This window comes from Variovorax sp. RCC_210 (assembly GCF_041355175.1).
Lineage (GTDB): Bacteria > Pseudomonadota > Gammaproteobacteria > Burkholderiales > Burkholderiaceae_C > Variovorax.
This window is the reverse complement of the sequence record NZ_JBFUPJ010000008.1, coordinates 1-53,882: the sequence shown is the minus strand read 5'-3', so window position 1 is coordinate 53,882 and position 53,882 is coordinate 1. Positions and strand designations below refer to the sequence as shown.

Here is a 53,882-nt window from a genome sequence, read left to right as displayed (position 1 = left end):
AGCCAAAGCCCAAGTGCGGACAGAAAGGCCCCTACAAGGACCGCAACAACCACGACAACGCGGGCGTGAACTGGGATCATGTGCCTTCCAAGGAGGCGCTGCTCAGGGCTGCTCGCGAGGTCAAGGGCGAAGCCCTGAATGCCCTTGAGATCGCGGCCATCGTCGAAAATGCGCCGACCATTGCGATCCCGGGCGAGCTCCACCAGAAGCACAGCGAAACCTACGGTGGTCGGCAGCACCAGAAGATCGACGGCCTGAAGCGCCCCGACAGGGACATGCAAGACCTGCAGCGAGCGGCCAAGGAGAACACGGACAAGATTCTCGAGTCCATCGACAAGTACGACCCCGGCTGCAAAGGGGCCTACAAAAAGGCGGCCGACGAGATCACGAAAATGACGCACGGCGAATGGAAGAAATGGTTGAAGAAAATCATGAAATCCGTCGATGAATGAAAACAGGAAACACACCATGACATTGACCGAACTGTTGCCCTTCATTGGATGCTCCGAGCTGAACGCCGGACTCGCGGAACTGATGAAGTCCGCCGGCGGGAGCATCTCTTCTCTTTCCATGAAAAAGCTTCGCTCGCAAGGTGTGGAGGGCATGGAGTTTCATGCGCAGGGCCTGTCCTTGACCTTCAACGAGCGAGAGGACTACATCAGGACCTATGCCGAACCCAAGGACGCCGGCGAAGCCATTCTGGTGGCCGTGTTTGCCTATGTCGCCGGCAGCAAGACCTTCACGCCCTACACCGGGCCGATTCCGTTCAGCACCGGCCCCGTCGCGACCCGCGAAGACGCACTTCGAGAGTTCGGCACGCCCGCGCGCACCGAGGAAGAGGACGACGTCATCGAGTGGGACCAATGGCTCAAGGACGGCTTTCAGATGCGTGCCAGGTACAGGGACGACGGCGCGGTGAAGATCGTGTCGATCACCCTCCCGTTCAAGTAAAGGCGTGCATGCCCCGGCGTCGCAAATGAACAACCAGGCTCACGCCTTGCAGGCAAGCAACCATCTGCTGGGGCACGCCTGGGAGAGTGCGCCGGTGCAAGCACTGATCGAGGGCTGGGAGCAACGCGAATGGCTGGACCAGGAGGCGTTGAAGAAGGCCCGCGCCGACCATCGCCTTTCGCTCGTGAATCCGGGGTTGGGCATCTACTTGTTCTTCACCGATGCCGATCGCTACGAGGCGCGATACGGCCCGCCTCGCAGCCAGGGCAGTTTGATACTCAGCCGGGTCACGCTGATGCTGCATTTCAATTCGCAATGGTCCCCGTACGCGGGCACCTTGCCTCTGTCGTTCCGAGCGGACGAGATGGTGGGCGATGTGTTGCAGCGACTGGGCTCGCCCGCGGAAATGTGGCGCGTGGGCTTGAAGGTCTCGAAGGCGCGATGGCCTCTTGCGGATGCCGAAGTGGACGCGAGCTTTGAGCAGGGCACCGGCCGGCTCAAGCTGGTGACATTGACTCCGCCCCGCGTAACGCCGGTGCTGGCAAGCGCGGTGCCATCGCCAGAGCAGTTCGCAGAACACTTCGGCCGGCCGCTCGACGAGCTGCGAGGCGATGCGCGGTTCGACATCTTTTCGCTCGGCGAGAAAGCGCGTGAGATTGCCGAGTACGGCGAGGCCGACTACTCCGAGCAGCTCGGCATGGAGCTCTATTTCAAGCCCGGTGCCGACATGGCGGACTTCATACCCGAAGCACCGCGCACCCGCCAACCCTGCCTGAGCGGCGTGCGCTACAGAGCCGACCTGGATTTTCAGAGCAGCGGCTATGCGGGCCCCTTGCCTTGGGGCCTGCAGATGAGCGACCCCCTCGACGTGGCAACCGCGAAGGCTGCGGGGCAACTGGTCAGGCAGGTGTTGGACGAGGACGACGGCTACCAGTTGTGGCGCACCGACCTGTGCGACGTGCACGTGCTGCACAGCTTTCTTGAAGACCGCATCTACCGCGTCACGCTGCTGGCACGCGGTTGCTACGAGTAGCCCGGGCGCAGCGCGAGCGCTGATTTTTTATGCATGCCTCAGTGCCATCGAGCTGTACGCAGTCGCCGGCCGGGGCTGCGGGTGGCATCGCGATGGCAGCCGCTGGACCCGGCTCCCATTCCCCTCGAACATGCTGCTGAGCGGCGGCGCGCCATGCTCGACATCTATTTCATCGACCCCTCGCGCACGCACATGCCCAAGGACCCGCGCGGCCTGGAGCGCGCGGGCGCCATCGACTTCGACGCGCACGGCTCGCTGGCCGCGCTGTTCGATGCGTGCAGCCAGGCAGGCTTGAACCTGCGGTACTTCGACGACTCGCTGCTGAGCCCCACGCAGGTGGTGAGGATGCTGGAGATGTTCATCGCCAAGGCCGGCACGCTGGCCAGCCACCGCGGGCAGGCCGCCGCCTTCAAGGCCATGCACGACATGCTCTCGCGCGCCGCGGACCGGGGCATGGGCCTTGCGGCGTTCTGCGACTGAGTTGTCGACTGATTTATCGACCGATTTGCCGACCGGCTATCGACCGGCTATCGACTGGCCCCCTGGCCGCGCAGGGGCGCCATGCGCCGCCGCGTGTCCGCATCGACCAGCTCGCGCAGCGCGCTGAACAGCGGCGTGGTCCCCGTGTGCTTGCGGCCGTAGCCCAGGTTGAAGGCGTAGTCGAAGTCCGCGGGGTTCGCGCCCTGGTTGTGCTGCAGCATCGTCTCCAGCTTGTCGAGCGCCTTCACCGCCTGGGCCTCGGGCGTGGTGGCGGCGTCGTACTCGTCCCACAGCGCGAGCAGTTCGCCGTGCAGGCCGAGCGATGCCTCGCCGGGTGGCTGGAGCGGCGCCATCAGCGTGAGCAGGTCGTGGCGCTCGCGCGCGCCCTTGTCGGGGTGCGCGGCCTGGCTGATGGCCGGAATGTCGCCGTTGATCGCCTCGCCCAGGTCGTGCACCACGCACAGCTTGAGCACCTTCAGCAGGTCGAGCGGCGCCAGCTCTTCGGCGAAGGCCATCGCCATCAGGCACAGCCGCCAGCTGTGCTCGGCCGTGCTCTCGGCGCGGCCTGAAGAGGTGTGGCCGCTGCGCAGCACGTCCTTGAGTTTTTCCGCCTCGCGCAGGAAGGCGAGCTTGCCCTTGAGTGTCTCGGTGTTCATCGCCGGGCATCGTAGGCAGGCGGCGGGGCGATGTCCACGCATGAGATATGCGTGCTGGTGCGCTAGATGGCCCGTTACATGGCCCGCTACATGGTCACTGACCGGGCGGCTACTTCGCGGGTGCGATCGACACCGCAAAGACCAGCACGCTCGTCTGGTGGTTGCCGTTGTCCGCATGAAAGAGCTTGCCCCGCACCTGCACCCGCTGGCCTTTCAGGCGCTTGAACGCGGCCATGTTCGCGGGGTCCAGCGCCATGTGCAGCAGCACCACGCCATGTTCGGCGGGCCAGTCGCGCGGCGCGTCTTCGGCAACGGCGATGGGCTCGGCCAGCCGTATCGCCGGAAACTTGAGCTTCACGCCATCGGGCGTCATGCCGTCGGCGGAGAGCAGCGTGCCCTGCAGCGTGACGATGGCGGGGTCGTAGGGGAGGGGCCTGGCGGCCGCGGCAGCGGGCGGGAACGCGAAGGCCAGGGTGAGCGCAAACGCCAGGGCGAGGGCCCTGCCCAAGGCCATGCGTGCAGCGAGCGCGACGGGTGCGCGGGTCATTGAAGCGAGGGCGCGGGCGGCGTTTCGTCCAGTGTTTCGACCAGCCGCGCCGACGTGCCATCGGACAGCGTCATGCGCGTCCACCGGCACACGCTGGGCACGATGGGCACCAGCGCCGATCCGTTGGTGCCCGTGGCGAACTCCAGCGACGGCGGCGCCAGCGCGTCGCGCCAGCCGATGCGCTCGAGCATCGCCTCCTTGCCCGCGATCTCGGCCGTGGCATAGCGCCACAGCGAGCGGCCCAGCAGCGTGGACAGCGGCGCGCCGAACTCGGCCTGCCTGCGCGCGGAGCAGGCCAGCAGGCGGTGCGTGATGTCGCACACCAGGTGCACCGCGCGCGGGCTCTCGCCCACCAGCCGGGCCAGCGCGTGGTCGGCAGCCGCGTCGAGCCGGGCCGACAGCAGCTGCTCGGCCGTCGCGCGCTCGGCCGGCTCCATCGCCTGCGCGCCGGACTCCCAGCGGGAGATGGTCGACTGGTTCACGTTGAAGAGCTGCGCCGCGTGCGCCTGCTTCACGCGGTGGAGCAGGCGCCAGCGCCTGAGCGCCGGGCCGAGCGAAGAGGCCATCAAAGGCGTGATCGATGAAGCGATCGGTAGCCCGATGCCGGATCTGATGAGCGGGTCTTGCATGTCGATTTCTCGTCGCCGCAGACGGCTATTTTGTTTGGCTTTGCGGATGCGGGCAAAGTTGCGCAGAAGCGCATTTGTTCGCAGCACCAGGCTTCCAATGCAGCGTTTCTCTCCCTACATTTGATGACCGCCGCGCCTCACGGCGTGACACCGATGCACATCGCAGCGGTGTCGATGTGAGGCAAAAGTGAGAAGAGGCGACGGCCAAGGTGCGCTAACACCATGGCCGTCTGACCAATCAATGTGCAATTCTTTGGAAAGGCAGCACACCAAATGGCTGATCAAATTATCGCCGGGCAAAACTCGCCCACCCCCAACGACCCCGCCGAGGGCCCGGACGCGTTGGACATTCTTGAGAACAAGTTGACCCAAATGCAATCTCTGCTGAGTTGCTGCTACGGCGACTGGAGCGAGTGGTTCGAGGGAATAGGGGAGCGGCACCGGGACAACATCATGTGGATCGCGTCCGACCTGGCGGACGATGTTGCCCGGCTCGCCCAGGAGCTGTTGAAGCGGCTCAACGCGATGGATCGGCCACTAGCCAAGCCTGAAGGAGCCCCTCAGCCGGCGAGCGCCAGCGCCCGTCGCTGATCTGAAGGATCTTTTCAAGGCTTGGTGAAGACCGCGGCAGGCGCACCGGGTGACAGCCGGTCGCGAAAGTAGAGCGCGGTCTCTTCGTCGCTGCAGTAGACGTAACACCCTTTCATGCCGCGCGTCATGAGCGTGCGGTAGGTGTTCTTGATGATGAGGTCGGCTGCTGCAGCGGCGTTTTTTGGGGTGGTTTCGTCTTAGGGAGCGTTTTGTGGCTACAGCAGGCCTAGTTGAAGCAGAAACGAAAAAGCCCGCTACCTTTTGGATAGCGGGCTTTTTAATTGGTGCCGGAGAGATGAATCGAACACCCGACCTTCTCATTACGAATGAGCTGCTCTACCGACTGAGCTACACCGGCGAAGCCTCAGATTATACCCACAGTTTTATGCCTTCTCGGCGTGGTACTGCGTCAAACGCTCAACTTCGTTTCGCGAACCCAACAGCACGCTCACGCGCTCGTGCAGCTTGGTCGGCTGCAGCTCCAGAATGCGCTGCTTGCCGTTGGTGGCGGCGCCGCCGGCCTGCTCGATCAGCCAGCTCATGGGGTTGGCCTCGTACATCAGGCGCAGCTTGCCGGCCTTCTCGGGCTCGCGCTTGTCCCACGGGTACATGAATACGCCGCCGCGCATCAGAATGCGGTGCACGTCGGCCACCATGCTGGCAATCCAGCGCATGTTGAAGTCCTTGCCGCGCGGGCCTTCCTTGCCGGCCAGGCACTCGTCGATGTAGCGCTTCACGGGCTCGTCCCAGTGGCGCATGTTGCTCATGTTGATGGCAAATTCCTTGGTGTCAGCCGGAATCTGGATGTCTTCCTGCGTGAGCACGAAGCTGCCCTGCTCGCGGTCGAGCGTGAACATGGCCACACCGTTGCCCACGGTGAGCACCAGGGTGGTCTGCGGGCCGTAGATGCAGTAGCCGGCCGCCACCTGCTGCGTGCCGGGCTGCAGGAAGTCGTTTTCCTGCACGCCGGGGTGGTCGTCGGGCTTCTTCAGCACGCTGAAGATGGTGCCGATGCTCACGTTCACGTCGATGTTGCTGCTGCCGTCCAGCGGGTCGAACATCAGCAGGTATTCGCCCTGCGGGTAGCGGTTGGGCACGACGTGGATGGTTTCCATCTCCTCGCTGGCCATGGCCGCCAGGTGGCCGCCCCATTCGTTGGCCTCGATGAGCACTTCGTTGGCGATGATGTCCAGCTTCTTCTGGATCTCGCCCTGCACGTTCTCGCTCTCGGCGGTGCCCAGCACGCCGCCCAGCGCGCCTTTGTTCACGGCCTGGCTGATGCTCTTGCAGGCGCGGGCCACCACTTCGAGCAGCAGGCGCAGCTGGCCCGGAATGAGGCCGCCGGCGCGCTGTTGTTCGACGAGATAGCGGGTGAGGGAAATCTTTTGTTGAGCCATGTTTTCTCTGTTCAGTCTCTTGCTTAGTTACCTGCCAGGGCGCGGGTCACGACTTCGTGCGTGTCCTTGCTCAGGTCGGGCTTGGCGGCCACGCGGGCGATGGCTTCGCGCGCGGCGCTGCGGTAGGGCTCGGCCAGCTTGCTCCAGCGGTCGAGGGCGCGCGCCAGGCGGGCCGCCACTTGCGGGTTGATGGCGTCGAGCTCGGTCACGCGCTCGCTCCAGAACACGTAGCCTGCCGCGTCGGGCCGGTGAAAGGCGCCGGGGTTGGCGCTGCAGAAGGCAAAGATCACGCTGCGCGCGCGGTTGGGGTTCTTCAGCGAGAAGTCGGGGTGCTTCATGAGCTGCTTCACCAGGGGAAGGATGTCGCCGCCGCGGTCGCTGGCACCGGCCTGCAGCGAGAACCACTTGTCGATGACCAGCGCCTCGTCCTTGAAGATGGCGTGGAAGCGCGCGAGCGCCTGCGCGGCCAGGGTGTGGCCCGACGACACGAGGGCGTTGAGCGCGTTGAAGCGGTCGGTCATGTTGCCCGCGTCCTTGAAGCGCTGCAGCGTCTTGCCCGGCCACACCACGTCGCCCGAGGCGCGCGCTGCAAGGCACAGGAAGTTCAGCGCCATGCCGGCCAGCGCGCGGCGGCCGGACGAGGTGGGGTCGGGGCTGTAGGCGCCGGTGTCCTTGTTGTCCTCGTACACCTGCTGCCAGTCGCTGAAGAGGGCGGTGGCCAGCTGGGCGCGCATGGCTTCGCGCACCAGGTGCACGCGCTGCGGGTCGACCACGTCGAGCTGTTCGGCGATGTAGGTTTCCGAGGGCAGGGTGAGCACCAGCTCCTTGAAGGCGGCGTCGAGCTGCGGGTTGCGCAGCACGCTGCGCATGGCGTCGATGTAGGCGTCGTTCAGCACCGGGGTGGTGTCGGTGGCCAGGGCGGCAATGCCCTGCAGCGCGGCGCGCAGGCCCAGGCGCTGGCCGGCTTCCCAGCGGTTGAACGGGTCGGGGTCGTTGGCCAGCAGGGTCAGCAGCTGGGCGTCGGTGTAGTCGAAGTCCAGGATCACCGGCGCGCTGAAGCCACGCAGGATGGAAGGCACGGGTTCGGCGTCGAGGCCCACGAAGGTCAGCTGCTCGCCGGCGCGCGAAAGCACCAGGGTGCGTGTGCCGCGCGTGACTTCGCTTTCGCCTTCGAGCTGCAGCGGCAGTTCGCGGCCGTTGGCGTCGAGCAGGCCCACGTTCAGCGGAATGACGAAGGGTTCCTTGGTCGGCTGGCCGGGGGTGGGCGGGCAGCTTTGCACCACGCTGAGGGTGTAGCTGCGGTTCTGCGCGTCGTACACGCCGTGCGCGGCCAGGCGGGGCGTGCCGGCCTGGCTGTACCAGCGCTTGAACTGGGGCAGCAGGCGCGCCAGCTCCGATTCGGGGTTGGCGTCGGCAATGGCCTGCGCGAAGTCGTCGCAGGTCACGGCCTGGCCGTCGAAGCGTTCGAAGTACAGGGTGATGCCCTTTTCGAAGCCCTTGCGACCGACCAGCGTCTGCATCATGCGCACGACCTCGGCACCCTTCTCGTAGATGGTGACGGTGTAGAAGTTGCTGATCTCGATGTAGCTGTCGGGCCGCACGGGGTGGGCCATGGGGCCGGCGTCTTCGGGGAACTGGGCGGTGCGCAGCACGCGCACGTCCTCGATGCGCTTCACGGCGCGCGCCGAGGCGTCGGCGCACAGGTCCTGGCTGAACTCCTGGTCGCGGAAGACGGTGAGGCCTTCCTTCAGCGACAGCTGGAACCAGTCGCGGCAGGTCACGCGGTCGCCGCTCCAGTTGTGGAAGTACTCGTGGCCGACCACGCTTTCGATGTTGCTGTAGTCGGCGTCGGTGGCGGTGGCCTGGTTGGCCAGAACGTACTTCGTGTTGAAGATGTTCAGGCCCTTGTTCTCCATGGCGCCCATGTTGAAGTCGCTGGTCGCGACGATCATGAAGCGGTCCAGGTCCAGCGGCAGGCCAAAGCGGGCCTCGTCCCACAGCACGGAGTTGATGAGCGAGTTCATCGCGTGCTCGGTCTTGTCGAGGTCGCCGGCGCGCACGTACACCTGCAGCAGGTGGTCGCGGCCATTGCGCGCCTTGATGCGCTGCTCGCGCGCCACGAGCTTGCCCGCCACCAGGGCGAACAGGTAGGCGGGCTTCTTGAACGGGTCGACCCACTTGGCGAAGTGGCGGCCCTCGGGCAATTCGCCTTGCTCGACCAGGTTGCCGTTGGACAGCAGCACCGGGTACGCGGCCTTGGCGGCGCGCAGCGTCACGGTGTACATGGCCATCACGTCCGGGCGGTCCAGGAAGTAGGTGATGCGGCGAAAGCCCTCGGCCTCGCACTGCGTGAAGAAGGTGTCTTCGCTCACGAACAGGCCCATCAGCTTGGTGTTCTTGATGGGGCAGCAGGTGGTGAAGAGCTCGAGCTCGAAGGCGTCGGGCAGGCCGTCGATGACGAGCTGGTCGCCTTCCATGCGGAAGGACGCGCCCTGGCCGTTGACCAGCACGCGCGCCAGGTTCAGCTCGTCGCCGTCCAGGCGCAGCGGCTGCACCGGCACCTCGGGGTTGCGGCGCATCTGCATGCGGTTGAGCACGCGTGTCTTGGCGGGGTCGAGGTCGAAGGTGAGGTCGACGGTGTCGATCCAGTACGCCGGGGCGGCGTAGTCTTCGCGGCGGATGGCAATGGGTTGCCCTTGAGCGTCACGTAGCAGCATCGAGTGTCTCCAGAAAGTTCGAGTGGGCGAGTTCGTTGTAGTCGCGAACCGCGGCAATCACATGGGGGCCGGCAAGCTCGGCGGCGGTATGGGTGCTGCACACGGCCACGGCGCGCATGCCGCCGCGGCGCGCGGCCTCGATGCCGAAGGGCGCGTCCTCGAAGACGATGCAGCGCTCGGGCGCAATGCCGATGCGCCGCGCGGCTTCCAGGAAGATGGCGGGCGTGGGCTTGCCGCTGAAGCCTTCGTCGCCACCCACGATGGCCAGGGGCAGCGGGCTCATCTTCAGGCGCGACATGGCGAACTCGATGTTGCCCTTGTCGCCCGCGGTGCCCACCGCCACCTTCAGCCCGCGCGCGACGGCGGCCTTGGCGAAGGCGGTGAAGCCGGCCACCTCGGTGAAGTTGTCGTGGAAGAGGGCGCGGTAGATCTCTTCCTTCTCGTGCACCATGGCCTGGCACTCGGCATCGGACAGCTCGCGCTCGAACAGCTCGCGCATGCTCTCCGCGCCGGTGCGGCCGGTGGTGCGCGCCAGGATGTCGCTCACGTCGAGCGCGAGGCCGTGGCGCTCCACGAATTCGACCCACGACCGCGCATGCCAGGGCATGGAGTCGATCATGGTGCCGTCCATGTCGAAGATGAAGGCTTCGACCTTGCCGTGTGTCAGCGTCATCGGTTACACGCCCTGCTTCAGCGAAGCTTCGATGAACACGTCGAGATCGCCGTCGAGCACCTTCTGGGTGGCCGAGACTTCGACGTTGGTGCGCAAATCCTTGATGCGGCTGTTGTCCAGCACGTAGCTGCGAATCTGGTGGCCCCAGCCCACGTCGGTCTTGCTGTCTTCGAGCTTCTGCTGTTCTTCCTGGCGCTTGCGCATCTCGAAGTCGTACAGGCGCGAGCGCAGGCGCTTCCACGCCACGTCGCGGTTGCTGTGCTGGCTCCGGCCGTCCTGGCACTGCACGACGATGCCGGTCGGAATGTGCGTGAGGCGCACGGCCGAGTCGGTCTTGTTGATGTGCTGGCCGCCCGCGCCCGATGCGCGGAAGGTGTCGGTGCGCACGTCGGAAGGGTTGATCTCGATTTCGATCGAGTCGTCGATTTCCGGGTACACGAAGATGCTTGCAAAGCTGGTGTGGCGCCCGCCCGACGAGTCGAACGGCGACTTGCGCACCAGGCGGTGCACGCCGGTCTCGGTGCGCAGCAGGCCGAAGGCGTAGTCGCCTTCCACCTTGATGGTGGCGCCCTTGATGCCGGCGGTGTCGCCGGGCGTCTCGTCTTCGATCTGCGTCTTGAAGCCCTTGCGCTCGGCGTACTTCAGGTATTGGCGCAGCAGCATGCTGGCCCAGTCGCAGGCCTCGGTGCCGCCGGCGCCGGCCTGGATGTCGACGAAGGCGTTCAGCGGGTCGGCCGGGTTGTTGAACATCCGGCGGAATTCGAGCTGCTTGATGTCGGTTTCGAGCGTGGCGGCGTCATCGGCAATGGCCTGCAAACCGTCCATGTCGCCATCGGCCTTCGACATCTCGAAGAGCTCGGTGTTGTCCGACAGGCCGTTGGTGAGGCGGTCGAGCGTGACGACCACGTCGTCGAGCGACTTCTTTTCCTTGCCCAGTTCCTGGGCCTTCTTCGGGTCGTTCCAGACGTTCGGGTCTTCGAGCGATGCGTTGACTGTCCTCAGTCGTTCAGCTTTGGCATCGTAGTCAAAGATACCTCCGTAAATCGACCGTACGGACGCTCAGGTCCGCGAGCATTGCGCCGATTTGGTTGATTTGTTCTGCGTCCATGGGGTGTCCTGACTGTGGAGGGTTGGTGTTCGGGCGGAACCCGACATTTTCTCACGGTCCGCGAACCCGCCAGGCAGCGCCCCTGTATTGCGCCTTCCCCCTCTGGGGGAAGGCAGAAGCGCGAACTCAGAACGCCGGAACGAGCGAGCCCTTGAACTGGGTCTCGATGAAGCTCTTCACCTCAGGCGACTGGTACGCCGCCACCAGCCGCTTGGCCCACGGCTTGTCCTTGTCGGCACGGCGCACGGCAATGATGTTGGCGTACGGGCTCTTGGCGGCTTCCTTGATCACGGCGTCCTTGTCCAGCGACAGGCCGGCCTTGCCCGCGTAGTCGTTGTTGATGGCGGCAATGGTCAGGTCGTCCAGCGAGCGCGGCAGCTGGGCGGCGTCGAGCGCCACCAGCTTGAGCTTCTTCGGGTTGGTCACCACGTCCAGCGGGGTGGCGGTGTTGTTCTTCACCGCCTCGGGCTTGAGCGTGATGAGGCCGGCCGCCTGCAGCAGCAGCAGGGCGCGGTTGCCGTTCGACGGATCGTTCTGGATGCCGACCGCCGCGCCGTCGGGCAACTGGTCGATCGACTTGATCTTGCGCGAGTAGAAGCCCAGCGGGGCGGTAATGGTCAGGCCCACGGGCACGATGTCGAAGCCGCGCGACTTGTTCTGGTTGTCCAGGAAGGGCTGGTGCTGGAAGGCGTTGGCGTCCAGGTCGCCAGAGGCCAGCGCGGCGTTGGGCAGCTGGTAGTCGTTGAACACCACGAGCTGGATGTTCAGGCCGTCCTTGGCGGCAACCTTCCTGACCACCTCGAAGATCTGCTCGGCGCTGCCGACCGAGACGCCCACCTTCAGGCTGTTCTTGTCTTGCGCGAAGGCGGCGCTGCCGGAGAAAAGGGCGGCCGCCAGCGTGACGGAAAGGGCGCCAAGGGCGGTGCGGCGGCGGAAAAAGGTATTCATGGTGACGCGGAAAGCAAAAAAGAAGGCGCGAATGTGACAGGGCGTGTCGCCTTTGGGAACGAACCAATAGGCATATCGATATGGCGTTCATTGCCCGCCCTCGGGTTTTGATATGCACATTGCGATATAAACACCCTCCTTTTTCTTCGTTTCCTTTTGCCGCTTTTGTTTTCATACTCGGCACCTTTTTCGCGAACCTTCGTGTCCGGCTTTCTGGCCGGGCGCGCTTCTTCCCAATGAGCCATCCTTCGCCCGATGCGGGCCGCGACGCCGCGACGCCCGTCATCCGTCTTCAATCCGTGCAGAAGTCATTCGCACTGCCCAGCGGCGAGGTGTTCGACGCCGTGCAGTCGCTGTCGCTCGAGATCCAGCAGGGCGACGTGTTCGGCCTGATCGGCAAGAGCGGCGCTGGCAAGTCGACGCTGCTGCGCCTCATCAACCTGCTGGAGCGGCCCGATTCGGGCCAGGTGCTGGTGGGCGGGCGCGACCTGACCACGCTGTCGCGCCGCGAGCTGCGCGACACGCGCCAGAACATCGGCATGATCTTTCAGCAGTTCAACCTGCTGCAGAACGCCACGGTGTTCGACAACGTGGCCTTCCCGCTGAAGATCCACGGCCGCCACTCCAAGGCCGAGATCAACGCCCGGGTGCGCGAATGCCTGGCCCTGGTCGGCCTGGCCGAGAAGATCGACACCTACCCCGCGCAGCTCTCCGGCGGCCAGAAGCAGCGCGTGGCCATTGCCCGCGCGCTGGCGCCGCGCCCGCAGGTATTGCTGTGCGACGAGCCCACCTCGGCGCTCGACTCCGAAACCACGCGCTCGCTGCTGGAAACGCTGCGCGACATCAACCAGAAGATCGGCGTGACCATCGTCATCGTGACGCACGAGCTGTCGGTGGTCGAGGTGCTGTGCCGCAACGTCGCCATCCTGGAGAAGGGCCGGCTGGTGGAGCAGTTCGCCGTCGAAGACGCGCCCAAGGCCGAGCGCAAGACGGCGCTGGGCCGCGAAATCGACGAGCTGGTGCGCCGCCGCGAGCGCGATGCACGCGAAGCGCTGGCAGCCGGCGCCCTGGGCGCCGCGCCCAGCCTGAACGCCAAGGAGCCCGCCTATGTTTGAGAACATCGCCCCCATCCTCCCCGAGCTGTGGGTTGCCACGGGCCAGACCTTCATGATGCTGGCCATCGGCCTGACGGCCGCGGTGCTCATCGGCGGGCCGCTGGGCATCCTGCTGTTCCTGCTGGGGCCGGGCCAGTCGCTGGAGAACAAGCCGGCGTTCCTGGTGCTGAACTGGATCGTGAACACCGTGCGCTCGTTCCCTTTCATCATCCTGCTGGTGGCGCTGGTGCCGTTCACGCGGGTGATCGCGGGCACCTCGATCGGGCCGCTGGCCGCGGCGGTGCCGCTGTCTTTCGCGGCCATTCCGTACCTGGCGCGCCTGGTCGACCAGTGCCTGCGCGAAGTGCCGCGCGGCGTGATCGAGGCGGCGCACGCCATGGGCGCGTCGGAGCTGCAGATCGTCTGGCGCGTGCTGCTGGTGGAAGCCCGCTCGGGCCTGGTGCTGGCGCTGACAGTGCTGGCCGTGAGCTTTCTCTCTTACTCGGCGGTGGCCGGCGTGGTGGGCGGCGGCGGCATCGGCGACCTGGCCATCCGCTACGGCTACTACCGTTTCCAGACCGACGTGATGGTGCTCACCGTGGCGCTGCTCGTGGTGCTGGTACAGATCCTGCAATTCGTGGGCAACACCACGGCAAGCAGGCTCGACAAGCGTTGATCTTTTTGTTCTCTGTTTTCTCTCTAGCTTTTTGCTCAATCAAAAAATGAAGACCGTTTTCCTGCGCCGTTCCGTTCTTGCCCTCTCGCTGGCCGCGCTGTCGCTCGGCAGCCTCTCGCTGCAGGCCCATGCGCAAGACCCCGCCAAGAAGAACCTGGTGATCGGCGGCACCGCCGGCTCCAACACCGACCAGCTCAAGCAAGGCATCGTGCCCCTGCTCGAGAAGAAGGGCTACACCGTGAAGGTGGTGGAGTTCAACGACTACGTGCAGCCCAACCTCGCGCTGGCCCAGGGTTCGCTCGACGCCAACTTCTTCCAGCACCAGGTTTACCTGAAGAAGTTCGCCGCCGACCAGAAGCTGGACATCACCGAGCTGGTGCAAGGCCCGATCGCGCCCATGGGCGTGTACTCGACCAAGCGCAAGACCCTGGCCGAAGCCAAGGAAGGCGATCGCGTGACGCTGCCGAACGACCCGAGCAACCTGGCGCGTGCGCTGGTGCTGCTGGAGCAGAACAAGCTGATCACGTTGAAGACGGGCATCGATCCGCTGCGCTCCACCGAGAAGGACGTGGCCGAGAACCCGAAGAAGCTGAAGTTCATTCCGCTGGAAGCCGCGCAGCTGCCGCGTTCGCTGGGCGACACCGAGTACGCCATCGTCAACGGCAACTTCGCGATCTCGTCGGGCCTGAAGCTCACCGAGGCCGTGGTGCTCGAGAAGACGCCCGACTACTACCTGAATGTGGTCGCCGTGAAAACGGCTGACAAGAACACGCAGTGGGCCAAGGACCTGAGCGAGATCTACCGCTCGAAGGAATTCAAGGCCGTGGTCGACAGCAAGTTCCAGGGCTACGCCAAGCCCAGCTTCCTCCAATAAGCAAGCCTTTCGCCTCGTCACCCGTTCCCCCTTTTCCTTCCGACAAAGGACGCCCTCATGCCCGTTCTGGCCGTATTCGATGCCCAAGGAAGCTGGCGCGACACCCACGTGTGCGACGGCTGGATCACCGAACACCTGGCCGGGCAGGGCGTGAGTTGGGGGCGAGGCAAGAAGAAGGGCCAGCAGGTGCTCGACAGCGCCGGCCTGTTCTACCTGCCGGTGACGGACGGCTACCTGGGCCTGCTGGTCGAGGCCGGCGAATGGGTGTCGGTGCCGGCCGGCAAACCGCATTTCTTCGATGCGGGCGAGGCGGAGTCTTTCGACGCCCTGCCTGCTGCGTTGCCTCTGTTCGAGGCGTTTGTCGAAGAAGTCCTGTCGTTGACCGGGAACGACGCAGAAGACGAGTGACTTTTTTTCGCTCTGTTCGCGCTCTTCGTCAGGGCGTGTGAACAGGCCGCCGGGTACTTCCCTCCGCGAATGTCCCCCGGCTTCGCTTCCTCCTTTGTTTCGCTGCGGGAAGCACCCGACGCCCTGTTCAACTGGGCACGTTGCTGGCTTGCGGCCGATCAACGACCGCCCTGAACAGCCGAACTCAAGCAGCCAACCGCTGCGCCACCCGTCCGCCAGGCCGCGCCAACCCGAGGTGATCGCGCAAGGTGCGCCCCTCGTAGTCGGTGCGGAAGATCCCGCGCTTCTGCAGGATCGGCACCACGCCGTCCACGAAGTCTTGCAGCCCGTGCGGCAGCGCATCGGGCATCAGGTTGAAGCCATCGGCCGCACCGGCCTTGAACCAGTGTTCGATGTCGTCCGCGATCTGCTCGGGCGTGCCGACGATCACGCGGTGACCGCCGCCGCCCGCCAGCTCGCGAATCAGCTGGCGCACCGTGTAGCCGTGGGTGCGGCCTGCCGCCACCACCGCGTTGAAGAAGGTGTGGTTGCCGTTGCCATTGCCGGGCAGGGGCAGGTCTTCGGGCAGGCGCTCGTCGAGCTTCAGGCGGTCGGGCGTGATGCCCAGCGTGCCGGCGATGCGCGTGAGGCTGTAGTCCCACGGAATCAGGTCGACCAGCTCGTCGCGACGGCGGCGCGCCTCGGCCTCCGTGCTGCCGACGATGGTCGTCAGGCCCGCGAGCACCTTCACCGCGTCGGGGCCGCGGCCCAGTTCGGCCGCGCGGGTCTTCAGCGCGCGGGCGTACGCCAGCGATTCCTCGAACGACTGCGAGGCCGAGAACACCGCCTCCGCATGGCGCGACGCCAGCTCGCGCCCGTCGGCCGACGCACCCGCCTGCACCAGCACCGGATGGCCCTGCGGCGCACGCGGCAGGTTCAGCGGGCCCTGCACCGCGAAGTGCTCGCCGCGGTGCGCAATCGGGTGCACCTTGGTCGCGTCGATGAAGCTGCCGCTGGCCTTGTCGCCGACGAAGGCGTCGTCTTCCCAGCTGTCCCACAGCGCCTTCACGATGTCGGCGAACTCCGAGGCGCGCGCGTAGCGCTTCGCATGGTCGGGCGTGGCGTCCAGGCCGAAGTTGCGCGCCGAGGGCAGGTCGGCCGTGGTCACCACGTTCCAGCCCGCGCGCCCGTTGCTCACGTGGTCGAGCGTGGCGAAGCGCCGCGCGATGTTGTAGGGCTCGTTGTAGCTGGTTGACGCCGTGGCGATCAGCCCGATGTGCGTCGTGGCCGCGGCCACGCAGGCCAGCAGGATGGTCGGCTCCAGCGCGGTGATCGGGCGAAAGTGGATCTGGTCGACAATGGCCGCGTTGTCTGCTAGGAACACCGCGTCGAGCTTGCCCGCCTCGGCGATCTGCGCGGTGCGGATGTAGTGCTGGATGTCGGCGAAGGCCCAGGGGTCGGCCTCGGGCAGGCGCCAGGCCGAGGGCACGAAGCCCGAGTGCAGGATGTTGACGTTGAGGTGCAGCTGCCTGGGCCGGGGGGAGCGTGGGCTGTGGGGGCTGTGGGGGTTGTGGTTCGAGGCGCTCATTGGGCGAAGTAGTCGGGCAGGCGGTAGCCGGCCCAGGTCGGGTTGGCCTTGAAGAAGCGCTGGAACTCGGGCGACTGGTAGGCCGCGGCGATGTCCTTGGCGAACTTTGCGTTCTCGTTGCTGCGCTTGACGGCCACCACGTTCACGTAGGGCAGCGTCATGTCCTCCAGCTTCAGCGCCTCGGTGAGCTTCAGGCCCGAGGCCACGGCGAAGTTGCCCTGCACGGCGGCGATGTCGCTGTCGGCCAGCGAACGCGGGGCCTGCGCGGCGTCCAGCGGCACGAGCTTCAGGCGCTTGGGGTTGTTGACCACGTCGCGCTCCGACACGGCCAGCGGGCTCACGCCCTGCTTCAGCGTGACCCAGCCCACGGCCGCGAGGATGTTGAGCGCGCGCGCCGCGTTCACCGGGTCGGCCGGCAGGGTGACGGTGGCGCCGTCGGGCACCGCGTCCAGCGACTTGTGGCGCTGCGAGTACAGGCCCATGGGCGGCGTCGGCACGTGCACGATGGGCACCAGGTCGAAGCCTTGCTGCTTGTTGGTGGCGTTGAGGTACAGCGTGTGCTGGAAGATGTTGGCATCGATCTGCCCACGCTCCACCGCGTCGTTGGGCTGCACGCCCTGGCTGAACTCCACGTACTTCACGGTGTAGCCCAGCTTCTTCAGCTGCGGCTCGATGCCGTTGGTGAAGGCGTCGCGGTACGGACCGGGCATGAAGCCCACGCGCAGGTCGGCCGCCTGGGCAGACACATGAACAAGCAGGCTCAGGGCCAGGCCGCCCAGCAAGGGCACGGACCAGCGCGCCAGCAAGGGCGCGCGCGAAGAAAAGCGCATGACGGGCAACTCCGGGGAGGCAAGGGGAGCTGCGCACTCTAGGGTGCGGTGACTGCGGCGCGAACGAAGATTCGCGCGCTTGGTTATCCGCTGGGCGAATATCGCGAGAGGTCGGGGAGGCGCCGCGAGAGACCGAGCGCGTCAGCCTTCGCGCTTCAGGAAATCGACAAATGCACGCAGCGGCGCCGGCATGTGCGTGCGGCTCGGGTAGTACAGGAACGGGCCCGAAAAGCTCTGCCACCACTCCTCGAGCACCGGCACCAGCTTGCCCTGGTCGATGCCGGGGCGCACGTATTCGTCGAAGGTGTAGATCAGCCCCAGGCCCGATTCGGCGGCGTGCACTTCCAGGTCGGGCATGGAGGCGAACAACGGTCCGCTCGGCGTGATCTTCACGACCTTGCCCTTGCGCACGAAGCCCCAGGCCGCGAGCACGCCGCTGGAAAACCGGTGGCCGATGCAGGCGTGCTGCAGCAGGTCGGTCGGGTGTTTCGGTGTGCCGTGCGTTGCCAGGTAAGAGGGCGCGGCGGCCGCCACGAAGCGCTGGGTGCGCGGACCCAGCGGCACGGCGATCATGTCGCGCGCGATGCTCTCGTCATAACGAACGCCGGCATCGAAGCCTTCGGCGAGCACATCGACGAAGGCGTCGTTGGTCGTCACTTCGAGCGTGATGCCCGGATGCTCCGCCAGGAAGCGGCTGGCCAGCGCCGGCAGCACGCGCTGCGCCACGATGATCGGCACGTTCAGCCGCAGCGTGCCGGTGGGGCTGTCGCGAAAGCTGTTGAGGGTGTCGAGCGCGCCGGCAATGTCGTCGAGCGCGGGCCCGATGCGCTCCAGCAGTCGCTGGCCGGCCTCGGTGGGCGTCACGCTGCGCGTGGTGCGGTTGAGCAGGCGCACGCCCAGTTGCGCCTCCAGCCGGCGCATGGCCTCGCTCAGCGAGGAGGGCGACACGCCGCGCAGCGCGGCCGCCCCGCGAAAGCCGCGCGCCCGGGTCACCGCCACGAAGGCGCCGAGGTCGGAGAGGTCGGGGTCGGCCATGAAGCGATGTCCCGATGCGACTCAGCCCGCGGTGTTCCTGATCGGCTCCCCGATGAATTCTTCGATCATCTGCGCCACGCGCTGCGGCTGGTCGTGGTGCAGCATGTGGCCCGCGTCGTCGAGCCGCTCGATGCGCGCCACGGGCACGGACTTCAGCCGCTCGTGGAATTCTTCGAGCGTGTAGCGGTTCTTCCACCAGCCGTGCAGGCTGTCGTCGGAGGCCTCGACCATCAGCAGCGGCGCGGTGATGCGTGCGTAGAGCGCCAGCGTTTCGTCGACACGGAAGATGTGGGCGTTGACGATCTTGTGCGCCGCGTCGCCCAGGATCTGCCAGCGCTCGGCGCCGTCGGGCTGCCCGTGGTTCACCGACCAGTGGCTGGCCAGCCAGTTGGCCTTGTCGGGCGTGAGGCGCGGGTTGGTCTTCATCAGGCGGCGGGCCACGCCCTCGACCGCCGAGTAGCCGGCCAGCGCCATCTCGCCACGGTGCAGGCGCTTGAGCTCGTCGATCCACTGGCCGTAACGCGCGGGCGCCTCCTCGGGTTTGCGCGCGGGCATGCCGAAGCCTTCGAGGTTGACCAGGCGGCGGATGCGCTCGGGCCGCACGCCGGCGTAGTGCATGGCGACGTTGCCGCCCATGCTGTGGCCGACCAGGTCGACCTGCCGGGGGCTTTCGCCTTCCTTCGGCTCGCCCACGTAGTGGTCGAGCAGCCATTCGAGGTCGGCCAGGTAGTCGGCCAGCCAGTAGTTGTCGACGCCGCCGCCCTCGGTGAGGCCGAAGCCGCGCCAGTCGGGCGCGATGATGAAGCGGTCTTGCGCCATGGCGTCGACCACGAACTGCCAGGAGGCCGCCACGTCCATCCAGCCGTGCACCAGAACCAGGGGAGGGCGCGTGTCGGAGGGCTGGCCCCACAGGCGCACGTGGTAGCTGAGGTTGCGCACGGGCACGAATTCACTGCGGGAGGGGCGAAGGGCTTGGTACATGGCGACCGATGATAAGGAGGCCTTCGTGTCGGCGCAGTCCGCCACAGGACAGGTGGCAGGGCGAAAAAAAGCGAAGCGAGGCGAGGGAAGGCGAGGCAAGGCGCGGTCGCTCGGGTTTTGCGCCCGCCGCGAGCAGGGTGCGGGCGGGGACGGTAGCATCCCGCGCATGAAAAAGATCCAACTCGGTCAAAGCGACCTGCATGTCACACCCATCTGCCTCGGCACGATGACCTTCGGCGAACAGGTGGACGAGCCCACCGCCCATGCCATCCTGAGCCGCTCGCTGGAGCGCGGCGTCGACTTCATCGACACCGCCGAGATGTACTCGGTGCCCACGCGCAAGGAAACCTTCAGCATCACCGAGACCATCATCGGCAACTGGTTCAGCAAGAACCCCGGCGCGCGCGAGAAGCTGGTGGTGGCCACCAAGGTGGCGGGCCCCTCGCGCAACATGCCCTGGGTGCGCGAAGGCAGCGGCATGACGGCGGCGGACATCGAGGCCTCGTGCAACGCCAGCCTGAAGCGCCTGAAGACCGACGTCATCGACCTGTACCAGATCCACTGGCCCGAGCGCCACGTGCCGGTGTTCGGCGCCATGTACTACGACCCGGCCAAGGAAACGTCGAAGACGCCGATCCACGACCAGCTCGAGGCGCTGGGCAAGCTAGTGAAGGCGGGCAAGGTGCGCGCCATCGGCCTGTCGAACGAAACCCCGTACGGCGTGCACGAGTTCGTGCGCCTGGCCGAGCAGCACGGCCTGCCGCGCGTGGCCACGGTGCAGAACGTGTACAGCCTGATCAGCCGCGCGCATGAAAACGGCCTGGACGAGACGATGCACCGGCTGAACGTGTCGCTGCTAGCGTACTCGCCGCTGGCCTTCGGCCTGCTCACCGGCAAGTACGACCAGAGCGGCATCGACGGCCCCGACGCACCGAAGGGCGCGCGCATTTCCAGCTACGAGTCGGTGCGCAAGCAGCGCTGGGGCAAGCCCGACGCGCTGCGCGCCGCCCGCCGCTACAACCAGCTGGCGCGCGACAACGGCCTGACGCCCGCGCAGCTGGCGCTGGCCTTCTGCTACACCAAGTGGCAGGTGGCGAGCACGATCATCGGGGTGACCTCGGTGGCGCAGCTGGAAGAAGACCTGGACGTGTACGGCACCACGCTGTCGCCGGAAGTGCTGGCGGAAATCGACAAGATCCGCCTGGAAATCCGCGACCCGGCGGCGTGAGCGCAGCGCCGGGCCGCCCCAGGCAAGCGCGTGCCGCAGTGCGAAGCACGAAGGTACTTCGATGAGCAAGAAGGTCCATGTGTCAGAAACGCCCGCAACCCAGCTGTTGCGGGCGCACAAGGTCGCCTTCACCGAGCACCCGTACGAGTACATGGAGCACGGCGGCGCCCAGCGCGGCGCCGAGATGCTGGGGCTCGACCCGTTCATGGTCATCAAGACGCTGGTCATGCAGGACCAGGACGCCAAACCGCTCATCGTGCTGATGCACGGCAACCGCACGGTGTCGACCAAGAACCTGGCGCGGCAGATCGGCGCGAAGTCGGTCGAGCCGTGCAAGCCCGAGGTGGCGCAGCGCCACAGCGGCTACATGGTGGGCGACACCTCGCCTTTCGGCACGCGGCGCGAGATGCCGGTGTACGTGGAGGCCACGGTGCTGGCGCTGCCGCGGATCGTGCTCAACGGCGGACGCCGCGGTTACCTGATCGGCATCGATCCGCGGGTGTGCGTGGACCTGCTGGGCGCCACGCCGGTGCAATGTGCGCTGGCAGAATAGCCGCCCCAGGCGGTCGTCGCCGAATAAGAACAACCTTTCCCGCGGAGTGCCGTCTTGAGCTTCACCTTGCCTTCCCTCGCCGCCATCGTGGCCGTCGTGGCGTCCTACCTGATCGGCTCGCTGTCGTTCGCGGTCATCGTGAGCAAGGCGCTCGGCATGGCCGACCCGCGCAGCTACGGCAGCAAGAACCCCGGCGCCACCAACGTGCTGCGCTCGGGCAACAAGGGCGCGGCGCTGGCCACGCTGCTGCTGGACGCGGACAAGGGCTGGGTGCCGGTGTTCGTCATCCACCAGTTCGGCGCGCAGTGGGGCCTGGGCGCCGGCGTGGCCGCGCTGGCGGGGCTGGCCGCGTTCCTCGGGCACCTGTACCCGGTGTTCTTCGGCTTCCAGGGCGGCAAGGGCGTGGCCACGGCGGCCGGCGTGCTGGTGGGCATCGCGCCCTGGCTGGGGCTGGCCACGGGCGCAACCTGGCTGATCATCGCGGTGTTCTTCCGCTACTCGTCGCTGTCGTCGCTGGTGGCGGCCTTTTTTGCGCCGGCCTACTACCTGATAGGCGGCAACATCGCATGGCCTCTGGACCGCACGGTGCTGATTGCGCTCATCATCATGAGCCTGCTGCTGATCTGGCGGCACCGCGAAAACATCCGCCGGCTCGCGGCCGGCACGGAGTCGAAGCTCGGCGCCAAGAAGAAAACGAACTGAAGGAACACACACCATGGCCACCATCACCCGCCACCACGTCGGCCCCCGCCTTTCTGAAACCGCCGTTCACAACGGCACCGTCTACCTCGCCGGCCAGGTGCCCGACGACACCGCGCAAGACATCCGCGGCCAGACCGCGCAGGTGCTGGCGATGGTCGACCGCCTGCTGGGCGAAGTGGGCAGCGACAAGTCGCGCATTCTCATGACGCAGATCTTTCTGGCCGACATCGGCGACATCACGGCCATGAACGAGGTGTGGGACGCGTGGATTCCAGCCGGCAACACGCCGCCGCGCGCCACCGTGCAGGCCAAGATGGCCAACGCGGCCTACAAGATCGAGATCGTCGTCACGGCCGCGCAGGCCTGAGGCTTCGACGGGGCCGGAAGCGCTAGAACCGCTTCTCGAGGACCATCTGGTCCGCGTCGCGGCGCATCGAGAAGCGGTTGATGAAGCTGTTGCCCAGCAGCACGAAGGGCATGCCCTGCTGCGACACGATGGCGTCGATGTCGTAGACCTCGACGTCGCCCACCCGCACCGAATTGAGCCGGAGCCTGAAACCCGGCGCCACGCCGTTGGCGGTGTTGATCTGCACGGGCTGGCCCTTGCTGTAGTCGAGCCCGATGCGCTGGGCGTCGGCCATCGACAGGGCAACGGTGGTGGCGCCGGTGTCCAGCATGAAGGTCACGGGGCGTCCGTTGATGGCGCCCTGCGTCATGAAGTGGCCGCGGCTGTCGGCCGACAGCACCACGCGGTTGCCGCCGCCTGAACCCCCATCCCCTCCACCCCCACCCCCGCCACCGATGCTGACGGGCGTGTCCATGCGCAGGTTGACGCGCTTGCCCTCGAGCTCGACCACGGCCTGCTCGGCCTGCAGCGACACCAGCTTCACGCCCTGGTAGCTCTCGCCGACCGCCACGGTCTTGGGCGGGTTGCCGTTCACGATGAGGATCGCGCGGCTGCCGATGCTGCCGGTGAGGGTGACCGAGCTGGCGGCGTGCGCCACACCGGCGGCGGCCACCAGCTGGACCGCGGCGGCGAGCACGAGCAGCCGTGCGGCCGCCGCAAGCGCTTTCATGAAGCGCCGGTCAGTCGCGGAAGTTGTTGAAGGACACCGGCATGTCGGGCACGTCCTTCTTGATGAGGGCCATGGCGGCCTGCAGGTCGTCGCGCTTGGCGCCGGTGATGCGCACCGCGTCGCCCTGGATCGCGGCCTGAACCTTGAGCTTGCTGTCCTTGACGATGCGGGTGATTTTCTTGGCCTGCTCGCTCTCGATGCCGCTCTTGATCTTGATGACCTGCTTGACCTTGTCGCCGCCCATTTTCTGGACGTCGCCCTTGTCGAGGAAACGCACGTCGACGCTGCGCTTGGTGAGCTTGCTGCGCAAGATGTCTTCGACCTGGACGAGCTGGAACTCGGCGTCACCGATCATGGTGATCTCCTTGTCCTTGAGGTCGACGGCGGCGGCGGTGCCCTTGAAGTCGAAGCGCGTCGCGATCTCCTTGGCGGTGTTCTCGACCGCGTTCTTCACTTCGGGCAGGTTGGGCTCGCAGACGGTATCGAAAGACGGCATGGACTCTCTCCTGAATTCACTGGTGCTGGATGCGACAATTCTCCCATGATCGTGGAGTCCAACGTCCCGCTGCAGCCCTACAACAGCTTCGGCATCGTCGCGCGTGCACAGCACCTGCTGCGCATTGCCGATGAAGCCGACCTGGTCGCGCTGCATGCCGATGCGCAATGGCGCGACGCGCCGCGTTTCGTGCTGGGCGGCGGCAGCAACATCGTCATTACCGGCGACGTGAAGCAGCTGGTGCTGAAGGTCGAGATCAAGGGCCTGCGGCTGGTCGAGGAGACCGAGCGCGCCTGGATCGTCGAGGCCGGCGCCGGCGAGGTCTGGCATGACGCGGTGGAATGGATGGTGCGCAACGGCTACCCGGGGCTCGAGAACCTGGCCCTCATTCCGGGCACCGTGGGCGGCTCGCCCGTGCAGAACATCGGCGCCTACGGGGTCGAGCTGCAGGACCGCTTCGAGTCACTGGACGCCTACGACCTGGAAACCGGCCGCAGCTTCACGCTCGACGCCGCGCAGTGCGCCTTCGGCTACCGCGACTCGGTGTTCAAGCACGTGCGCAGCGGCCCGAACGACTTCGGGCTGGCCGGCCGCGCGGTGATCACCCGGGTGCGCTTTCGCCTGCCCAAGCCGTGGAAGGCCGTGGTCGGCTACCTCGACCTGGAACGCAAGATGGAAGAAAGCGGCAACTTCACCCCGAGCGCGCAGGACGTGTTCGACTGGATCTGCGCCATCCGCCGCGCCAAGCTGCCCGACTGGCGCGTGCTGGGCAACGCCGGCAGCTTCTTCAAGAACCCGACGGTCACGCCCGAGCAGTGCGCCGACATCATCGCGCGCGACCCCAAGATCGTTCACTACCCCATGGACGACGGCAGCATCAAGCTGGCGGCGGGCTGGCTCATCGACGCCTGCGGCTGGAAGGGCAAGTCGGTCGGCAATGCCGGCGTGTACGAGCGCCAGGCGCTGGTGCTGGTGAACCGCGGCGGCAACGAGAACCCGGTAACCGGCGGCGAGGTGATGACCCTGGCGAAGGCCATCCAGACCAGCGTGTACGAGCGCTTCGGCATCCGGCTGGAGCCGGAGCCGGTGGTCGTCTGAGCTGCTGACCGGCCGGCATGGATCTCGACTTCCTGCACCTGAATTTCCGGCGCCGCATCGGTGCCCTGGTGTGGGCCCGGCGTGCGGTGCCATTGCTCGCGTTGCTGTCTTTGTTCCTGGGCTCGCGCCGCTGGGGCGTGGTGGTCTCGGTGATCTTGGTGGCGGTGCTGTTTTCGGCGGTGCTCAAGTTTCTGGAGACCAGCCTGCGCCGGCAGTTCATCCGCGAAGCGCGGCTGCCCCCGTTTCTGATCGGCAAGCTGCGCGAGGCGCACCCGCAGCTGAGCCGCCGCGACGCCGAACTGGTGCTGCGCGGCCTGCGCCAGTTCTTCATGTCGCACCTGCGCAGCGACCGCAAGTTCGTTGCCATGCCCTCGAAGGTGGTCGACACGGCGTGGCACGAGTTCATCCTGCACACGCAGGGCTACCAGAACTGGTGCAAGGCGGCCTTCGGCGGCATGCTGCACCACAGCCCCGCCGAGGTGCTGGGGCGCGACCCCAAGCGCAACGACGGCCTGCGCCGCACCTGGTACTGGGCCTGCAAGGAGGAAAGCATCGACCCGCGCAACCCGGCGCGGCTGCCGCTGCTGTTCGCGCTGGACGTCAAGTTCGCGATCGCAGGCGGTTTTACCTACGTGCCCGACTGCCGGGCGGTGGAGCGCTACATCGGCTCGGGCACGCAGTGCGGCACCAGCTTCGGTGACTCGTCGTCCGACGGCGGCAGCTCGGGCGACGCGGGCGGCTTCGGCGGCAGCGAGTCGAGCAGCAGCGACGGCGGTGGCTCGAGCGATGGTGGCGGCGCGAGCGGCGATTCGTCCGGCTGCGGCGGCGGCAGCAGTTGCGGGGGCGGTTGCGGCGGGGGAGGCGGCGGGGACTGAGCCCTTGCCGGCGCAATGACAAACGGGCCCCGAGGGGCCCGTTGTCTTTGGGGCTGCGGTCAGCCCCGGCGTCAGCGCACGATCAGTTCGCGTCGCCGTCGTTCGTCAGCTTCGGCAGCGAGGCGCCTTCGCTCGACGACAGCAGGCCGACGCGCGTGTAGATCGCCAGCTTCTCGCGCGTGTCGACGATGTCCAGGTTGCGCATGGTGAGCTGGCCGATGCGGTCCAGCGGCGTGAACGCGCCTTCGACCTTTTCCATGCTCAGGCGCTCGGGCTTGTACGTGAGGTTGGCCGACTCGGTGTTCATGATCGAGTAGTCGTTGCCGCGGCGCAGCTCGATGGTCACCTCGCCGGTGATGGCGCGCGCCACCCAGCGTTGCGCCGTCTCGCGCAGCATGATGGCCTGGGGGTCGAACCAACGGCCCTGGTACAGCAGGCGGCCGAGCTTGCGGCCGTTGTCGCGGTACTGCTCGATGGTGTCTTCGTTGTGGATGCCGGTCACCAGGCGCTCGTAGGCAATGAACAGCAGCGCCAGGCCGGGGGCCTCGTAGATGCCGCGGCTCTTGGCCTCGATGATGCGGTTTTCGATCTGGTCGCTCATGCCCAGGCCGTGGCGCCCGCCGATGCGGTTGGCCTCGAGGATCAGGTCGACCAGGTTCGCGTAGCGCACGCCGTTCAGCGCCACGGGCACGCCTTCTTCGAAGCGCACCGACACGGTCTCGCGCTTGACTTCGACTTCGTCCTTCCAGAAGGCCACGCCCATGATGGGCTGCACGATCTGGATGCCGCTGTTCAGGTGCTCGAGGTCTTTGGCCTCGTGCGTGGCGCCGAGCATGTTGGAGTCGGTCGAGTAGGCCTTCTCGGACGACATCTTGTAGGCGAAGCCGGCCTGCTGCATGAACGCCGACATTTCGGCGCGCCCGCCCAGCTCGTCGATGAAGACCTGGTCGAGCCAGGGCTTGTAGATCTTCAGGTTGGGGTTGGTGAGCAGGCCGTAGCGGTAGAAGCGCTCGATGTCGTTGCCCTTGTAGGTGCTGCCGTCGCCCCAGATGTGGACGTCGTCTTCCTTCATGGCCGACACCAGCATGGTGCCGGTCACCGCGCGGCCCAGCGGCGTGGTGTTGAAGTAGGTCACGCCGGCGGTGGTCACGTGGAACGCGCCGGCCTGCAGGGCGGCGATGCCTTCGTTGGCCAGCTGCACGCGGCAGTCGATCAGGCGGGCGTTCTCGGCGCCGTAGAGCATCGCCTTGCGCGGGATCTCGTCGTAGTCGGGCTCGTCGGGCTGGCCGAGGTTGGCGGTGTAGGCGTAGGGAATGGCGCCCTTGTTGCGCATCCAGTGGAGCGCCGCGCTGGTGTCCAGGCCGCCCGAGAAGGCGATGCCGACCTTCTGGCCGGCGGGAACGTTTTGGAGGATGGTCGACATGTCAGGGGTTCCGGTTCGCGGGTTCGCGGTTCAGCCGAAGTGGCAGATGTAGCTGTAGGGCTCGCCAGTCACGCGGATCTGGAAGCTGGAGTTGCCGGGAATGCTGAACTTCTGGCCGGGGCCCGAGGCGAGCCACTCGGTGGTGCCCGCGAGCTGGTATTCGCAGCTGCCGCCGGCGCCTTCCATGATTTCAGGGGCGCCAGTGTTGAAGGTGAGGGTGGACGGCAGGATCACGCCGACCGATTTCTTGGTGCCGTCCGCCAGCGTGAGGTTGTGGCTCACGCACTTGCCGTCGAAGTACACATTGGCCTTGGTGGCCACTGCGGCGCTGTTGATAGTGTCGGTAGTCGTCGTCATTGGGTGGCGCCGGCGCCATGGCGGTCGGCGAATCGAGGACGCACCGCACCTGCGGCGCACCCGTCAAGGGTTGGAAAAGTCCTCGATTTTAGGGGCTTGGCCGGCCGGCGCCGACGGCCCGTGGCTCAGCGGTGCCAGCCGCCGCGGTAGCCGCCACCCCAGCCGCGGTAGCCGTGGCCGTAGTAGCCGCCGCCCCAACCCCGCGAATAGCCCAGGTTCAGCGAGATGCCCACCGGCGGGTAGGCGTAGGCATAGCCCGGGTCGACGTACACCGGGGCCGGTGCGTACACGGGCGCCGGCTGCGCATACACGGGCGCCGGGCCCCCGGCGCCGACCACCACGCCGGGTTCGGGCACGACGTTGTCCCACGGCGAGCCGCCGGACTGTTGTTGCTGGTAGCCGCTGCCGCTGGCCTCCACCGGATAGGTCTGAACCTGCGCCTGCGGCGCCACCGCCGAGGTCGTCACGCCGTAACCGCTCGCCTGGATGGGAATGGTTGCGCCGGGCCGGCTGTTCATGCGGGTGGTGTAGCGCTGGCCGTTGTATTCGTAGGTGACGTTGTAGCTGACGTCGCTGCCGGTGGTTTCGCGCACCGGCGTGGCCGAGACCACGCGGGCCTGCACCACCTGCCCCTGTTGCTGGGCGTGCACGAGGCCGGTGCCCGCCGCCAGGGCGCCGGCCACCGAAAGGCCGGCAAGGGTGCGAAAAGCAAGTTTGTTCATGGTGTGTCTCTCCTGCAGATGCCGGTTGGAGGCGCCCGCGCCGGGCGGGTTCCGGGGTTTACACGCCGTTGACAGCCCAGGCCTGCGCGTCGAATCCGGTGGTTACAGCTTTTTTCGGGCCCCAGTCGACCACGGGGCGCTTGATGAGGCTGGGGTTGGCCAGCAGCACCGGGCGGGCCGACGCGGCATCGACGACGCCGTTGCGGGTGGTTTCGTCGAGCTTGCGCCACGTGGTGCCCTTGCGGTTGAGCAGCGCCTCCCAGCCGGGCTGCTTCAGCCACTGGTCAAGCTCGGACTCGGGCACGCCCTGTTTCTTGAAATCGTGAAAGGTGTAGGCGACGCCGTGTTCGTCGAGCCAGGTGCGCGCGCGCTTGACGGTGTCGCAGTTCGGGATGCCGTATAGGGTTGTCATGGCCGCGATGATGCCGCGATCGGCGGGTCGGCGACAATGCCGGCCTCCATGGAAACCCTTAACGACTGGCTCGCGCGCGCCGAGCAACTCCATCCCAAGAACATCGAGCTCGGGCTCGAGCGTGCCAAAGAGATGGCGCAGCGCCTCGGGCTGCGCTTCGACTGCCCCGTCATCACGGTGGCGGGCACCAACGGCAAGGGCTCGACCTGCGCCATGCTCGAGTCGATCCTCACGCACGCGGGCTACCGCACCGCGGTGTTCACCTCGCCGCACCTGGTGCGCTTCGAGGAACGGCTGCGGCTCAAGGGCGAAGCCGTCGATGCTTCCAAACTGATAGCAAGCTTCGAAGTGGTCGAAAAGGCGCGCGGCGACCTGAGCCTGACCTACTTCGAGTTCACGACGCTCGGCATCCTGCATCGCATGATCGAGGAAAAGCCCGACGTGGCGATCCTCGAAGTGGGCCTGGGCGGCCGGCTGGACGCGGTGAACATCATCGACGCCGACTGCGCGGTCATCACCAGCATCGACCTCGACCACATGGAGTACCTCGGGCCCGACCGCGAGAGCATCGGCTTCGAGAAAGCCGGCATCCTGCGCGCCGGCAAGCCCGCCATCGTGAGCGACCCGATGCCGCCGCAAAGCGTGATCGACCACGCCAACGCCATCGGCGCCGACCTGTGGCGCTTCGGCACCGATTTCAACGTGTCGGGCGACAAGCAGCAGTGGGGCTGGTCGGGCCGCGGCCGGCGCTACAGCGGGCTGGCCTATCCAGCGCTGCGCGGCGCCAACCAGCTCATCAATGCCGCGGGCGTGCTCGCGGCGCTGGAAGCGGTGCGGCCGCAGCTGCCGATCACCGCGCAGGCCGTTCGCAACGGGCTGGCCATGGTCGAGCTGCCGGGGCGCTTCCAGATCGTGCCGGGCGAGCCCGCGCTGGTGCTCGACGTGGCGCACAACGCACACGCCGTGGCCGCGCTGGCCGAGAACCTCGACGCGATGGGTTTCTACCCCACCACGCACGGCGTGTTCGGCGTGATGGCCGACAAGGACCTCGCGCCGATCCTGGCGCGCATCGGCCCGCTGATCGACCGCTGGTACTTCACCGACCTGCCCACGCCGCGCGCGGCCAAGGGGGCCGACTTGCTGGCCGCCTGGCAGGCGCAGAACACTCGCGCGGATGCCTCGGGCAGCGTGCATGCAGGCCCGATGGACGCGTTGCGCGCGGCCATCGAGCACGCAGACCCCGCTGATAGAATCGTCGTCTTCGGATCGTTCTTCACCGTGGGTGGCGTGCTTGAAAACGGCACCCCCCGGCTGCAAGCCAAACACCTGCTGCCAGGCGGCTGATCGTCGGGCTGTCCACACACCCATCCGGCACCATCGGGCACACCTCGCTGCACTCCTTCAGGGATCGAACTTCATGGCGTTTTTCAAGTTCCGCACGCGCGGCCCACAAGGCAACGAAGGACGCAGCGCACCGGCTGCCGTGCCGGCGGAAAGTGTCGAATCCATGCGTCGGCGTGCGCGCCACCGGCTGCTGGGCGCAGCGGTGCTGGTGCTGCTCGGCGTGATCGGTTTCCCGCTGCTGTTCGACACGCAGCCGCGCCCCGTGTCGGTCGACATTCCCATCGAGATTCCCGACCGCAACAAGGTCAAGCCGCTGCCCGTGCCGGCCACGCCCGCGCCTGCTGCAAGCACCGCCCCGACCGCGCCCGACAACGGCTCGCGCGTGGCCTCCGCCGGCGGCATGATTACCGAGACCGCCGACGGCACCGAGATCGATTCCAGCAAGCCTGCCGCCAGCACGCCCGCGGCTGTTGCCCCCGTTACGCCAGCCGCGCCCGTGGAGCGCAAGCCCGAGCCCAAGCCGGAACCGAAGCCGGAGCGCAAGCCCGAGCCGAAACCGGAACACAAGCCCGAACCCAAGCCAGAGCCGAAGCCGAAGTCGGAAGCCAAGCCCGAAACGAAGCCTGAATCGAAGCCCAAGCCGGCTGCCACCGCGGACGACGGCGCGCGCGCGCGTGCGCTGCTCGAAGGCAAGCCTTCGACGGCCTCCACCGCTGCGGCCAAGCCCGCCGACGAGGCCGCCGCTGGCCGCTTCGTGGTGCAGGTCGGTGCGTTCGCCGATGCGGACAAGGCGCGCGAAGTGCGCCAGAAGCTCGAGCGCGCCGGCTTGAAGACCTATGTGCACGTGGCCAAGACGGCCGACGGCGAACGCACGCGTGTGCGTGTCGGCCCGTTCGCCTCGCGTGCCGAGGCCGACCGAGCGGCGGAGAAGGTCAAGGGCTTGTCTTTGTCGGCCGCGATCCTCACGTTGTAAGCACTGCCGCCTGTCGCCGTGGCCATGCTCGACTGGACCGCCGTCGCGCTCATCGGGGTGTCGATGCTCTTCGGCCTGATGCGCGGCCTGGTGTTCGAGGTGATCTCGCTGATCGGCTGGGTGGCCGCCTTCGTCGCCGCCCAGTGGCTGGCCTCCGGTGTGGCGGCATGGTTGCCGTTCGGCGAGCCGCAGGCGGCGTGGCGTTATCCGCTGGCCTTCGTGCTGGTGTTCGTGGCGGTGGTGTTCGGCGTGGGCCTGGTGGCCGCGCTGACGCGCAAGTTGATCACGGTCGTGGGTCTGCGGCCGGTGGACCGGATTTTGGGAGCAGCGTTCGGTGCGGCGCGGGGTGCGGTGGCCCTGCTCGTGCTGGCCGTCGTTGTTCATTTGCTGGTGTTGAGCGACAGTGCCTGGTGGCACGAATCGCGCAGCGCCATTGTTCTCGATGCGGCACTGCAGGGCCTGAAGCCTGCGCTGCCTGAAAAGTTGGCAAGCTACCTGCCCTGAGAGGAATCGTTCATGTGTGGAATCGTCGGCGTTGTCAGCAACGCACCCGTCAATCAACTGCTCTATGACGCACTGCTGCTGCTGCAGCATCGCGGCCAGGACGCGGCTGGCATCGTCACCTTGCTCGAGCGCAAGTTCTTCATGCACAAGGCCAAGGGCATGGTGCGCGACGTTTTCCGCACGCGCAACATGCGCGCGCTGCCGGGCAACGTGGGCCTGGGCCAGGTGCGCTACCCGACCGCCGGCAACGCCTACAGCGAGGAAGAGGCGCAGCCCTTCTACGTGAACGCGCCCTTCGGCATCGTGCTGGTGCACAACGGCAACCTGACCAATGCCCACGCGCTGCGTTCGGAGCTGTTCTCCACGGACCACCGCCACACCAACACCGAGAGCGACTCCGAAGTGCTGCTCAACGTGCTGGCGCACGAGCTGGAGCGCTCGTCGCGCGGCGTGCCGCTGCACCCGGCCGAGGTGTTCGCGGCGGTCAAGAACATGCACAAGCGCCTGCGCGGCTCTTATGCCGTGGTGTCGCTCATCGCCGGACACGGCCTGCTCGCTTTCCGCGATCCATACGGCATTCGCCCGCTGTGCATGGGCCGCAGCGCCGACGGCGCCGTGATGGTGGCCAGCGAGTCGGTCGCGCTCGAAGGCTCCGGCCATGTGTTCGAGCGCGACATCGCGCCGGGCGAGGCCGTGTTCATCGACCTCGAAGGCAAGGTGCATTCCATGCAGTGCGCCGAGTCGCCGTCGCTGAACCCGTGCATCTTCGAGTTCGTGTACCTCGCGCGTCCGGACTCGGTGCTCGACGGCATCTCGGTCTACCAGGCGCGCCTGAACCTGGGCGAAACGCTGGCCAAGCGCGTGGTCTCGACCGTGCCGCCCAACCAGATCGACGTGATCATCCCGATTCCCGAGTCGAGCCGCCCGAGCGCCACGCAGCTCGCGCACCTGCTGGGCGTGCCGTACCGCGAAGGCTTCGTGAAGAACCGCTACGTGGGCCGCACCTTCATCATGCCGGGGCAGGGCGTGCGCAAGAAGTCGGTTCGCCAGAAGCTCAACGTGATCGCCAGCGAGTTCAAGGGCCGCAACGTGCTGCTGGTCGACGACTCGATCGTGCGCGGCACCACCAGCCAGGAAATCGTGCAGATGGCACGCGACGCCGGCGCCCGCAAGGTCTACCTGGCCAGCGCCGCGCCACCGGTGCGCTACCCCAACGTCTATGGCATCGACATGCCGACCAAGGGCGAGCTGGTGGCGCACGACCGCACCATCGAGGAAATTCGCCAGCTCATCGGCTGCGACGCGCTGATCTACCAGGACGTCGATGCCATGAAGCGCGCCATCGGCTCGCTCAACGGCAAGCTCGACGGCTTCGACGCCTCCTGCTTCGACGGCGTGTACGTGACCGGCGACATCGACACCGAAGCCATCTCGCGCATGAACGGCAACCGCCCGCGCATCGAAGAGACCGAGGAAGACTCTTCGCGCCTCGCGCTGCCCAACCTCAGTGAGTGAGAGCTGAAGTGACCGACGAACGCACCCTGCCGCCCGGCCTGCACCCCGACACGCTCGCGCTGCGCACCGGCCTCGCGCCGAGCCAGTACGGCGAGCACTCCGACGCGTTGTTCCTCACCAGCGGCTTCGTGCAGCCCGACGCCGAAACCTCGATGCGCCGCTTTGCGGGCACCGAGCCCGGCTTCACCTACTCGCGCACCTCGAACCCGACGGTGACCAGCTTCGAGCAGCGCATCGCGGCGCTCGAAGGCACCGAGGCGGCCATCGGCGCGTCCACCGGCATGGGCGCGATCCTCATGATGTGCATGGGCCTGCTGAAGGCCGGTGACCACGTGATCTGCTCGCGCTCGGTGTTCGGCTCCACGCTGAACCTGTTCGGCAAGGAGTTCGCCAAGTTCGGCGTGGAAACCACCTTCGTCTCGCAGACCGACGTGGCCGAGTGGCGCGCGGCCGTCAAGCCCAACACCAAGCTGCTGTTCGCCGAAACGCCGACCAACCCGCTGACCGAGGTATGCGACATCCGCGCCCTGGCCGACGTGGCGCATGCCGCGGGTGCGCTGCTGGCGGTGGACAACTGCTTCTGCACGCCCATCCTGCAGCGCCCGGCCTCGCTGGGGGCCGACCTGGTCATCCACTCGGGCACCAAGCACCTCGACGGGCAGGGCCGCGTGATGGCGGGCGCGATCTGCGGCCCCGCGAAGTACATCGTCGACGTGTTCGGCCCCGTGGTGCGCACCGCCGGCATGGCGCTGGCGCCGTTCAATGCGTGGGTGGTGCTCAAGGGCATCGAGACGCTGGGCGTGCGCATGAAGGCGCATTGCGCCAATGCGCTCGACATTGCGCAGTGGCTCGAAAAGCAGCCCGGCATCGCCCGCGTGTACTACCCTGGCCTCACGTCGCATGCCCAGCATGAGCTGGCCATGCAGCAGCAGTCGGGGCAGGGCGGTGCGGTGGTGTCGTTCGACGTGGTCGGCGACACGCCCGAGACGGCCCGCGCCAATGCGTTCCACGTCATCAACAGCACGCGCGTGGTGAGCGTCGCCACCAACCTGGGCGATGTGAAAACCATCATCACGCACCCCGGCACCACCTCCCACGGGCGCCTGACCGAAGCGCAGCGCCAGGCTGCGGGCATCGGCCAGGGGCTGATCCGCCTCGCGGTCGGCCTCGAGCACGCCGAAGACATCAAGGCCGACCTTTCGCGCGGCCTGGGCACCCTGAATCCACGATAAAGACATGACCGGCAAAGTACGTACCCGCATCGCACCGTCCCCCACGGGTTTTCTTCACCTGGGCACCGCGCGCACCGCGCTGTATTCGTGGGCCTACGCACGCCACTACGGCGGCGAGTTCGTGCTGCGCATCGAGGACACCGACGTGGCCCGCTCCACGCAGGACTCGACCGACCAGATCCTGGCGTCGATGCACTGGCTCGGCCTCGACTACAACGAAGGCCCGATCTACCAGATGCAGCGCCTGGAGCGCTACCGCGAAGTGATCGCGCAGATGCTCGCGGCCGGCACGGCCTACCACTGCTACTGCACGCCCGCCGAACTCGACGCGATGCGCGAGGCGCAACGCGCGCGCGGCGAAAAGACGCTCTACGACCGCCGCTGGCGCCCCGAGCTGGGCAAGGTGCTGCCGCCCGTGCCCGAAGGCGTGCCACCGGTGGTGCGCTTCTGCAATCCGCCCGAAGGCGACGTGACGTGGAACGACCTGGTGAAGGGCGAGATCACCATCAACAACCGCGAGATCGACGACCTGATCATCCTGCGGCCCGACGGTGTGCCCACCTACAACTTCGCGGTGGTGGTCGACGACTGGGACATGAACATCACGCATGTGTTCCGCGGCGACGAGCACATCAACAACACGCCGTGGCAGATCAACATCTTCCGCGCGCTTGGCGCACCGCTGCCCGAGTTCGGCCACGTGCCGGTGATTCTTGGCGACGACGGGCAGAAGCTCTCCAAGCGCCGTGGCGCGGTGAGCGTCACTGCATATGAAGAGAACGGCTACCTGCCAGAGGCCATGCTGAACTACCTCGCGCGCCTGGGCTGGAGCCATGGCGACGACGAGCTCTTCACGCGCGAACAGATGGTGAGCTGGTTCGACGGCACGCACCTCTCGAAGAGCCCCGCACAGTGGGACGCTGCAAAGCTCGCCTGGGTGAACGCGCAGTACATCAAGGCAAAGAGCGGTGAAGCGCTTGCGCCGCTGGTTGCCGCGCAACTGCAAAAGCGCGGCATCGTGAGCGACGAGCGGCTGCCGGCAATCTGCGCGCTCTTCAAGGACCGTTGCGACACCACTGTGGCGCTGGCCAACTGGGCGGCGGCGTTCTATGCGGACATCACGGTGACGGAAGAAGACCGCGCACAGCACATCACCGAGGCCGTTAAGCCCGCGATTGCAACACTCGCCGAAAAATTGATAACTGCGACCTGGGATAAGGCCTCAATCTCAGTTATGATCAAGGAAGTGCTCGCAGCGCACAGCATGAAAATGCCAGCGTTAGCGATGCCAGTACGTGTGCTTGTGATGGGAACATCGCAGACACCGTCCCTCGATTCAGTCCTCGAGATCTTTTCGAAAGAAAAAGTTATCGAAAGATTGAAAAAGGCCTGATAAACGGGCTATAATTCGAGGCTCGACACCCACAGGGGGTATAGCTCAGCTGGGAGAGCGCTTGCATGGCATGCAAGAGGTCATCGGTTCGATCCCGTTTACCTCCACCATTAAGTGTCGAGAGAAGAGATAAGTGCTGATCGCAGCACGGTTCCTAAGGTTTTGACCCTATCGTCTAGAGGCCTAGGACACCACCCTTTCACGGTGGCTACCGGGGTTCGAATCCCCGTAGGGTCGCCAGTTTCACGCAAGTGAAGCCGGCACGAGTCGTCAGCACTCGGCTTCGCAAGAAGTGAACGTTGTCTACCAGGAGTGGTAGTTCAGTTGGTTAGAATACCGGCCTGTCACGCCGGGGGTCGCGGGTTCGAGTCCCGTCCACTCCGCCAGTTCCGACAAGGGTTAGCAGATTCGTCTGCTAACCCTTTTGTCTTTTCGGAGCTCGATGCTGTTCATCTCGACGATGGGCCTTCGCATCACATCCCTCTTTTCAGCTTCTCCGCAACGCGCTCAAGCGATGCGCTAACGCCCTCGTACATTGCATGAGCGAAGTTCGATGCGCGATCGTTGCTCCCAACTTTGCGCCTTGCTTAACTCGGCATGAATCCTGTCGATGGCGAAGAACAAAAAACCGACAAGCATTGGGCACAAAACTTCCACGCACAGAGGAGCAATCGACCTTCGCTCCTCGTTCCGCATCCTCGCAAAACACCCCGCCGCAGCCCTCGCGATATCACTTTAAGTGGCCGAGTTACATAGGCCTTCTCGCAGTCGAATAAACTCCCCCCGCTTGCAGCTTGTATTTGTGCTGCGCCGCCATAGGCAACATGGCGAAATCAAACCTATTAGGAACTCAGTTGAACCGCATCGAACTCGTCGAAAAAATCGCAACCGCCCACAACGTCAGCAAGGCAGAAGCCGCGCGCATCCTCGAGACCATCACCGGCTCGATCGTTGCCGCAGTGAAGAAGGGCGACCCGGTGCAGATCGTCGGTTTCGGCACTTTCAAGCAAGTCGCTCGCGCCGCACGCTCGGGCTTCAACCCCAGCGCCGGTACCAAGATCAAGATCGCTGCACAGAAGGTGCCGAAGTTCGTGCCGGGCGCTGCCTTCAAGGCCGCCGTGGACCCGAAGGCTGCCAAGCGCAAGGCTGACAAGGCCGTGGTCGCAAAGCCCGCCGCCAAGGCTGCCAAGGCCGCCGCCAAGCCGGCTGCAAAGCCCGCAGCCAAGAAGGCCGCCGCACCCGCCAAGAAGGCTGCCGCGCCTGCCAAGAAGAAGTAATTGATGCGTTGCGGCCCTCGCGGCCGCGCATGCATCAAGCAAAACGGCCCCGCGGGGCCGTTTTTTCATGGGCGACGCACAAGCAAGTGCGTCGGGCGAGCGCTTCAATGGGGCTCGATCACGCCTTCGTCGAGGTAGCGCTGGTATTCGGCCAGGGGAATGGCCGCCGTCTGGATGTTGCCGGCGTCGCCCCAGCTCAGCACGGCGCTGTCGGGTGCCAGCTCCACTTCGATCGGGCCTTGGGGAATGAGGATCAGGGGGCCGTCGCCGGCCCTGTATTCGACGTCTCCGGTGACATTGGCGTTGGCTGGCATGAATGCACTCCTCGGTTCGGGTTGGGGGGTTGCGAGACTCGGTTGTAGCCCAACATACCCAGCCCACTCCGGCGCGGGGGTCATCGGCCTGCGGCGTTGGATGTAGGCCAACGGGCCAGCGCCGGCCTCAGGCGCCGCGAACGGCCCTGACCCTGACCTGCGCCGACCGCCGGGCGTGCGCCAGCCGTTGCCAGGCCCACTCGAGCGGCCCATGGTGAAAGCGCGTCATCCACCAGCAACTGGCCATGGCCTGCAGCGCGAAGATAACGGCCCCGAGCACTGCCGCACCCACGACGCTTTCCACGTCGAGCCCGAGCCGGGGAAGCAGCACCAGGCCGACCAGCCCTTGCACCGCGCAATTGGTGAACGCCATGCGCCCCATCGGCGAGAGCTTGCACAGCTTGCGGCGCCAAGCCGCGCGCTGGAACAGCAACACGAAGGCGGCGACACAGAACAGGCCCTGCGAGAGCGGTGCGGCCTGCCGCAGTAGTGCGCGCGCCCAGGCAGTGGCGCTGCCGTCTTGCAGCAAAGGCCCCGCCGTGACGACAAGGCTTCCCACCAACAGCACGCGCCAGAAGCGCCAATGCGCCACCGATTCCCGCAATACTCCCGCGGTGCTGCCTCCAAGCAACAGCATCGCCAGCAGCACCCATCGCGCGTCGAGCAGCGGAACGCGCTGCACGCAGAGCATCAGCGTGCCGGCCAGCGCGAAGCCGCGCAGCGCATCGAGCAGTTCAAGACGACGGAGACGGCCGGCGCTCGAATCGCGCGGCGTTGGGGCAGGAGCGAAGGTCATGGAGGTACGCGTGGCCTGGCCGAGTGCCAGACCCGCGATGCTATGAACCCGCATTGCGCGAACATTGCGTTGCGCCTTTGCCGGGCGCCATCGGACCGGCGACCCATCGACCGCTCCTCAGGGTGTCAGCGCCTGTCGCGTGTCTCTCGCGTCTCCGACGGCCGTTCGCCGAAGCGTGCGCGGTATTGCGCCGCGAAATGCCCCAGGTGCAGGAAGCCGTACTTCTGCGCCACCTCGCGCACCCCCGCGTCCGCCCCATGGGCAGTTGCCTTGAGTTCCTCGCGCACCCGGTCGAGCCGCAGCTCGCGCAGGAACTCCATCGGCCCCTGGCCCACATGCTGGCGAAACGCCTGCTGCAGCGCGCGTGCGCTGCAGCCCACTTCGCCGCACACGTCCGCCAGCGACAGCGGTTGCGCCGCGTGCGCCGCCATGTACTCCTGCGCCCTGCGCACCACGCGCGGCAGCAGCTGGCGCTGCGTGTCGCCCGCCAGCGCGCGTGAATGGTTGTGGCCCGCCGACATCAGCAGGCTGGACATCAGGTATTCCTCGGCATGCTCGCCGAGGCGGCCGCCCGCCTGCAGCGCGTTGCCGGCATCGAGCGTGAGCCGCAGGTAGTCGATGAAGTGCACCAGCGGCGCGAGCGCGGGGTTGTCCAGCGGCACGCCCAGCTCGAACACCAGTGCCTGCTTCAGCGGTGCCTGCAGCAGCGATTCGAGCCGCGACAGCAGCGCCGCGCGCGCGAGCCGCACGATGAGGTGCGGGCTGTCGTCGGCCCAGCGCATCGACAGCGGCTCGGTGGGCGAGGGCAGCGAGGCCATGCGCGGCGTGGCGTCGACCTGCTGGCTGCCGCAACGGATGTCGGCGCCGCCGCGCAGCGGAATCTGCAGCAGGAAAAAGTCCTGCAGGTAGCCCGGGTCGATCTGCACGCCGGGGCCGTACTGCACGTAGTTGAGGCTCACGTCGCGGTGCAGGCGCGCGCTGTGGTGGCAGGCGTCGAGCTCGACGCGCGGGCGCAGCATGGTCAGGCCGTGCGGGCAGAACACGCGGGCCACGCTCTCGCGCGCCTCGTCCATGTCGTGGCTCTCGAACAGGCGGTAGCGCTGCAGCGGCAGCACTGGGGTGATGGCGGCGGTTTCCATGGAGATGGCGTGGGGCAGTGGCACCGTAGCAAAAACCATCCCTGCCCACAATTCGGATCGCCCCTCGGCAAAAAGCTGCGCGCCAGGGACATCGGCTGCGCTTGCGGGATGCGGCTGCGGCCCCTGCCCACCTAAGGTACGCCCACAGGCCACGCGGCCTGCGACATCCCCTCTGTTCCCACCGTTCACTACCCAGGAGAGCCAGCCCCATGTTCAAGGGACTCGAAGGACGCAGCGCCATCGTCACCGGCGGCGCCACATTGATAGGCACCGGCGTGGTGCGGGCCCTGCACGCCGCCGGCGTGAAGGTTGTTGTCGCCGACATCGACGAAGCCAACGGCCAGGCGCTGGCCGATGCACTGGGCGCCGGCGTGCGCTTCGTGCGCACCGACATCACCGACGACGCGCAGGTGCAGGCCTGCGTGGCGCAGGCGGCGCGGCACCACGGCGGCGTGCACTTCCTGGTGAACCTGGCGTGCTCGTACGTGGACGACGGCTTCAAGTCGCCGCGAGCCGACTGGCTCACCTCGTTCAACGTGAACGTCGCCAGCGCCGTGGCCATGCTGCAGGCGGTGCATCCGCACATGGTGGCCGCGGGCGGCGGGGCGGTCGTCAACTTCACGAGCATCTCGTCGCGCGTGGCGCAGACCGGGCGCTGGTTGTACCCGGTGAGCAAGGCCGCGATGGCGCAGCTCACGCGCAACATGGCGATGGACCTGGCGGGCGACCGCATCCGCGTGAACAGCGTGTCGCCGGGCTGGACGTGGTCGGCCGTGATGGACAAGCTGAGCGGCGGCGACCGTGCCAAGACCGATCGCGTGGCCGCACCTTTCCACCTGCTGGGGCGCGTCGGCGACCCCGACGAGGTGGCGCAGGTGGTGCTGTTCCTGTGCTCCGACCACGCGAGCTTCGTGACCGGCGCGGACTACGCGGTGGACGGCGGCTACTCCGCCATGGGCCCGGAGCAGGCGGTGCCGGCCATTCCCAAGCTGATGGACTGACGAAGCCGCGAACCTACGAACCTACGAACCTACTCGGAGCAACACCATGAAACGAATCGCCATCATCGGCGCGGGCCAGTCGGGCCTGCAACTCGGGCTCGGCCTGCTGCGCGCGGGCTACGAGGTCACGATGTACAGCAACCGCACCGCGGACGACATTCGCCAGGGCAAGGTGATGTCCAGCCAGTGCATGTTCCACACCTCGCTGCAGATCGAGCGCGAGCTGGGGCTGGACCATTGGGCCAAGGAGTGCCCCACGGTCGACGGCATCGGCCTGGCCGTGCCGCACCCCGAGCAGAAGGGCGCCAAGGTCATCGACTGGGCGGCGCGGCTCCATTCGAGCGCGCAGTCGGTCGACCAGCGCGTGAAGGTGCCGGCCTGGATGGCCGAGTTCCAGCGCCAGGGCGGGGAGCTGGTGTTCAAGGACGCGGGCATCGACGAGCTGGAGGCCTGCACCCGCAGCCACGACCTCACGCTGGTGGCCAGCGGCAAGGGCGAGATTTCGAAGCTCTTCGCGCGCGACGCCCACAAGTCGCGCTTCGACGCGCCGCAGCGCGCGCTCGCGCTCACCTACGTGAAGGGCATGAAGCCCGCCGAGCCGTTCTCGCGCGTGAGCTTCAACCTGATTCCGGGCGTGGGCGAGTACTTCGTGTTTCCGGCGCTGACCACCTCGGGCCCCTGCGAGATCATGGTGTTCGAAGGCGTGCCGGGCGGCCCGATGGACTGCTGGGCCGACGTGAAGACACCGCAGGAGCACCTCGCGCGCAGCAAGTGGGTGCTCGACACCTTCGTGCCGTGGGAGGCCGAGCGCTGCCGCGACATCGCGCTCACCGACGACAACGGCATCCTCGCCGGGCGCTTCGCGCCTACCGTGCGCAAGCCGGTGGCCACGTTGCCGTCGGGCCGCAAGGTGCTGGGCCTGGCCGACGTGGTGGTGCTCAACGACCCGATCACCGGCCAGGGCTCCAACAACGCGGCCAAGTGCGCCGACGTGTACCTGAAGAGCATCGTCGCGCGCGGCGAGGGCGCGGCCGACGCCGCATGGATGCAGCAGACCTTCGACCGCTACTGGTTCGGCTATTCGCAATGGGTCACGCAGTGGACCAACATGCTGCTGATGCCGCCGCCGGACCATGTGCTGAAGCTGCTGGGCACGGCGGGCGCGGTGCCGCCGCTGGCCAGCGCGATTGCCAACGGCTTCGACGACCCGCGCACCTTCTTCCCGTGGTTCGCCGACCCGGTGGAGGCGGACCGGTACATCGAGACCTCGGTCGAGGCCGCGTGATGCAGCGGGAGGTGCAGCAGAACGTGCAGCAGGAGGTGCAGCAGGAGCCCATGGCCGATGCCTGTCGCTTCGACCGGCAGGACTTCCGCAGGGCGCTCGGCCAGTTCAGCACGGGCGTCACCGTCGTGACCACGCGCGCGAGCGACGGGCGGCGCGTGGGCATGACGGCCAATTCGTTTTCGTCGGTCTCGCTCGATCCGCCGCTGGTGCTGTGGAGCCTGTCGCGCAATGCGCCCAGCGTGGCGGACTTCACCGGCGCGAGCCACTTCGCCATCAACGTGCTGGCGGCGCACCAGCACCGCCTGTCGCGCCGGTTCGCGACGCCGCTGCCCGACAAGTTCGGCGGCGTGGACTGCTGCGAAGGCACGGCCGGCGTGCCGCTGCTGGACGGCGCCATCGCGCGCTTCGTCTGCCGCAACGTGAGGCAGTACGACGGCGGCGACCACCTGATCTTCATCGGCGAGGTCGAGCGCTACGACCGCGTCGACGGCGAGCCGCTGGTGTTTCACGCCGGGCGCTACCAGGTGACGGCGCGGCACCCCGAATGCGTGCAGTGAGCACGCGCGCGACCCCATTCAATCCATCGATCGGAGAGCACTACATGCAAGAGAAGACAGCGCGTCGCGGACAGCGCATTCGCATCGACGCCGCGGACGGCAGCGGCAGTTTCAGCGGCTACCTCGCCCTGCCCGAGAGCGGCAGCGGCCCCGGCCTGGTGATTGCGCAGGAGATCTTCGGCGTGAACCACACCATGCGCGAGATCGCCGACTACTACGCCGAAGAAGGCTACGTCGCGCTCGTGCCCGACCTGTTCTGGCGCCAGGAACCCGACGTGGAGCTGGGCTACAGCGAGGCCGACTGGCAGCGCGCCTTCGCGCTCTACGGCGGCTTCGACGAGGCCAAGGGCATGGCGGACATGCAGAGCGCCATCGATGCGCTGCGTGCGCGTGCCGAGGTGCCTGAAAAGAAAGTCGGTGTCTTGGGCTTCTGCCTCGGCGGCAAGCTGGCCTATCTGGCAGCCTGCCGCACCGACGCGGACGCCGCGGTCGGCTACTACGGCGTGGGCATCGACGCCGCGCTGGACGAGGCCGACAAGATCAAGTGCCCGCTGACGCTGCACATCGCCGAGCTCGACAAGTTCTGCCCGCCCGAGGCGCGCGACCGCATCGTCGCCACGCTCAAGGGCCGTGCGGGTGTGTCGCTGTACGTGTACCCCGGCATGGACCACGCCTTCGCGCGCACCGGTGGCGAGCACTTCCACAAGCCCTCGGCATTGATGGCCCACGAGCGCAGCATCGCCACGCTGAAAGGCGCCATCGGCCCGCACTACGACCTGTCGGCGCTGTGGGACAAGCACTGCGAGTACGAGTTCGGCACCCGCAACGTCGACGACACCATGGGCACGATGGTGGCGCAGCCGTACGTCAATCACATCCCGACCATGACGGGCGGCGTGGGCTACAAGGATTTGCACGCCTTCTACACGAACCACTTCGTCAACAGCAACCCGCCGGACACCGCGCTGGTGCCCATCTCGCGCACGGTGGGGGCCACGCAGGTGGTGGACGAGATGCTGTTCAGCTTCACGCACACCACCGAGATCCCGTGGATGCTGCCGGGCGTGGCGCCCACGGGCAAGCGGGTGGAGGTGCCGCTGCTGGCGGTCATCAAGTTCCGTGGCAACAAGCTGTACCACGAGCACATCTACTGGGACCAGGCCAGCGTGCTGGTGCAGGTCGGGCTGCTCGACCCCAGGCTGTTGCCCGTGGCGGGCATCGAGACCGCGCGCAAGCTGCTGGACCAGACGCTGCCTTCGAACACGCTGCTGAAGTAGCGTGCACCGCGCGGCGGCCGGGACCGAGCCGCCGCGCTGCAAGCCAGCAGGTCGCTTACACGGTCATGTTCTGCTCGACGTCCATCGCCTTGCGGCGCGCCAGCGCCAGGTTCGACTTGGCCTTGTCCAGCACCAGGTAGACGAACAGGCCTTCCTTCTTCTGCATCGGCCGGATGATGTGGTACTGCCTGCCGAGCGTGATGAGGATGTCCTCGATGACGTCGTTCAGCCCCAGGTCGCGCATGGTGCGCAGCTTGGCGCGCACCACCTCGGTGTTGCCGGCGGCCGCCACCTCGAGGTCCACGCCCGACCCGATCTGGCCCAGGATCATGCCGCTGCTCGAGTCGACCAGCGCGGCGCACAGGGCGCCGTCGCAGGTCATCAGGTCGTCCATGGATTGCTTGATATTTGCCATCGAAATCTTTCGTAGTCCCTCGCCCCTGGAAGTCGGCAGCCACCCGGGCGAAGAGTGGCGGCTGCCGGTGTCGAACCGATGCCGTTCGGCCAGCCGCCCCAGGCCTTCAGGCCTGCTGCAGCGACAGCGTGGCCTGCTTCGCGAAGTAGAGGACCTGGCCGATGATGGCTTCCTTGCTGGCCACCACGCTCACGATCAGCGTCACCTCGGGATGGCGCGCCTGCAGCATCAGGATGTGGCCGTGCGTGGCCTCGATGCTCACGTTGTCGCAGTGGCCCAGGTTGCTTTCCTCGCCGGCCACGGCGCCCAGCGCGGCGAGCGAGCTGGCGATGGCGGAGAGCCGCGAGACCTGCGCGGTGTTCTCGACGCGCGCGGCCAGCTCCAGGCCGTCTTCGGTCGAGATGACCACCGCCTTCACGCCCTTGATCTCGCGCATGAGCGTGTCGATGGCGGATTCGGCCGCGAGCTTGATGTGGGGAGAAATGTTCATGGCTGCCGGAAATGGAAAAAGAGGGATTCGGGCGCGGCGCTGACGGCGTTCATGCCTCGAGCTGCAGCAGCAGCAGCTCCAGCAACTGCACGACCTGCCGGGGGTCCGTCACGTTGGCCGCGAGCACCGGGCACAGCACGCCCTTGGCCTCCATGCGCCTGGCGTAGGCGTCGATGTCGGGCTGCGGGTGCGCCTCCATGCGCCCGACCGCCACCACGCAGGCGGTCTGCGCGATGAGCTCGGCGAAGCCGTCGAGGTAGATGTCCAGGTCGGCCAGCGGGTCGGGGCGGCTGTTGTCGATCAGTACCACCAGGCCCAGCGCGCCGCGCGCCAGGATGCGCCACATGAAATCGAAGCGCATCTGCCCGGGCGTGCCGTACAGGCGCAGCTTTTCGCCGTTGTCCAGCGTGAGTTCGCCGTAGTCCAGGCCCACGGTGGTGGTGGCCTTGGCGACCGAGGCGTCGCTGTTGCGCACGTCGGTGCTCACGGGCGGGATCTCGCTGACGGCGCCGATGGCCGTGGTCTTGCCGGCGCCCATGGTGCCGGTGAAGAGGATCTTGTGTTCGACGGTCATTTGTGCGCGGTCGCCAGCAGGCCGAGCCGGCTGCGGATGCGGGCCAGGAGGCCGGGTTGCACGGGGTCGCGCGCGGGCGCGGAGGGGGCAGGCTCCGGCTGCGATCCGTCAGGGGATTGCGCGGCCGCCGCCGGGCCCGCGGCCGTGTGTGGCGCCGCCTGCGCGGCGTCGGCCACGTTCTCGATCAGGCCGCTGCGGCGCAGGTCGGCGATGAAGTCCAGGCATTCCTGCGCGCCCATGCCCGAGCGCTGGCGCAGCACGCCCAGCGAGGTCGGCCGGCCGGTCATCAGCGTGGCCAGGCGGATGCGGTGCGGCGCCTCGAGCAGGGCGGCCGGGGGCCAGCGCAGCAAGCGAAATTCCGCGTCGTCGGCCAGCACCGCTTCCGCCGCGGCCAGGCCCAGTCCCCGCGCATGGACGACCATGGCGCCCAGCCGGTTGAGCGTCTGCTCCAGCGCGTCCGCGTGCAGCGGCAGCGTCAGGAAGTGGCCGCCGCGCTGTGGATCGACCTGGCCGACGGCCAGCACCGGCACTGGCGGGGCGGGGTTTTCGCTGCCGGGCGGCAACGCCTCGCCAACGACGCGCAGGTCGGCCCGGTCGATCTTCCAGGCCCAGTGCTGGTGCGTGCGGTGGTCGAGCAGGCGAACCAGCGACTTGAACAGCAGCTCTTCGCGCGGCGGCAGCCCCTCGACGCTGAAGCTCAACAAGGCGCGCTGGCCTTTGACGGCGGAGTGCGCGGCGTTGTTCATGCCTGGGGCAGGGGTGGACCCATGCGCACCCGTTCAGGGCGCAACAGCCGTTGTGATTGCCGTTGTGATTGCAACTGGGGGCTCCGGGGCTGGGGTGTCGACATGGACTTGCGCGGGGCGCCGCTCGAGGTGAATACTGCGCAGTTATTTCTGTTTGTAACGGCAAAAATATAACACCTGTTGCAAATAAAAACACAAGATTACAGGCAATTTTCCGGGGCCATCGAGCGCCGTCGCGGCGGCCGTTTCGCCAACGCCTTCACTTCGCGTAGGCCGACGCCCAAAGCCCGAAAAGCGCCGTTTCGGCGGAATTAGCATGGAGCGCATCTGCCGAGGAAGGCAGACAAGGGCCGAGATTTCCTCGTCGATCCATGTTTTTTCCAAAGGATTTCGTCATGAAAAGCATGAACCTCCGCACGTTTGCGCTCTCTTCCGCCATGGTGGCTTGCAGCCTTGCCTTCGTGGGTTGCACCACGACGCGGCCGCAGGACCAGTCCAGCAGCGTGTCTTCCCGCGCATCGATCGACGCCCAGACCGATGCCGCTTTGTCCAAGCTGTACGACTCCGTGAAGGGATCGCGCGAGCTGGTGGCCCGCTCCAGCGGCGTGCTGGTGTTTCCGGCGGTGGTGGGGGGTAGCCTGGGCGTGGGCGCCGAATATGGCCGCGGCGCGCTGCGCGTGAACGGCCGCACCCAGTCCTACTACAGCACCACCGCGGGCTCGGTGGGCTTCCAGGCCGGCGCGCAGTCGAAGGCGGTGATCTACCTGTTCACCACCCAGGCCGCGCTGGACAAGTTCCGCAACAGCAAGGGCTGGACAGCCGGCGCCGACGCCACGGTGGCGCTGGCCACCATCGGCGCCAACGGCAGCATCGACACCAACACCCTGCGCCAGCCGGTGGTGGGTTTCGTCATGACCAACGTGGGGCTGGAGGCGGGTGTGTCGCTGTCTGGCGCGAAGATCAGCGAAATCCAGCTTTGATGTTTCAGTGGCCGAGTTGCGCGCGCAGCTCGGCCACTTGCTTGCGCAGCGACTCGTTCTCGGCCGTGAGTTCGGCCACGCGCCGCTGCAGCGCCTGCACCGATTCAGGCGCATCCTGAACCGCATCGGCGCCTTCCTGCGCCGATTCCTCACGCGGCTTCTTCTTCGAATCGCGCACCCGCTTGGCGGCCTGCTTCAGCTCGTCCTTGCCGGCGTTCGCGGCCGTCACCTGTTCTTCAGCGGGCAGCGTGGCCACGGCGGCGGCGGTGTTGATCGAGATCACACCCGACTTCACGGCCGCCACCAGCTCGGGCGCCGCCTGCTTCTGGATCTTCTCGATCATGCCGACCTGGCTGCTGCTCAGGCGCGCGGCGCGGGCGATGGCTTCGCGGCTGCTCAGCGGTGCTTGCGGGGGCAGGGCGGGGGCGGCGTCGTCGGCGGGCTGGTCGACATCGAACGGCGGGTCGTTGGGGTCGGTGGGCGTCACCACCGTCTCGGCCGCGGTGCGCGAGCGCTGCTGGTCGACGATGTCTTTCTTGCGCAGCGCGAGCACGCCGCGCAGGAAGTCGGAGATGCTGCGGCGGCCCAAGTGCTGGTCGATCATCCACAGGTGCACGTCATCGATCGACTTGAAGCGCGTGTTCTGCACCGTCTGGAAGGGCAGGCCGTGCTTCTGGCAGATGCCGTAGCGGTTGTGGCCGTCGACCAGCACATCGCCCCACAGCACCAGCGCGTCGCGGCAGCCCTCGGCCAGGATGCTGCGCTCCAGCGATTCGTATTCCTCCGGCGTCAAGGGATCGATATAGGCTTTGAGTTCTTCGTTGACGACGATGTTCATGGGGAGGCGGGGCGCGCAGCAGGCAAAGGGGCGAGATTTTAGAGGGGTGCGGCGAGCGGGCGACGCCAGGCCGGTCGGGTGTCTCTGTTTGGGCCGGCCAAACGTCTATAGGGGTAGGGAGACATTGCTAATTCGAGGTGTCATTCCTTTGTCAAATAGTAATGATTCTTATTTAATTTAAGCGACCCGAGCACCGAAACCGCGCGGGTCGCATCCCTTTCAGCGTGCCTCGCGCACGCCGTTTCCACATTCGACGCCCGATCCCCTCATCTGGAGTTGTTCAAAGATGCTGTCACTTTCGTCCGAGTCATCGCTGGGAGATGTCTTCGTCGCCAACCGCGCGCAGTTGCTGCACGTGGCCCGCAGGATCGTGCGCACCACCGACCTGGCCGACGACGTCGTGCAGGACGCCTACCTGCGCATTGCCGACGGCGCGTGCGACCGCAAGGTCGACAAGCCCATGGGCTACTGCTGCCAGGTGGTGCGCAACCTGGCGCTCGACCACTGCCGCCGCCAGTCGCTGGAGGCCACCTACCGCACCTTCGACGTCGACATCGAGACCCTGGACGTGCCCGGCCCGCCGTCGCCAGACCGCCTGCTGCGCGACCGCCAGGTCGTCGGGCTCATCGACCAGGTGCTATCGCAGCTTCCGGCACGAACGCGCGTGGCCTTCCAGCTCTACCGGCTCGAAGGCCTCACGCAGCGCGACATCGCCGCCCAGCTCGGCTGCGCGCTCGGCCTGGTCAACCGCCTGATCGCCGAGGCCGACGAGGCCATCGGCGCCATGCACCACCTGCTGGAGGACTGACGCGAATTCCCCGCCCGGCGCGGGGCCGGCCTTGGATGGACCCGTGGGTGTAAGGTAAAAACCGTACACGCATGGCACAAGAACAACCCGGGCAGCACGACCAAGACGATCCCACCTGGCGCACCGCCTGGGCATGGGTGCGCCGCGAGCGCGACCGCGAAGACTTCGATGAAGCCGCGCGCGCCGACATGGTGGCGTGGCTGCTTGCCGACCCCGCCCATCGCAAGGCCTACGACAAGGCCGCGCGCCTGTTGCTGCTCGCGGGCCTGGTGCCGGCGCGCATCGACGTCGATGCCTGGAAGAAAAGCGGAAAGCTCCCGAGCGAGCCCGGCGACCCCGGCGATCCCGGCCACTGCGCCTGAGCGTCGCGCGCCGCCGGCGGCGCACAGCGAATCGATGAACAGATTCGCGTCCCGAGCGTCATGTTGATCAGAAGCGCAGCAAAGCGCTTCACCCGATCAACCGCACAAGGACGCTCCATGTCTACCAGCTGCTTCGACCGCGAAGACGAAACCTTCATCGTCCTGGTCAACCACGAAGACCAATACTCCATCTGGCCCCACTGGAAGGCCGTGCCCAGCGGCTGGAAGGCCGTGGACGGCGTCAAGGGCGACAAGAAGACCGCGCTCGACTACGTGGAGAAGAACTGGACCGACATGCGCCCCAAGTCGCTGCGCGACTGGATGGCGGCGCAGGAGGCCGCATCCGCCACGCCCGCCGCACCCGCCGCAACCACCGCCGTGCACTGATGCCCGTGCCGGCGAGCGTCTCGCTGCTGTGCCTGCCGTGCGCGGGCGCCAGTGCGTCCATGTACCTGCGCTGGCGGCGCCTGCTGCCGCGCTGGATCGAGGTCGTGCCCGTCGAGCTGCCGGGCCGCGGTGCGCGCGTGGGCGAGCCCTTCGTCGAGAACTTCGATGCGCAGGTCGAGCGCATCTGCGTCGAGCAGGCGCGCGCCATGCAGGGCGCCTTCGTGCTCTTCGGCCACAGCATGGGCGCCTTGCTGGCCTACGGTGTCGCCCAGCGGCTGCGCATGCTGGGCCGCCCGCTGCCGCGCGCGCTGTTCGCCTCGGGCAGCTCTGCGCCGTCGCAACGCGACCCCGGCCGGCTGCCCGACACGCGTGACGACGCCGCGCTCACCGCCGACCTGCGCAAGCAGGGCGGCACGCCCGAAGAAGTGTTCGCCAGCGCCGAGCTCATGCGCATCACCCTGGACACGCTGGGCGCCGACTACCGCGTGTGCGACAGCTTCACGTACACGGCCGATGCGTCATCGCCGTTGCCGATGCCCTTGCACGTCTTCGCCGGCCGCCAGGATGACATCGACGCGCCGCGCGTCGAGGCCTGGTCCGCGCATGCGGCCAGCGCGTTCACGCTCGACTGGTTCGACGGCGGCCACTTCTTCCTGCGACAGCACGAGGCGGCGTTTCTCGACGCCGTCACGCGGCGCCTGACCCAGGTGCAAGCCGCGGCCGCGGCTGGAGGGCGGCATGCGCCTCATGCCCTGGCATGACGCCTTGCCGAGCGGCATGGAAGTGCATCGCCTGGACTTCGACCTGACGCGCGATGCCACCGACGCATGGACGGTGCTGACGTCGGCCGAGCGCGAGCGCGCCTGCCGCTTCGCGCAGCGCGCCGACCGCGTGCGCTTCGCCGCCACGCGCGCCGCCGCCCGCCGCTTGCTGGCGCGCCGCATCGGCTGCGCCGCCGCCGAGGTGCCGCTGTCGCCCGGCGTGCACGGCAAGCCCTTCGTCGATGCGGCCGGCGACATGCCGCTGTTCAACGTGTCGCATTCGGGCGACCACGCGCTCATCGTCATCGCCGACGCGCGCGAGGTGACCGAGGTGGGCATCGACATCGAGCACTGCCGAGACGACGTGGACACCGAGGCCATTCTCGACATGGCCTTCACCGCCCGGGAGTCGCGCGAGGTGCGCGACGCGCAAGACCCGCTGCGCGCGCTGTACCTGCGCTGGGTCGGCAAGGAAGCGCTGTTGAAGGCCGTGGGCGTGGGCGTGCCCGAGCACCTGCTGTGCGTGGGCATTCATCCGCAGGCAGGCGGCGCGCTCGCCGTTGCGTCGAGCGTGGCCGCGTGGGCGGGTTTCAACGCCATGGCGTTGCCCGCGCCCGACGGCTACGCCGCCGCACTGGCGTGGCGCGCCAGGGCATCCGAATGAGCGAATGCCGACGGCCCGACGCCGTTCGCGCCCTTGGCTTTTTTTCTATGGACATGGAGTGAGCGAGATGGCACGCACGCCGACAGCGACAACACCGAAAGATGGGCACCCGGCGTCCCCCGACTTCGTGGCGCACCTGCAGGCCCTGGCGCAGGCGCGGCCCGACGAGGTCTGGCTCACGGTGGCGGGCGAAGCCGACGGCGCCTACCTCGAGAGGCAGCTGACGTATGCCGCGTTCTCTGCCCGCGTACGCGCGTTGGCGGCCCGGCTCCAGCAGCAGTTCGCCAAGGGCGAGCGCGCGCTCGTCATGCTCGACAACGACGAGCACTACGCCGTGAGCATGCTCGCGTGCTTCCATGCCGGCGTGATCGCGGTGCCCGTGTTTCCGCCCGAATCCATGCGGCCCCAACACCTGGCGCGCCTGACCGGCATCGCGCAGGATTCGCAGGCCCGCTGCGTGCTCACCTCCGCGTCGATGCTTGCGGCAATGGCCGACGCATCCGCGTCGTTCGCGCAGGCGTCCCTGGTGGCCGTCGACACGGTGGACACCGCGCTCGCCGCGTCGTGGGCGCCGTTCTCGCCCGCCGCCGACGACCCCGCCTTCCTGCAATACACCTCGGGCTCGACGTCCGCGCCCAAGGGCGTGATCGTCACGCACGGCAACCTCATGGCCAACGAGCGCGCCATTCGCGACGGCATGGGCATCGGGCCCGACGACAAGTTCGTTTCGTGGGCGCCGCTGTACCACGACATGGGGCTGATCGGCGGGTTGTTGCAGCCGCTGTACAGCGGCATTCCGCTGGTGCTCGCATCGCCGCGCTACTTTCTCGAGAGCCCGGTGCGCTGGCTGGAACTCATCTCGCGCCACCGCGCCACGCTCAGCGGCGGGCCCGACTTCGCCTACCGTCTCTGCCTGGACCGCGTGAAGGGCACGCGGCTGGCGGGGCTCGACCTGTCGTCGTGGCGCGTGGCCTACACCGGCGCCGAGCCTGTGCGCGCCGACACCGAAGCCGAGTTCATCGAGCGCTTCGCACCCGCGGGTTTCGACCCCGGCGCCGTGTACCCCTGTTACGGCCTGGCCGAGGCCACGCTGTTCGTCACTGGCGGACGTCGCGGCGGTGGCTTGGTCGCGCCCACTTTTTCCACCGATGCACTGGCCAAGGGCCAGGGCGTGGAAAGCATGCAGGGAGTGCAGCTCGTGGGCTGCGGCGCGGTGCCCGCCGACCACACGGTGCGCATCACCGATCCCACCTCGCTCGTGGCGCTGGACGACGGCAGCGTCGGCGAAATCTGGGCCAGCGGACCGAGCATCTGCGCCGGCTACTGGAACAAGCCTGAAGAAACGCAGCAGACCTTCGCCGCGCACGAGGGCCGCCGCTGGCTGCGCACCGGCGACCTGGGCTTTCAGCACGCGGGGCAGCTCTATGTCACGGGCCGCATCAAGGACCTGATCATCGTGCGCGGCCACAACATCTATCCGCAGGACATCGAGCGCACGGTCGAGGCCGAGGTCGAGGCCGTGCGCAAGGGCCGCGTGGCCGCCTTCGCGGTGGCGGGCTTGCAGGGCGAGGGCATCGGCGTGGCGGCCGAGGTGTCGCGCAGCATGCAGAAGCTGGTGCCGCCGCACGTGCTCGTCGACGCGCTGGGCGCCGCGGTGAGCGAGGTGTTCGGCGAGGCGCCCAGCGCCATCGTGCTGCTGAACCCGGGCGCGCTGCCCAAGACCTCCAGCGGCAAGCTGCAGCGCCAGGCCTGCCGCGCGGGCCTGGCCGCTCGCACCTTGGATGCCTACGCGATCTACGAGCACGGCAGCTTCACGCTCGGCGGCAGTGCGTCGGCCGCGGTTGAAGCGCCGGTGCTCGACGAAGTCGCGCATTCGGTCGCCGGCATCTGGAAGGAAGTGCTCAAGTGGCCCGAGTCGCGCGCGCTGCCGCACGACGCGCACTTCTTCACCTCGGGCGGCAACTCGCTGGCCGGTGTTCAAGCGTGCGCGCGCATCGCCCGGCACTGGAACATCGCGTTCGACCTGCGCGACCTGCTCGAACAGCCCCGACTCGTCGCGTGCGCCGACATCGTGCGCAGCCGCAAAAACGACGCGCACCAGGCATCTGCCTTCGCGCCCGCCTTGGCACCCGCCTTCGCACCGATAGAGCCGCTGTCGGCCGAACGCCGCCTGCAGCCCTTGCCGCTGTCGCACGCGCAGGCGCGCCAGTGGTTCCTGTGGAAGCTCGCACCGCACAGCACCGCGTACCACGTGAGCGGCGCGCTGCGCCTGTCGGGCGTGCTCGATGCCGCCGCGATGCATGCCGCTTTCGAAGACCTGGCAGCGCGCCATGAGTCGCTGCGCACCGTGTTCCTGGCCGGCGCCGACGGCAGGGCCGAGCAGCTCATCAGCCCGACGTGGGCGCCGTTGCTGGAGCGCATCGACCTGCGCCACCTTCCGGCGGAAGAGCGCGAACAGCGCGCCGCCGACGAAGTGCAACAGCGCCACGCCACGCCCTTCGACCTGACGCAGGGGCCGCTGGTGCGCGCGGCGCTGCTGCGCCTGTCGGACACCGTGCATCTGCTGGTGGTGGTGATGCACCACATCGTGTCGGACAGCGCGTCGATGCAGCTGTTGCTCGACGAACTCGCTACCGGCTACGCCGCGCGGCTGCGCGGCGATGCGCAGCGCCAGACGGGCGCGCGCATCCAGTACGTCGACCACGCCGCCTGGCAGCGCGCCTGGCTGGCCGGCGGCGAGGCCGAGCGGCAGCTGGCCTGGTGGCGCACCCAGCTCGGCGAAGACCATCCCGCGCTTGCGCTCGCGACCGACCGCCCGCGCACCGCACACACTGCGCGCATCGCCCGCCCAGCGGCACGACACAGCGTCGAAGTGCCCGCGGCCCTGCTGAACGGCTTGCGCAGCGCGGCCACGAACGAAGGCGCGACGCTCTTCATGCTGCTGCTCGCCGGCTTCCAGGCGCTGCTGCACCGCTACTCGGGGCAGGAAGACATTCGCGTCGGCGCACCGGTGGCGAACCGCGGCCGCGTCGAGGCCGAGAGCATCGTCGGCTTCTTCGTCAACACGCTGGTGCTGCGCAACCGGGTCGACGCGCGCATGCGCCTGTCGGAGCTTGTGAAGCAGGCCAGGGAAACCGTGCTCGGCGCGCAGACACACCAGGACCTGCCTTTCGAGCAACTGGTCGAGGCCCTGCAGCCGCAGCGCAGCATGGGCCAGAGCCCGCTGTTCCAGGTGATGTTCAACCACCTGGCGGAGGACTACCGCGCGCTGGCCCAGCTGCCGGGGCTCGAGGTGGCGCACCACGCATCGCCTGACGGCGAGGCGCAGTTCGAACTGGTGCTGGAAGCGCGTGAGACGCCCGACGGGCGGCTGACTGTGGGGCTGGTCTATGCGGCGGAGCTGTTCGACCGGGAGACGGTCGAGCGGATGGCTGGGCATTACCTGGCGGTGCTGGGGGTGTTGGCTGTCGAGCCTGAGATGGCTGTCGGGGATGTGGCTCTGATCGGAGCTGAGGAGCGCGCGCAGCTTGCGGCGTGGGGCGAGAACACGCGTCGCCACGAAGGTGCGCAGCCGGTGCATCGGCAGATCGAGGCGCATGCGAGGTTGAAGCCTTCGGCACCCGCGCTGGTGTTCGGTGACGAGGCGCTGAGCTACTCGGAACTCAATGCGCGCGCGAACCGCTTGGCACATCGATTGATCGGCCTGGGCGTGGGTCCTGATGTTCTGGTCGGCATCTGCGTGGAACGCTCCACCGAAATGATGGTGGGCATCCTTGCGGTGCTCAAGGCAGGCGGCGCCTACGTGCCCCTGGACCCCGAGTACCCCGCAGATCGACTTTCGTACATGGTCGAGGACAGCGGCATCTCGCTGATGCTGACCCAGAGCCACCTGCGCTCGTTGATTCCTGGAGTCGAAGCACTCCAGGTGCTGGAACTCGACACGCTCGATACATCGTCCGAATCAAGCTCCGACCCGCAGGTGGCCTTGCATGGCGAACACCTCGCTTACGTCATCTACACCTCGGGTTCCACTGGCCGCCCCAAGGGCGCAGCCATCCGCCACCAAGCATTGTTCAGCTGCATGGCCTGGATGCAGGAGTTCTACAAGCTGGA

Annotated in this window: 60 protein-coding genes, 4 tRNA genes and 1 pseudogene (1 of these 65 running past the window's edge); 37 read left to right on the top strand and 28 right to left on the bottom strand. The window is 67.2% G+C overall.

Features of this window, described 5'->3' with window-relative positions:
* From AB6807_RS21775 to AB6807_RS21760, 4 genes are all read left to right on the top strand, one after another.
* Positions 1-452, top strand: the 3' end of a protein-coding gene (locus AB6807_RS21775; RefSeq protein ID WP_371086211.1) for a hypothetical protein. Its footprint begins 754 nt before the window's first position; only the last 452 of its 1,206 coding nucleotides appear in the window; its start codon lies beyond the left edge, outside the window; the stop codon is at positions 450-452.
* Positions 453-468: 16 nt separating this feature from the next.
* Positions 469-951 carry a hypothetical protein gene (locus tag AB6807_RS21770; protein ID WP_286516414.1) on the top strand — a complete coding sequence of 161 codons (483 nt, stop codon included), beginning with the start codon at positions 469-471 and terminating at the stop codon, positions 949-951.
* 25 nt (positions 952-976) lie between these two features.
* Positions 977-1,984, top strand: a complete 1,008-nt coding sequence (locus AB6807_RS21765; protein ID WP_371086210.1) for a hypothetical protein — start codon at positions 977-979, stop codon at positions 1,982-1,984.
* Between the two features lie 153 nt (positions 1,985-2,137).
* Complete coding sequence (locus AB6807_RS21760) at positions 2,138-2,464, top strand: hypothetical protein (RefSeq protein ID WP_371086209.1); 327 nt, start codon at positions 2,138-2,140, stop codon at positions 2,462-2,464.
* Between the two features lie 47 nt (positions 2,465-2,511).
* Here AB6807_RS21760 and AB6807_RS21755 read toward each other — a convergent pair whose 3' ends face one another.
* From AB6807_RS21755 to AB6807_RS21745, 3 genes are all read right to left on the bottom strand, one after another.
* Entirely contained in the window at positions 2,512-3,120 is a 609-nt protein-coding gene (locus tag AB6807_RS21755) for an HD family hydrolase (protein ID WP_371086208.1), read from the bottom strand.
* 109 nt (positions 3,121-3,229) lie between these two features.
* Positions 3,230-3,667, bottom strand: a complete 438-nt coding sequence (locus AB6807_RS21750) for a DUF4431 domain-containing protein (protein WP_371086207.1) — start codon at positions 3,665-3,667, stop codon at positions 3,230-3,232.
* Positions 3,664-4,233: a helix-turn-helix transcriptional regulator gene (locus tag AB6807_RS21745; protein ID WP_371086206.1), complete on the bottom strand. Its 570-nt coding sequence runs from the start codon at positions 4,231-4,233 to the stop codon at positions 3,664-3,666. Before AB6807_RS21745 ends, AB6807_RS21750 begins: the two co-directional genes overlap by 4 nt.
* 57 nt (positions 4,234-4,290) lie before the next feature.
* Between AB6807_RS21745 and AB6807_RS21740 the strand changes: the two genes are divergently transcribed.
* Positions 4,291-4,476: a hypothetical protein gene (locus tag AB6807_RS21740; protein WP_371086205.1), complete on the top strand. Its 186-nt coding sequence runs from the start codon at positions 4,291-4,293 to the stop codon at positions 4,474-4,476.
* Between the two features lie 93 nt (positions 4,477-4,569).
* A complete protein-coding gene (locus AB6807_RS21735) occupies positions 4,570-4,887 on the top strand; it encodes a hypothetical protein (RefSeq protein ID WP_371086204.1) in 318 nt (105 codons plus the stop codon).
* 14 nt (positions 4,888-4,901) lie between these two features.
* On the opposite strand, the pseudogene AB6807_RS21730 reads toward AB6807_RS21735, so the two are convergent.
* The 7 genes and pseudogenes from AB6807_RS21730 to AB6807_RS21700 all read right to left on the bottom strand — a co-directional run.
* Positions 4,902-5,072 (bottom strand): annotated as a pseudogene (locus AB6807_RS21730) (DNA/RNA helicase domain-containing protein); the annotation flags it as partial.
* Between the two features lie 97 nt (positions 5,073-5,169).
* A tRNA-Thr gene (locus AB6807_RS21725) sits at positions 5,170-5,245 on the bottom strand.
* Positions 5,246-5,270: 25 nt separating this feature from the next.
* The gene (locus tag AB6807_RS21720; protein WP_116911070.1) at positions 5,271-6,284 is read right to left on the bottom strand and encodes a class 1 fructose-bisphosphatase; all 1,014 of its coding nucleotides are present in this window, start codon (positions 6,282-6,284) and stop codon (positions 5,271-5,273) included.
* Between the two features lie 23 nt (positions 6,285-6,307).
* Positions 6,308-9,001 carry an aminopeptidase N gene (pepN, locus tag AB6807_RS21715; protein WP_116911071.1) on the bottom strand — a complete coding sequence of 898 codons (2,694 nt, stop codon included), beginning with the start codon at positions 8,999-9,001 and terminating at the stop codon, positions 6,308-6,310.
* On the bottom strand, positions 8,988-9,674 hold the full coding sequence (locus AB6807_RS21710) for an HAD family phosphatase (protein ID WP_116911072.1): 687 nt from the start codon (positions 9,672-9,674) through the stop codon (positions 8,988-8,990). The genes pepN and AB6807_RS21710 overlap by 14 nt, the downstream gene beginning before the upstream one ends.
* Positions 9,675-9,677: 3 nt before the next feature.
* A protein-coding gene (gene prfB, locus AB6807_RS21705) for a peptide chain release factor 2 (RefSeq protein ID WP_116911073.1) occupies positions 9,678-10,782 on the bottom strand; the annotation gives its coding sequence in 2 pieces (ribosomal slippage) (positions 9,678-10,700 and positions 10,702-10,782; 1,104 coding nt in all).
* Between the two features lie 126 nt (positions 10,783-10,908).
* Positions 10,909-11,730 carry a MetQ/NlpA family ABC transporter substrate-binding protein gene (locus AB6807_RS21700; RefSeq protein ID WP_371086203.1) on the bottom strand — a complete coding sequence of 274 codons (822 nt, stop codon included), beginning with the start codon at positions 11,728-11,730 and terminating at the stop codon, positions 10,909-10,911.
* A gap of 236 nt (positions 11,731-11,966) precedes the next feature.
* On the opposite strand from AB6807_RS21700, the gene AB6807_RS21695 reads away from it, so the two are divergent.
* Genes AB6807_RS21695 through AB6807_RS21680 form a run of 4 tightly spaced genes read left to right on the top strand, consistent with a single transcriptional unit; the run spans position 11,967 to position 14,782 of the window.
* The gene (locus AB6807_RS21695) at positions 11,967-12,845 is read left to right on the top strand and encodes a methionine ABC transporter ATP-binding protein (protein WP_116911075.1); all 879 of its coding nucleotides are present in this window, start codon (positions 11,967-11,969) and stop codon (positions 12,843-12,845) included.
* Complete coding sequence (locus AB6807_RS21690) at positions 12,838-13,500, top strand: methionine ABC transporter permease (protein WP_093135722.1); 663 nt, start codon at positions 12,838-12,840, stop codon at positions 13,498-13,500. The genes AB6807_RS21695 and AB6807_RS21690 overlap by 8 nt, the downstream gene beginning before the upstream one ends.
* A 46-nt stretch (positions 13,501-13,546) precedes the next feature.
* The gene (locus AB6807_RS21685; protein ID WP_371086202.1) at positions 13,547-14,374 is read left to right on the top strand and encodes a MetQ/NlpA family ABC transporter substrate-binding protein; all 828 of its coding nucleotides are present in this window, start codon (positions 13,547-13,549) and stop codon (positions 14,372-14,374) included.
* 57 nt (positions 14,375-14,431) lie between these two features.
* Positions 14,432-14,782: a hypothetical protein gene (locus AB6807_RS21680; protein WP_371086201.1), complete on the top strand. Its 351-nt coding sequence runs from the start codon at positions 14,432-14,434 to the stop codon at positions 14,780-14,782.
* A gap of 184 nt (positions 14,783-14,966) precedes the next feature.
* Here the strand turns inward: AB6807_RS21680 and AB6807_RS21675 are convergent, their stop codons facing one another.
* From AB6807_RS21675 to AB6807_RS21660, 4 genes are all read right to left on the bottom strand, one after another.
* The gene (locus AB6807_RS21675) at positions 14,967-16,349 is read right to left on the bottom strand and encodes an LLM class flavin-dependent oxidoreductase (RefSeq protein WP_371086200.1); all 1,383 of its coding nucleotides are present in this window, start codon (positions 16,347-16,349) and stop codon (positions 14,967-14,969) included.
* Entirely contained in the window at positions 16,346-17,179 is an 834-nt protein-coding gene (locus tag AB6807_RS21670) for a MetQ/NlpA family ABC transporter substrate-binding protein (RefSeq protein WP_116911079.1), read from the bottom strand. The genes AB6807_RS21675 and AB6807_RS21670 overlap by 4 nt, the downstream gene beginning before the upstream one ends.
* 141 nt (positions 17,180-17,320) lie before the next feature.
* The gene (locus tag AB6807_RS21665) at positions 17,321-18,214 is read right to left on the bottom strand and encodes a LysR family transcriptional regulator (RefSeq protein ID WP_371086199.1); all 894 of its coding nucleotides are present in this window, start codon (positions 18,212-18,214) and stop codon (positions 17,321-17,323) included.
* 21 nt (positions 18,215-18,235) lie between these two features.
* Positions 18,236-19,195, bottom strand: coding sequence for an alpha/beta fold hydrolase (locus AB6807_RS21660; RefSeq protein ID WP_371086198.1), 960 nt, complete (start codon positions 19,193-19,195; stop codon positions 18,236-18,238).
* Positions 19,196-19,361: 166 nt separating this feature from the next.
* Between AB6807_RS21660 and AB6807_RS21655 the strand changes: the two genes are divergently transcribed.
* The 4 genes from AB6807_RS21655 (at position 19,362) to AB6807_RS21640 (ending at position 22,045) form a co-directional block, all read left to right on the top strand.
* Positions 19,362-20,423 carry an aldo/keto reductase gene (locus AB6807_RS21655; protein ID WP_371086197.1) on the top strand — a complete coding sequence of 354 codons (1,062 nt, stop codon included), beginning with the start codon at positions 19,362-19,364 and terminating at the stop codon, positions 20,421-20,423.
* Between the two features lie 61 nt (positions 20,424-20,484).
* Positions 20,485-20,976 carry an aminoacyl-tRNA deacylase gene (locus AB6807_RS21650; protein WP_371086196.1) on the top strand — a complete coding sequence of 164 codons (492 nt, stop codon included), beginning with the start codon at positions 20,485-20,487 and terminating at the stop codon, positions 20,974-20,976.
* Between the two features lie 54 nt (positions 20,977-21,030).
* Entirely contained in the window at positions 21,031-21,678 is a 648-nt protein-coding gene (gene plsY / locus AB6807_RS21645) for a glycerol-3-phosphate 1-O-acyltransferase PlsY (protein WP_371086195.1), read from the top strand.
* Positions 21,679-21,691: 13 nt separating this feature from the next.
* Entirely contained in the window at positions 21,692-22,045 is a 354-nt protein-coding gene (locus AB6807_RS21640) for a RidA family protein (protein WP_116911085.1), read from the top strand.
* A gap of 22 nt (positions 22,046-22,067) precedes the next feature.
* Here AB6807_RS21640 and AB6807_RS21635 read toward each other — a convergent pair whose 3' ends face one another.
* Positions 22,068-22,754 carry a TIGR02281 family clan AA aspartic protease gene (locus tag AB6807_RS21635; protein WP_116911086.1) on the bottom strand — a complete coding sequence of 229 codons (687 nt, stop codon included), beginning with the start codon at positions 22,752-22,754 and terminating at the stop codon, positions 22,068-22,070.
* A 10-nt stretch (positions 22,755-22,764) separates the two neighbouring features.
* Positions 22,765-23,250, bottom strand: coding sequence for a YajQ family cyclic di-GMP-binding protein (locus tag AB6807_RS21630; RefSeq protein WP_116911087.1), 486 nt, complete (start codon positions 23,248-23,250; stop codon positions 22,765-22,767).
* Between the two features lie 45 nt (positions 23,251-23,295).
* Here AB6807_RS21630 and murB point away from each other — a divergent pair, with 45 nt between their 5' ends.
* Together murB and AB6807_RS21620 are read left to right on the top strand one after the other, a co-directional pair.
* Positions 23,296-24,348 carry a UDP-N-acetylmuramate dehydrogenase gene (gene murB, locus AB6807_RS21625; protein ID WP_371086194.1) on the top strand — a complete coding sequence of 351 codons (1,053 nt, stop codon included), beginning with the start codon at positions 23,296-23,298 and terminating at the stop codon, positions 24,346-24,348.
* 17 nt (positions 24,349-24,365) lie between these two features.
* Positions 24,366-25,223: a hypothetical protein gene (locus tag AB6807_RS21620; RefSeq protein WP_371086193.1), complete on the top strand. Its 858-nt coding sequence runs from the start codon at positions 24,366-24,368 to the stop codon at positions 25,221-25,223.
* Positions 25,224-25,305: 82 nt separating this feature from the next.
* On the opposite strand, the gene argG is transcribed toward AB6807_RS21620, so the two are convergent.
* The 4 genes from argG to AB6807_RS21600 form a co-directional block, all read right to left on the bottom strand.
* The gene (gene argG, locus AB6807_RS21615; protein WP_116911090.1) at positions 25,306-26,646 is read right to left on the bottom strand and encodes an argininosuccinate synthase; all 1,341 of its coding nucleotides are present in this window, start codon (positions 26,644-26,646) and stop codon (positions 25,306-25,308) included.
* Between the two features lie 30 nt (positions 26,647-26,676).
* Positions 26,677-27,003, bottom strand: coding sequence for a pyrimidine/purine nucleoside phosphorylase (locus AB6807_RS21610; protein WP_116911091.1), 327 nt, complete (start codon positions 27,001-27,003; stop codon positions 26,677-26,679).
* A 125-nt stretch (positions 27,004-27,128) separates the two neighbouring features.
* Entirely contained in the window at positions 27,129-27,725 is a 597-nt protein-coding gene (locus tag AB6807_RS21605; protein ID WP_371086192.1) for a hypothetical protein, read from the bottom strand.
* Positions 27,726-27,783: 58 nt separating this feature from the next.
* Positions 27,784-28,137 (bottom strand): ArsC family reductase, encoded by a 354-nt coding sequence (locus AB6807_RS21600; RefSeq protein ID WP_371086191.1) that lies wholly within the window; start codon positions 28,135-28,137, stop codon positions 27,784-27,786.
* 36 nt (positions 28,138-28,173) lie between these two features.
* Here AB6807_RS21600 and folC point away from each other — a divergent pair, with 36 nt between their 5' ends.
* The 10 genes from folC (at position 28,174) to AB6807_RS21550 (ending at position 36,375) form a co-directional block, all read left to right on the top strand.
* Positions 28,174-29,481 carry a bifunctional tetrahydrofolate synthase/dihydrofolate synthase gene (folC, locus tag AB6807_RS21595; RefSeq protein ID WP_371086190.1) on the top strand — a complete coding sequence of 436 codons (1,308 nt, stop codon included), beginning with the start codon at positions 28,174-28,176 and terminating at the stop codon, positions 29,479-29,481.
* A gap of 73 nt (positions 29,482-29,554) precedes the next feature.
* Complete coding sequence (locus AB6807_RS21590; protein WP_371086189.1) at positions 29,555-30,454, top strand: SPOR domain-containing protein; 900 nt, start codon at positions 29,555-29,557, stop codon at positions 30,452-30,454.
* Between the two features lie 18 nt (positions 30,455-30,472).
* On the top strand, positions 30,473-30,958 hold the full coding sequence (locus AB6807_RS21585; protein WP_116911096.1) for a CvpA family protein: 486 nt from the start codon (positions 30,473-30,475) through the stop codon (positions 30,956-30,958).
* Positions 30,959-30,970: 12 nt separating this feature from the next.
* Positions 30,971-32,473, top strand: a complete 1,503-nt coding sequence (gene purF, locus AB6807_RS21580; protein ID WP_116911097.1) for an amidophosphoribosyltransferase — start codon at positions 30,971-30,973, stop codon at positions 32,471-32,473.
* Positions 32,474-32,481: 8 nt separating this feature from the next.
* Complete coding sequence (locus AB6807_RS21575; protein WP_371086188.1) at positions 32,482-33,705, top strand: O-succinylhomoserine sulfhydrylase; 1,224 nt, start codon at positions 32,482-32,484, stop codon at positions 33,703-33,705.
* A 4-nt stretch (positions 33,706-33,709) separates the two neighbouring features.
* Positions 33,710-35,098, top strand: a complete 1,389-nt coding sequence (gene gltX, locus AB6807_RS21570; protein ID WP_371086187.1) for a glutamate--tRNA ligase — start codon at positions 33,710-33,712, stop codon at positions 35,096-35,098.
* A 34-nt stretch (positions 35,099-35,132) separates the two neighbouring features.
* Positions 35,133-35,208: transfer RNA gene (locus AB6807_RS21565), tRNA-Ala, on the top strand.
* Between the two features lie 54 nt (positions 35,209-35,262).
* Positions 35,263-35,338, top strand: a tRNA-Glu gene (locus AB6807_RS21560).
* A 69-nt stretch (positions 35,339-35,407) separates the two neighbouring features.
* Positions 35,408-35,484: transfer RNA gene (locus AB6807_RS21555), tRNA-Asp, on the top strand.
* Between the two features lie 414 nt (positions 35,485-35,898).
* Positions 35,899-36,375, top strand: a complete 477-nt coding sequence (locus AB6807_RS21550) for an HU family DNA-binding protein (RefSeq protein WP_371086186.1) — start codon at positions 35,899-35,901, stop codon at positions 36,373-36,375.
* 104 nt (positions 36,376-36,479) lie between these two features.
* Here the strand turns inward: AB6807_RS21550 and AB6807_RS21545 are convergent, their stop codons facing one another.
* The 3 genes from AB6807_RS21545 to AB6807_RS21535 all read right to left on the bottom strand — a co-directional run bounded on the left by AB6807_RS21545 (position 36,480) and on the right by AB6807_RS21535 (position 38,624).
* Positions 36,480-36,689, bottom strand: coding sequence for a hypothetical protein (locus tag AB6807_RS21545; protein WP_116911101.1), 210 nt, complete (start codon positions 36,687-36,689; stop codon positions 36,480-36,482).
* Between the two features lie 127 nt (positions 36,690-36,816).
* Positions 36,817-37,485, bottom strand: a complete 669-nt coding sequence (locus AB6807_RS21540) for a DUF418 domain-containing protein (RefSeq protein ID WP_371086185.1) — start codon at positions 37,483-37,485, stop codon at positions 36,817-36,819.
* A gap of 125 nt (positions 37,486-37,610) precedes the next feature.
* Positions 37,611-38,624, bottom strand: coding sequence for an AraC family transcriptional regulator (locus AB6807_RS21535; RefSeq protein ID WP_371086184.1), 1,014 nt, complete (start codon positions 38,622-38,624; stop codon positions 37,611-37,613).
* A 209-nt stretch (positions 38,625-38,833) separates the two neighbouring features.
* On the opposite strand from AB6807_RS21535, the gene AB6807_RS21530 reads away from it, so the two are divergent.
* The 4 genes from AB6807_RS21530 to AB6807_RS21515 are packed head-to-tail and all read left to right on the top strand — an operon-like array spanning position 38,834 to position 42,744.
* A complete protein-coding gene (locus AB6807_RS21530) occupies positions 38,834-39,625 on the top strand; it encodes an SDR family oxidoreductase (protein WP_371086183.1) in 792 nt (263 codons plus the stop codon).
* Positions 39,626-39,671: 46 nt separating this feature from the next.
* On the top strand, positions 39,672-40,910 hold the full coding sequence (locus tag AB6807_RS21525) for a styrene monooxygenase/indole monooxygenase family protein (protein ID WP_371086182.1): 1,239 nt from the start codon (positions 39,672-39,674) through the stop codon (positions 40,908-40,910).
* Positions 40,910-41,467: a flavin reductase family protein gene (locus AB6807_RS21520; RefSeq protein WP_371086181.1), complete on the top strand. Its 558-nt coding sequence runs from the start codon at positions 40,910-40,912 to the stop codon at positions 41,465-41,467. Before AB6807_RS21525 ends, AB6807_RS21520 begins: the two co-directional genes overlap by 1 nt.
* Before the next feature lie 44 nt (positions 41,468-41,511).
* Entirely contained in the window at positions 41,512-42,744 is a 1,233-nt protein-coding gene (locus tag AB6807_RS21515) for a dienelactone hydrolase family protein (protein ID WP_371086180.1), read from the top strand.
* Positions 42,745-42,799: 55 nt separating this feature from the next.
* Here AB6807_RS21515 and AB6807_RS21510 read toward each other — a convergent pair whose 3' ends face one another.
* The 4 genes from AB6807_RS21510 to AB6807_RS21495 all read right to left on the bottom strand — a co-directional run bounded on the left by AB6807_RS21510 (position 42,800) and on the right by AB6807_RS21495 (position 44,969).
* Entirely contained in the window at positions 42,800-43,159 is a 360-nt protein-coding gene (locus tag AB6807_RS21510) for a hypothetical protein (RefSeq protein ID WP_116914456.1), read from the bottom strand.
* A gap of 106 nt (positions 43,160-43,265) precedes the next feature.
* Complete coding sequence (locus AB6807_RS21505) at positions 43,266-43,649, bottom strand: roadblock/LC7 domain-containing protein (protein WP_371086179.1); 384 nt, start codon at positions 43,647-43,649, stop codon at positions 43,266-43,268.
* A gap of 49 nt (positions 43,650-43,698) precedes the next feature.
* Complete coding sequence (locus tag AB6807_RS21500) at positions 43,699-44,223, bottom strand: ATP/GTP-binding protein (protein ID WP_371086178.1); 525 nt, start codon at positions 44,221-44,223, stop codon at positions 43,699-43,701.
* Positions 44,220-44,969 (bottom strand): hypothetical protein, encoded by a 750-nt coding sequence (locus AB6807_RS21495; RefSeq protein WP_371086177.1) that lies wholly within the window; start codon positions 44,967-44,969, stop codon positions 44,220-44,222. Before AB6807_RS21495 ends, AB6807_RS21500 begins: the two co-directional genes overlap by 4 nt.
* A 395-nt stretch (positions 44,970-45,364) precedes the next feature.
* Between AB6807_RS21495 and AB6807_RS21490 the strand changes: the two genes are divergently transcribed.
* Positions 45,365-45,949, top strand: a complete 585-nt coding sequence (locus tag AB6807_RS21490) for a YSC84-related protein (RefSeq protein WP_371086176.1) — start codon at positions 45,365-45,367, stop codon at positions 45,947-45,949.
* Positions 45,950-45,953: 4 nt separating this feature from the next.
* On the opposite strand, the gene AB6807_RS21485 is transcribed toward AB6807_RS21490, so the two are convergent.
* A complete protein-coding gene (locus AB6807_RS21485; RefSeq protein ID WP_371086175.1) occupies positions 45,954-46,787 on the bottom strand; it encodes a plasmid replication/partition related protein in 834 nt (277 codons plus the stop codon).
* A 286-nt stretch (positions 46,788-47,073) separates the two neighbouring features.
* Here AB6807_RS21485 and AB6807_RS21480 point away from each other — a divergent pair, with 286 nt between their 5' ends.
* The 6 genes from AB6807_RS21480 to AB6807_RS21455 form a co-directional block, all read left to right on the top strand.
* Complete coding sequence (locus AB6807_RS21480) at positions 47,074-47,595, top strand: sigma-70 family RNA polymerase sigma factor (RefSeq protein WP_116914461.1); 522 nt, start codon at positions 47,074-47,076, stop codon at positions 47,593-47,595.
* Positions 47,596-47,666: 71 nt separating this feature from the next.
* The gene (locus AB6807_RS21475; RefSeq protein ID WP_371086174.1) at positions 47,667-47,957 is read left to right on the top strand and encodes a DUF4880 domain-containing protein; all 291 of its coding nucleotides are present in this window, start codon (positions 47,667-47,669) and stop codon (positions 47,955-47,957) included.
* Positions 47,958-48,074: 117 nt separating this feature from the next.
* The gene (locus AB6807_RS21470; protein ID WP_371086173.1) at positions 48,075-48,344 is read left to right on the top strand and encodes an MbtH family protein; all 270 of its coding nucleotides are present in this window, start codon (positions 48,075-48,077) and stop codon (positions 48,342-48,344) included.
* Positions 48,344-49,105 (top strand): thioesterase II family protein, encoded by a 762-nt coding sequence (locus AB6807_RS21465; RefSeq protein WP_371086172.1) that lies wholly within the window; start codon positions 48,344-48,346, stop codon positions 49,103-49,105. The genes AB6807_RS21470 and AB6807_RS21465 overlap by 1 nt, the downstream gene beginning before the upstream one ends.
* Positions 49,083-49,769 carry a 4'-phosphopantetheinyl transferase superfamily protein gene (locus tag AB6807_RS21460; RefSeq protein WP_371086171.1) on the top strand — a complete coding sequence of 229 codons (687 nt, stop codon included), beginning with the start codon at positions 49,083-49,085 and terminating at the stop codon, positions 49,767-49,769. The genes AB6807_RS21465 and AB6807_RS21460 overlap by 23 nt, the downstream gene beginning before the upstream one ends.
* A 67-nt stretch (positions 49,770-49,836) precedes the next feature.
* Positions 49,837-53,882 (top strand): AMP-binding protein (locus AB6807_RS21455; RefSeq protein ID WP_371086170.1); only part of this gene is annotated, 4,046 nt, incomplete at its 3' end.

Coding starts and splice junctions, on each gene's coding strand:
- AB6807_RS21545 (WP_116911101.1), bottom strand. CDS start 36,689: ATGCCAGCCAACGCCAATGTCACCGGAGACGTCGAATACAGGGCCGGC.
- AB6807_RS21755 (WP_371086208.1), bottom strand. CDS start 3,120: ATGAACACCGAGACACTCAAGGGCAAGCTCGCCTTCCTGCGCGAGGCG.
- AB6807_RS21640 (WP_116911085.1), top strand. CDS start 21,692: ATGGCCACCATCACCCGCCACCACGTCGGCCCCCGCCTTTCTGAAACC.
- AB6807_RS21605 (WP_371086192.1), bottom strand. CDS start 27,725: ATGAACAAACTTGCTTTTCGCACCCTTGCCGGCCTTTCGGTGGCCGGC.
- AB6807_RS21520 (WP_371086181.1), top strand. CDS start 40,910: ATGCAGCGGGAGGTGCAGCAGAACGTGCAGCAGGAGGTGCAGCAGGAG.
- AB6807_RS21670 (WP_116911079.1), bottom strand. CDS start 17,179: ATGCGCTTTTCTTCGCGCGCGCCCTTGCTGGCGCGCTGGTCCGTGCCC.
- AB6807_RS21505 (WP_371086179.1), bottom strand. CDS start 43,649: ATGAACATTTCTCCCCACATCAAGCTCGCGGCCGAATCCGCCATCGAC.
- AB6807_RS21695 (WP_116911075.1), top strand. CDS start 11,967: ATGAGCCATCCTTCGCCCGATGCGGGCCGCGACGCCGCGACGCCCGTC.
- AB6807_RS21655 (WP_371086197.1), top strand. CDS start 19,362: ATGAAAAAGATCCAACTCGGTCAAAGCGACCTGCATGTCACACCCATC.
- AB6807_RS21485 (WP_371086175.1), bottom strand. CDS start 46,787: ATGAACATCGTCGTCAACGAAGAACTCAAAGCCTATATCGATCCCTTG.
- AB6807_RS21470 (WP_371086173.1), top strand. CDS start 48,075: ATGTCTACCAGCTGCTTCGACCGCGAAGACGAAACCTTCATCGTCCTG.
- AB6807_RS21690 (WP_093135722.1), top strand. CDS start 12,838: ATGTTTGAGAACATCGCCCCCATCCTCCCCGAGCTGTGGGTTGCCACG.
- AB6807_RS21500 (WP_371086178.1), bottom strand. CDS start 44,223: ATGACCGTCGAACACAAGATCCTCTTCACCGGCACCATGGGCGCCGGC.
- AB6807_RS21720 (WP_116911070.1), bottom strand. CDS start 6,284: ATGGCTCAACAAAAGATTTCCCTCACCCGCTATCTCGTCGAACAACAG.
- purF (WP_116911097.1), top strand. CDS start 30,971: ATGTGTGGAATCGTCGGCGTTGTCAGCAACGCACCCGTCAATCAACTG.
- AB6807_RS21525 (WP_371086182.1), top strand. CDS start 39,672: ATGAAACGAATCGCCATCATCGGCGCGGGCCAGTCGGGCCTGCAACTC.
- AB6807_RS21770 (WP_286516414.1), top strand. CDS start 469: ATGACATTGACCGAACTGTTGCCCTTCATTGGATGCTCCGAGCTGAAC.
- AB6807_RS21600 (WP_371086191.1), bottom strand. CDS start 28,137: ATGACAACCCTATACGGCATCCCGAACTGCGACACCGTCAAGCGCGCG.
- AB6807_RS21490 (WP_371086176.1), top strand. CDS start 45,365: ATGAAAAGCATGAACCTCCGCACGTTTGCGCTCTCTTCCGCCATGGTG.
- AB6807_RS21475 (WP_371086174.1), top strand. CDS start 47,667: ATGGCACAAGAACAACCCGGGCAGCACGACCAAGACGATCCCACCTGG.
- pepN (WP_116911071.1), bottom strand. CDS start 9,001: ATGCTGCTACGTGACGCTCAAGGGCAACCCATTGCCATCCGCCGCGAA.
- AB6807_RS21710 (WP_116911072.1), bottom strand. CDS start 9,674: ATGACGCTGACACACGGCAAGGTCGAAGCCTTCATCTTCGACATGGAC.
- AB6807_RS21630 (WP_116911087.1), bottom strand. CDS start 23,250: ATGCCGTCTTTCGATACCGTCTGCGAGCCCAACCTGCCCGAAGTGAAG.
- AB6807_RS21685 (WP_371086202.1), top strand. CDS start 13,547: ATGAAGACCGTTTTCCTGCGCCGTTCCGTTCTTGCCCTCTCGCTGGCC.
- AB6807_RS21540 (WP_371086185.1), bottom strand. CDS start 37,485: ATGACCTTCGCTCCTGCCCCAACGCCGCGCGATTCGAGCGCCGGCCGT.
- AB6807_RS21665 (WP_371086199.1), bottom strand. CDS start 18,214: ATGGCCGACCCCGACCTCTCCGACCTCGGCGCCTTCGTGGCGGTGACC.
- AB6807_RS21745 (WP_371086206.1), bottom strand. CDS start 4,233: ATGGCCTCTTCGCTCGGCCCGGCGCTCAGGCGCTGGCGCCTGCTCCAC.
- AB6807_RS21760 (WP_371086209.1), top strand. CDS start 2,138: ATGCTCGACATCTATTTCATCGACCCCTCGCGCACGCACATGCCCAAG.
- AB6807_RS21680 (WP_371086201.1), top strand. CDS start 14,432: ATGCCCGTTCTGGCCGTATTCGATGCCCAAGGAAGCTGGCGCGACACC.
- gltX (WP_371086187.1), top strand. CDS start 33,710: ATGACCGGCAAAGTACGTACCCGCATCGCACCGTCCCCCACGGGTTTT.
- AB6807_RS21590 (WP_371086189.1), top strand. CDS start 29,555: ATGGCGTTTTTCAAGTTCCGCACGCGCGGCCCACAAGGCAACGAAGGA.
- AB6807_RS21510 (WP_116914456.1), bottom strand. CDS start 43,159: ATGGCAAATATCAAGCAATCCATGGACGACCTGATGACCTGCGACGGC.
- AB6807_RS21495 (WP_371086177.1), bottom strand. CDS start 44,969: ATGAACAACGCCGCGCACTCCGCCGTCAAAGGCCAGCGCGCCTTGTTG.
- AB6807_RS21660 (WP_371086198.1), bottom strand. CDS start 19,195: ATGTACCAAGCCCTTCGCCCCTCCCGCAGTGAATTCGTGCCCGTGCGC.
- AB6807_RS21480 (WP_116914461.1), top strand. CDS start 47,074: ATGCTGTCACTTTCGTCCGAGTCATCGCTGGGAGATGTCTTCGTCGCC.
- AB6807_RS21535 (WP_371086184.1), bottom strand. CDS start 38,624: ATGGAAACCGCCGCCATCACCCCAGTGCTGCCGCTGCAGCGCTACCGC.
- AB6807_RS21675 (WP_371086200.1), bottom strand. CDS start 16,349: ATGAGCGCCTCGAACCACAACCCCCACAGCCCCCACAGCCCACGCTCC.
- AB6807_RS21610 (WP_116911091.1), bottom strand. CDS start 27,003: ATGACGACGACTACCGACACTATCAACAGCGCCGCAGTGGCCACCAAG.
- AB6807_RS21635 (WP_116911086.1), bottom strand. CDS start 22,754: ATGAAAGCGCTTGCGGCGGCCGCACGGCTGCTCGTGCTCGCCGCCGCG.
- AB6807_RS21515 (WP_371086180.1), top strand. CDS start 41,512: ATGCAAGAGAAGACAGCGCGTCGCGGACAGCGCATTCGCATCGACGCC.
- AB6807_RS21620 (WP_371086193.1), top strand. CDS start 24,366: ATGGATCTCGACTTCCTGCACCTGAATTTCCGGCGCCGCATCGGTGCC.
- AB6807_RS21700 (WP_371086203.1), bottom strand. CDS start 11,730: ATGAATACCTTTTTCCGCCGCCGCACCGCCCTTGGCGCCCTTTCCGTC.
- AB6807_RS21765 (WP_371086210.1), top strand. CDS start 977: ATGAACAACCAGGCTCACGCCTTGCAGGCAAGCAACCATCTGCTGGGG.
- AB6807_RS21735 (WP_371086204.1), top strand. CDS start 4,570: ATGGCTGATCAAATTATCGCCGGGCAAAACTCGCCCACCCCCAACGAC.
- AB6807_RS21460 (WP_371086171.1), top strand. CDS start 49,083: ATGCGCCTCATGCCCTGGCATGACGCCTTGCCGAGCGGCATGGAAGTG.
- murB (WP_371086194.1), top strand. CDS start 23,296: ATGATCGTGGAGTCCAACGTCCCGCTGCAGCCCTACAACAGCTTCGGC.
- folC (WP_371086190.1), top strand. CDS start 28,174: ATGCCGGCCTCCATGGAAACCCTTAACGACTGGCTCGCGCGCGCCGAG.
- AB6807_RS21750 (WP_371086207.1), bottom strand. CDS start 3,667: ATGACCCGCGCACCCGTCGCGCTCGCTGCACGCATGGCCTTGGGCAGG.
- argG (WP_116911090.1), bottom strand. CDS start 26,646: ATGTCGACCATCCTCCAAAACGTTCCCGCCGGCCAGAAGGTCGGCATC.
- AB6807_RS21465 (WP_371086172.1), top strand. CDS start 48,344: ATGCCCGTGCCGGCGAGCGTCTCGCTGCTGTGCCTGCCGTGCGCGGGC.
- AB6807_RS21650 (WP_371086196.1), top strand. CDS start 20,485: ATGAGCAAGAAGGTCCATGTGTCAGAAACGCCCGCAACCCAGCTGTTG.
- AB6807_RS21530 (WP_371086183.1), top strand. CDS start 38,834: ATGTTCAAGGGACTCGAAGGACGCAGCGCCATCGTCACCGGCGGCGCC.